The 54661-nt window shown below is 47.4% G+C and carries 52 protein-coding genes and 1 pseudogene; 28 read left to right on the forward strand and 25 right to left on the reverse strand.

Annotated elements, in window-relative coordinates; all coding sequences use genetic code 11:
* Positions 1 to 198 precede the first annotated feature (198 nt).
* From LPW36_RS10605 to LPW36_RS10615, 3 genes are all read right to left on the reverse strand, one after another.
* On the reverse strand, positions 199 to 1170 hold the full coding sequence (locus LPW36_RS10605; protein ID WP_230609630.1) for a hypothetical protein: 972 nt from the start codon (positions 1168 to 1170) through the stop codon (positions 199 to 201).
* A gap of 119 nt (positions 1171 to 1289) precedes the next feature.
* The gene (locus tag LPW36_RS10610) at positions 1290 to 7469 is read right to left on the reverse strand and encodes a DUF637 domain-containing protein (protein WP_338085981.1); all 6180 of its coding nucleotides are present in this window, start codon (positions 7467 to 7469) and stop codon (positions 1290 to 1292) included.
* Positions 7459 to 7974: a filamentous hemagglutinin N-terminal domain-containing protein gene (locus LPW36_RS10615; protein WP_230609632.1), complete on the reverse strand. Its 516-nt coding sequence runs from the start codon at positions 7972 to 7974 to the stop codon at positions 7459 to 7461. The genes LPW36_RS10610 and LPW36_RS10615 overlap by 11 nt, the downstream gene beginning before the upstream one ends.
* A 609-nt stretch (positions 7975 to 8583) precedes the next feature.
* On the opposite strand from LPW36_RS10615, the gene ubiJ reads away from it, so the two are divergent.
* The 7 genes from ubiJ to hemB all read left to right on the forward strand — a co-directional run bounded on the left by ubiJ (position 8584) and on the right by hemB (position 14738).
* Positions 8584 to 9192 carry a ubiquinone biosynthesis protein UbiJ gene (gene ubiJ / locus LPW36_RS10620; RefSeq protein WP_230609633.1) on the forward strand — a complete coding sequence of 203 codons (609 nt, stop codon included), beginning with the start codon at positions 8584 to 8586 and terminating at the stop codon, positions 9190 to 9192.
* Positions 9189 to 10820, forward strand: coding sequence for a ubiquinone biosynthesis regulatory protein kinase UbiB (gene ubiB / locus LPW36_RS10625; protein ID WP_230609634.1), 1632 nt, complete (start codon positions 9189 to 9191; stop codon positions 10818 to 10820). The genes ubiJ and ubiB overlap by 4 nt, the downstream gene beginning before the upstream one ends.
* 97 nt (positions 10821 to 10917) lie before the next feature.
* Positions 10918 to 11199 carry a twin-arginine translocase TatA/TatE family subunit gene (tatA, locus tag LPW36_RS10630; RefSeq protein WP_230609635.1) on the forward strand — a complete coding sequence of 94 codons (282 nt, stop codon included), beginning with the start codon at positions 10918 to 10920 and terminating at the stop codon, positions 11197 to 11199.
* 3 nt (positions 11200 to 11202) lie between these two features.
* Complete coding sequence (tatB, locus tag LPW36_RS10635) at positions 11203 to 11730, forward strand: Sec-independent protein translocase protein TatB (RefSeq protein WP_230609636.1); 528 nt, start codon at positions 11203 to 11205, stop codon at positions 11728 to 11730.
* Positions 11731 to 11733: 3 nt separating this feature from the next.
* The gene (gene tatC / locus LPW36_RS10640) at positions 11734 to 12531 is read left to right on the forward strand and encodes a Sec-independent protein translocase subunit TatC (RefSeq protein WP_230609637.1); all 798 of its coding nucleotides are present in this window, start codon (positions 11734 to 11736) and stop codon (positions 12529 to 12531) included.
* A 315-nt stretch (positions 12532 to 12846) separates the two neighbouring features.
* Positions 12847 to 13629 (forward strand): 3'-5' ssDNA/RNA exonuclease TatD, encoded by a 783-nt coding sequence (tatD, locus tag LPW36_RS10645; RefSeq protein ID WP_230609638.1) that lies wholly within the window; start codon positions 12847 to 12849, stop codon positions 13627 to 13629.
* An 86-nt stretch (positions 13630 to 13715) separates the two neighbouring features.
* On the forward strand, positions 13716 to 14738 hold the full coding sequence (hemB, locus tag LPW36_RS10650) for a porphobilinogen synthase (protein WP_230609639.1): 1023 nt from the start codon (positions 13716 to 13718) through the stop codon (positions 14736 to 14738).
* 148 nt (positions 14739 to 14886) lie between these two features.
* Here hemB and rfaH read toward each other — a convergent pair whose 3' ends face one another.
* The gene (gene rfaH, locus LPW36_RS10655) at positions 14887 to 15378 is read right to left on the reverse strand and encodes a transcription/translation regulatory transformer protein RfaH (protein WP_230609640.1); all 492 of its coding nucleotides are present in this window, start codon (positions 15376 to 15378) and stop codon (positions 14887 to 14889) included.
* A gap of 215 nt (positions 15379 to 15593) precedes the next feature.
* Between rfaH and pepE the strand changes: the two genes are divergently transcribed.
* The 4 genes from pepE to LPW36_RS10675 all read left to right on the forward strand — a co-directional run bounded on the left by pepE (position 15594) and on the right by LPW36_RS10675 (position 19580).
* Complete coding sequence (pepE, locus tag LPW36_RS10660) at positions 15594 to 16319, forward strand: dipeptidase PepE (protein WP_230609641.1); 726 nt, start codon at positions 15594 to 15596, stop codon at positions 16317 to 16319.
* Positions 16320 to 16399: 80 nt separating this feature from the next.
* Positions 16400 to 17887, forward strand: coding sequence for a 4-hydroxy-3-polyprenylbenzoate decarboxylase (ubiD, locus tag LPW36_RS10665; protein ID WP_230609642.1), 1488 nt, complete (start codon positions 16400 to 16402; stop codon positions 17885 to 17887).
* A 53-nt stretch (positions 17888 to 17940) separates the two neighbouring features.
* A complete protein-coding gene (gene fre, locus LPW36_RS10670; RefSeq protein ID WP_230609643.1) occupies positions 17941 to 18642 on the forward strand; it encodes an NAD(P)H-flavin reductase in 702 nt (233 codons plus the stop codon).
* Positions 18643 to 18791: 149 nt separating this feature from the next.
* A complete protein-coding gene (locus LPW36_RS10675; RefSeq protein WP_230609644.1) occupies positions 18792 to 19580 on the forward strand; it encodes a tyrosine-protein phosphatase in 789 nt (262 codons plus the stop codon).
* 172 nt (positions 19581 to 19752) lie between these two features.
* Here LPW36_RS10675 and LPW36_RS10680 read toward each other — a convergent pair whose 3' ends face one another.
* From LPW36_RS10680 to cmtB, 6 genes are read right to left on the reverse strand one after another with little or no spacing between them, the layout of a single operon-like run.
* Positions 19753 to 20463: a nucleoside/nucleotide kinase family protein gene (locus tag LPW36_RS10680; protein WP_230609645.1), complete on the reverse strand. Its 711-nt coding sequence runs from the start codon at positions 20461 to 20463 to the stop codon at positions 19753 to 19755.
* On the reverse strand, positions 20460 to 20969 hold the full coding sequence (locus tag LPW36_RS10685; RefSeq protein ID WP_230609646.1) for an MltR family transcriptional regulator: 510 nt from the start codon (positions 20967 to 20969) through the stop codon (positions 20460 to 20462). Before LPW36_RS10685 ends, LPW36_RS10680 begins: the two co-directional genes overlap by 4 nt.
* A gap of 18 nt (positions 20970 to 20987) precedes the next feature.
* Positions 20988 to 21956, reverse strand: coding sequence for a class II fructose-bisphosphatase (gene glpX / locus LPW36_RS10690; protein WP_230609647.1), 969 nt, complete (start codon positions 21954 to 21956; stop codon positions 20988 to 20990).
* On the reverse strand, positions 21953 to 23230 hold the full coding sequence (locus LPW36_RS10695; protein WP_230609648.1) for a zinc-binding dehydrogenase: 1278 nt from the start codon (positions 23228 to 23230) through the stop codon (positions 21953 to 21955). The genes glpX and LPW36_RS10695 overlap by 4 nt, the downstream gene beginning before the upstream one ends.
* Before the next feature lie 12 nt (positions 23231 to 23242).
* A complete protein-coding gene (locus LPW36_RS10700) occupies positions 23243 to 24631 on the reverse strand; it encodes a PTS mannitol transporter subunit IIBC (RefSeq protein WP_230609649.1) in 1389 nt (462 codons plus the stop codon).
* Positions 24632 to 24657: 26 nt separating this feature from the next.
* Complete coding sequence (gene cmtB / locus LPW36_RS10705) at positions 24658 to 25101, reverse strand: PTS mannitol transporter subunit IIA (protein ID WP_230609650.1); 444 nt, start codon at positions 25099 to 25101, stop codon at positions 24658 to 24660.
* A gap of 407 nt (positions 25102 to 25508) precedes the next feature.
* Between cmtB and LPW36_RS10710 the strand changes: the two genes are divergently transcribed.
* A complete protein-coding gene (locus tag LPW36_RS10710) occupies positions 25509 to 25679 on the forward strand; it encodes a hypothetical protein (protein WP_230609651.1) in 171 nt (56 codons plus the stop codon).
* A gap of 9 nt (positions 25680 to 25688) precedes the next feature.
* Here the strand turns inward: LPW36_RS10710 and asd are convergent, their stop codons facing one another.
* The 3 genes from asd to LPW36_RS10725 form a co-directional block, all read right to left on the reverse strand.
* On the reverse strand, positions 25689 to 26801 hold the full coding sequence (asd, locus tag LPW36_RS10715; protein ID WP_230609652.1) for an aspartate-semialdehyde dehydrogenase: 1113 nt from the start codon (positions 26799 to 26801) through the stop codon (positions 25689 to 25691).
* A 189-nt stretch (positions 26802 to 26990) separates the two neighbouring features.
* Positions 26991 to 27617, reverse strand: coding sequence for a homoserine/homoserine lactone efflux protein (gene rhtB, locus LPW36_RS10720; protein ID WP_230609653.1), 627 nt, complete (start codon positions 27615 to 27617; stop codon positions 26991 to 26993).
* 198 nt (positions 27618 to 27815) lie between these two features.
* Entirely contained in the window at positions 27816 to 28613 is a 798-nt protein-coding gene (locus LPW36_RS10725) for a HEAT repeat domain-containing protein (RefSeq protein WP_230609654.1), read from the reverse strand.
* 147 nt (positions 28614 to 28760) lie between these two features.
* Here LPW36_RS10725 and pldB point away from each other — a divergent pair, with 147 nt between their 5' ends.
* The gene (gene pldB / locus LPW36_RS10730) at positions 28761 to 29762 is read left to right on the forward strand and encodes a lysophospholipase L2 (protein WP_230609655.1); all 1002 of its coding nucleotides are present in this window, start codon (positions 28761 to 28763) and stop codon (positions 29760 to 29762) included.
* A gap of 48 nt (positions 29763 to 29810) precedes the next feature.
* Positions 29811 to 30620, forward strand: a complete 810-nt coding sequence (gene yigL, locus LPW36_RS10735) for a sugar/pyridoxal phosphate phosphatase YigL (RefSeq protein ID WP_230609656.1) — start codon at positions 29811 to 29813, stop codon at positions 30618 to 30620.
* A gap of 104 nt (positions 30621 to 30724) precedes the next feature.
* Here yigL and glpQ read toward each other — a convergent pair whose 3' ends face one another.
* Positions 30725 to 31816: a glycerophosphodiester phosphodiesterase gene (gene glpQ / locus LPW36_RS10740; protein ID WP_230609657.1), complete on the reverse strand. Its 1092-nt coding sequence runs from the start codon at positions 31814 to 31816 to the stop codon at positions 30725 to 30727.
* 232 nt (positions 31817 to 32048) lie between these two features.
* Positions 32049 to 33407 carry a glycerol-3-phosphate transporter gene (gene glpT / locus LPW36_RS10745; protein ID WP_230609658.1) on the reverse strand — a complete coding sequence of 453 codons (1359 nt, stop codon included), beginning with the start codon at positions 33405 to 33407 and terminating at the stop codon, positions 32049 to 32051.
* A gap of 376 nt (positions 33408 to 33783) precedes the next feature.
* Between glpT and glpA the strand changes: the two genes are divergently transcribed.
* From glpA to glpC, 3 genes are read left to right on the forward strand one after another with little or no spacing between them, the layout of a single operon-like run.
* Complete coding sequence (gene glpA / locus LPW36_RS10750) at positions 33784 to 35427, forward strand: anaerobic glycerol-3-phosphate dehydrogenase subunit A (protein WP_420844768.1); 1644 nt, start codon at positions 33784 to 33786, stop codon at positions 35425 to 35427.
* Entirely contained in the window at positions 35417 to 36679 is a 1263-nt protein-coding gene (gene glpB, locus LPW36_RS10755; RefSeq protein ID WP_230609679.1) for a glycerol-3-phosphate dehydrogenase subunit GlpB, read from the forward strand. The genes glpA and glpB overlap by 11 nt, the downstream gene beginning before the upstream one ends.
* On the forward strand, positions 36676 to 37878 hold the full coding sequence (glpC, locus tag LPW36_RS10760; RefSeq protein ID WP_230609659.1) for an anaerobic glycerol-3-phosphate dehydrogenase subunit GlpC: 1203 nt from the start codon (positions 36676 to 36678) through the stop codon (positions 37876 to 37878). Before glpB ends, glpC begins: the two co-directional genes overlap by 4 nt.
* Positions 37879 to 38103: 225 nt before the next feature.
* On the opposite strand, the gene LPW36_RS10765 is transcribed toward glpC, so the two are convergent.
* A complete protein-coding gene (locus tag LPW36_RS10765) occupies positions 38104 to 38661 on the reverse strand; it encodes a DcrB-related protein (protein WP_230609660.1) in 558 nt (185 codons plus the stop codon).
* A 101-nt stretch (positions 38662 to 38762) separates the two neighbouring features.
* Entirely contained in the window at positions 38763 to 39428 is a 666-nt protein-coding gene (locus tag LPW36_RS10770) for a 7-cyano-7-deazaguanine/7-aminomethyl-7-deazaguanine transporter (RefSeq protein WP_230609661.1), read from the reverse strand.
* A 378-nt stretch (positions 39429 to 39806) separates the two neighbouring features.
* On the opposite strand from LPW36_RS10770, the gene tusA reads away from it, so the two are divergent.
* Complete coding sequence (gene tusA / locus LPW36_RS10775) at positions 39807 to 40055, forward strand: sulfurtransferase TusA (protein ID WP_230609662.1); 249 nt, start codon at positions 39807 to 39809, stop codon at positions 40053 to 40055.
* Positions 40056 to 40085: 30 nt separating this feature from the next.
* Here tusA and LPW36_RS10780 read toward each other — a convergent pair whose 3' ends face one another.
* Entirely contained in the window at positions 40086 to 40712 is a 627-nt protein-coding gene (locus LPW36_RS10780; protein WP_230609663.1) for a lysoplasmalogenase, read from the reverse strand.
* 189 nt (positions 40713 to 40901) lie between these two features.
* Between LPW36_RS10780 and LPW36_RS10785 the strand changes: the two genes are divergently transcribed.
* Complete coding sequence (locus LPW36_RS10785) at positions 40902 to 41225, forward strand: DUF1820 family protein (protein ID WP_230609664.1); 324 nt, start codon at positions 40902 to 40904, stop codon at positions 41223 to 41225.
* Positions 41226 to 41247: 22 nt separating this feature from the next.
* Here LPW36_RS10785 and LPW36_RS10790 read toward each other — a convergent pair whose 3' ends face one another.
* The 3 genes from LPW36_RS10790 to ydeE all read right to left on the reverse strand — a co-directional run bounded on the left by LPW36_RS10790 (position 41248) and on the right by ydeE (position 43452).
* Positions 41248 to 41526 (reverse strand): DUF1145 family protein, encoded by a 279-nt coding sequence (locus tag LPW36_RS10790; protein WP_230609665.1) that lies wholly within the window; start codon positions 41524 to 41526, stop codon positions 41248 to 41250.
* Positions 41523 to 42134, reverse strand: a complete 612-nt coding sequence (gene rsmD / locus LPW36_RS10795) for a 16S rRNA (guanine(966)-N(2))-methyltransferase (protein ID WP_230609666.1) — start codon at positions 42132 to 42134, stop codon at positions 41523 to 41525. The genes LPW36_RS10790 and rsmD overlap by 4 nt, the downstream gene beginning before the upstream one ends.
* A gap of 124 nt (positions 42135 to 42258) precedes the next feature.
* Positions 42259 to 43452, reverse strand: coding sequence for an efflux MFS transporter YdeE (gene ydeE, locus LPW36_RS10800; RefSeq protein WP_230609667.1), 1194 nt, complete (start codon positions 43450 to 43452; stop codon positions 42259 to 42261).
* A gap of 180 nt (positions 43453 to 43632) precedes the next feature.
* Between ydeE and eamA the strand changes: the two genes are divergently transcribed.
* The 8 genes from eamA to LPW36_RS10840 all read left to right on the forward strand — a co-directional run bounded on the left by eamA (position 43633) and on the right by LPW36_RS10840 (position 51378).
* Positions 43633 to 44532 (forward strand): O-acetylserine/cysteine exporter, encoded by a 900-nt coding sequence (eamA, locus tag LPW36_RS10805; protein WP_230609668.1) that lies wholly within the window; start codon positions 43633 to 43635, stop codon positions 44530 to 44532.
* A 177-nt stretch (positions 44533 to 44709) separates the two neighbouring features.
* Positions 44710 to 46194, forward strand: coding sequence for a signal recognition particle-docking protein FtsY (gene ftsY / locus LPW36_RS10810; protein ID WP_230609669.1), 1485 nt, complete (start codon positions 44710 to 44712; stop codon positions 46192 to 46194).
* A gap of 4 nt (positions 46195 to 46198) precedes the next feature.
* Positions 46199 to 46873 (forward strand): cell division ATP-binding protein FtsE, encoded by a 675-nt coding sequence (ftsE, locus tag LPW36_RS10815; RefSeq protein WP_230609670.1) that lies wholly within the window; start codon positions 46199 to 46201, stop codon positions 46871 to 46873.
* Complete coding sequence (gene ftsX, locus LPW36_RS10820) at positions 46860 to 47837, forward strand: permease-like cell division protein FtsX (protein WP_230609671.1); 978 nt, start codon at positions 46860 to 46862, stop codon at positions 47835 to 47837. Before ftsE ends, ftsX begins: the two co-directional genes overlap by 14 nt.
* A gap of 242 nt (positions 47838 to 48079) precedes the next feature.
* On the forward strand, positions 48080 to 48937 hold the full coding sequence (rpoH, locus tag LPW36_RS10825; RefSeq protein ID WP_230609672.1) for an RNA polymerase sigma factor RpoH: 858 nt from the start codon (positions 48080 to 48082) through the stop codon (positions 48935 to 48937).
* 198 nt (positions 48938 to 49135) lie between these two features.
* Positions 49136 to 49459, forward strand: a complete 324-nt coding sequence (gene glpE / locus LPW36_RS10830; protein ID WP_230609673.1) for a thiosulfate sulfurtransferase GlpE — start codon at positions 49136 to 49138, stop codon at positions 49457 to 49459.
* A gap of 268 nt (positions 49460 to 49727) precedes the next feature.
* The gene (gene glpG / locus LPW36_RS10835; protein WP_230609674.1) at positions 49728 to 50570 is read left to right on the forward strand and encodes a rhomboid family intramembrane serine protease GlpG; all 843 of its coding nucleotides are present in this window, start codon (positions 49728 to 49730) and stop codon (positions 50568 to 50570) included.
* 46 nt (positions 50571 to 50616) lie between these two features.
* Complete coding sequence (locus tag LPW36_RS10840) at positions 50617 to 51378, forward strand: DeoR/GlpR family transcriptional regulator (protein WP_130593208.1); 762 nt, start codon at positions 50617 to 50619, stop codon at positions 51376 to 51378.
* 57 nt (positions 51379 to 51435) lie between these two features.
* Here the strand turns inward: LPW36_RS10840 and LPW36_RS10845 are convergent, their stop codons facing one another.
* Positions 51436 to 51993 (reverse strand): glycine zipper 2TM domain-containing protein, encoded by a 558-nt coding sequence (locus LPW36_RS10845; protein WP_230609675.1) that lies wholly within the window; start codon positions 51991 to 51993, stop codon positions 51436 to 51438.
* Positions 51994 to 52235: 242 nt separating this feature from the next.
* Between LPW36_RS10845 and glpD the strand changes: the two genes are divergently transcribed.
* Positions 52236 to 53741 (forward strand): glycerol-3-phosphate dehydrogenase, encoded by a 1506-nt coding sequence (gene glpD, locus LPW36_RS10850; protein WP_230609676.1) that lies wholly within the window; start codon positions 52236 to 52238, stop codon positions 53739 to 53741.
* Between the two features lie 55 nt (positions 53742 to 53796).
* On the opposite strand, the gene nfuA is transcribed toward glpD, so the two are convergent.
* From nfuA to LPW36_RS10865, 3 genes and pseudogenes are all read right to left on the reverse strand, one after another.
* A complete protein-coding gene (nfuA, locus tag LPW36_RS10855; protein WP_230609677.1) occupies positions 53797 to 54375 on the reverse strand; it encodes a Fe-S biogenesis protein NfuA in 579 nt (192 codons plus the stop codon).
* A gap of 42 nt (positions 54376 to 54417) precedes the next feature.
* Positions 54418 to 54534: pseudogene (locus LPW36_RS10860) on the reverse strand (hypothetical protein); the annotation flags it as partial.
* A 16-nt stretch (positions 54535 to 54550) separates the two neighbouring features.
* Positions 54551 to 54661: IS1 family transposase (locus LPW36_RS10865; RefSeq protein ID WP_230607651.1), on the reverse strand; the 111-nt coding region annotated here is incomplete at its 5' end.

The following is a 54661-nucleotide window of genomic DNA, read 5'->3' on the forward strand; positions in this document are numbered from 1 at the left end:
TTAAGGACGGCGATTATCTGGTGCTCTGTGAATCGGATTTTACGCATGGTGATCTCCTCAGGGGACATAATCAGTATGTCAGAAGATCTCTAAAAGTGAATGGGTCGTTTTGATGGGATACTTACAAGACCAACGCCACCCCTGAACAGATAATTCTTGTGCCTTATCCAAATTGATAGGCACAGATGTCGAATCCCCTCAAATTATCAGTCGTCGTCCACCGGTTGTAAACATGGCAAATTCATCACCTGTTGCAGCCGATAGGGCTGCTAGATCTTGGTTACCAAATGCTTTAGATGTGACTGTTTGGGAACCATATTTATTAAGTTGTTCTAACACTATAGATTGGCGTGTATTGAGAGAACCGAATCCTCTGGCAATAGCCGCAGGATTGCCAGTTGCTGGATTGGCTGAGATGGTTAGTTCTGCTACTGTTCCATTGGTTGCGCTTTCCCCGATTCCAGTTATACGGCTACTTGATAACCGGTCATCAAACAACCCACTTGCCGTTCGACTCGCCCTCGCAGCTCCACCCAACTGCACCATCCCATACACCAACTCCGAATACTCCTTTGGTACCCCAAAGCTTTCCAGCAATCGCGCTCCAGCAGTATGAGTACTCAGACTTCCTGTGATTATCGCGTTACTACCCGTATAGGCGGTATCCAACCCTGATGCGGTTAGCCCTACACCATATAAACACCCAACACCAGTAGTACAAAGCCCCGTTCCGGCAATAGCCTGAACTTCACCGCCAACGGTCATCACTAAACCGGTGGCCCGGTTAGTCACGGCATAGGTATTGTCCAGCCGTAATGTCAGGTCACTCACATAATCGCGAGAGGAATAGTCAAATAATGGCAACTCGGCCTGCTGGTTCATCCCTCCGGCATACACTGAGACATAAGCGGTTTGCATGGTAAGTAATGCACGTTCAGCAGCAAACTCATCGCTGGCACCCAGAGTTTCAAAGGCCAGCATATCGTTGTAAGTTTCGCTTCCCGGCACCAACTCTGCCGAGCACTTCATTAACGCACAGGCGGCGGCGAACAGGCGATCTTTCTTCTCTTTATCTCCACCTGCCAGTTCATCAATCCGCTCCAGTTGCGACTTGTGAAGCTGACGGTTATTTTGGTCAATAATATTCGCAACGTTTGCACCGGTATTCACCCCCTCAGCGCTGTTGGTAATGATTGCCCCAACGCTACCACCAATAATCCTCGCCAGCCCGTTGTCATCGATATAGAACAGCTTCTCGCCGTTTTGTACCTGACGCTTTTCTTCCGGTGTTAGCGCAAAATTACCAATAACCCCGAGGCCAGCTCAGTGGCAAAACCCGCCCCTGCACCGGCGGCAAAATCACCGCCGGTCAGCTCGGCAATCAGTCCGCCGTTCAGACCGTGGATCACCGATTTACCAAAGGAGCCATCACCACCAAACAGCGCTGCGTTTTCTCCGATATACCACGACGAGGCGCGCCCCAGCTCGTTACCGGCGTTAAACATCAGACTGGTACCGAACGATTCAAGGAAGTTACTGCCGTTAATGGCGCTGTCTACCCCGGCGGAAATACCCGAGTGCATAACGGTGCGCTGGGCGATATCCCAACTGCTTAACTGACTGTTGCCCGTCCACCAGGTATCAAAACCGGACTGACTGACAGGGGTAACGGTAGCGATTTGTTCTGCGGTACTACCGGGAGTATAGGAGGCTGAAGCCGCCTCTCCGCCTTGTGACCAGCCCATTTGGGTATCAACTCCGGCAATCACACCGGCAGCAACCACTGAGGCCGCCAGACTCTTCACATTATCTTTAGAGCCCAAGTCCTTCAGGACTTTCCCCACATCGCCCTGATTATTAATCAGAGAGATACTGGCCTGTACCGCTAATGTTTGTACCGCAGCAGCGGTTGCTGCACTGACGGCGGATGCAGTCGCTGTACCGGCGGCCGCTCCCGCCCCGGCGGTAACCACCGTCACTACAATCGCAATGACGGCCGCCGCTGCCGGGCTCAGGCTCTTACTGTCATACTCCCATTTATCATAGGCATCCTGAACCGCACGCCACTCAACGTCATTACGTACTGCCAGCTCTGCGACCCAGGCCGTTTCCGGCGTGCTTTCCATTTGCTCCAGCGCCGTAGTTAAGCTCTGGGCTGAGGATTGACGGATATCTGCACGGATGCCTTTCTCCGCCTGAATGGTTAACTCTCCGCCCTGAGTAATTTCACTAAATTGCTGTGTGGTATTGTTATGACCATGACCGGCAACCCGTGTGATAACGCTGCTGGATTTTGAATCTACCTTCAGAAAATCGGTGTTTTCTACCGCGCTAAACTGAATTTGCCCGCCGGTGCTGGTCAGCGCGATATCGTTTCCGGCATTCAGTCTGGTGGCCTGATACAGGCTGTCGCCGCCGCTGGTGATGGCAATATTGTTGCCTGCGTTCAGTTCGCTGATTTTATGGGTAGTGCGATAACTTTCTTCCTCATAGGACTGACTACTTAAGAAGCCGCCGGTTTTGGTTTTTTCATAGTAATAGTCTGATTCCTCAGCCGTCAGCAGCCGTAAGTCCCCCTCGGCCTGAAGACGAATATCACCACCGGCGTTGATCTGTGTGGCTTGTAGCGTGGCATCGTTTCCGGCACCGATCAGAACGTTATTACCCGCATTAATTTCAGTGGATTGCTGAGTGATGGTTTGCTCAATTTTATAACCGTCCTTGATATTGGTTCGGTCATAACTGGATTCAGCATCTGACAGCAACGTCAGGTCGTTACCGGCTACCAGTAGCGCATTATCTTTGGCATTCAGCGTGCTCGCTTGCATAACAATATCGTTGCCAGCATTGATAATCAGATTATGTCCCGACTGAATGTCGCTACTTTGCACATCGGTGGTAGCGTGTTGTAACTTGCCGTCTATGGTTCGGGAAGTTTGATCCCGGGCGGAGAGGATAGCGATATCCTCTTTAGCCTGTAACGTTATGTTATCGTTAGCGTTGATATTACTGGCGATAACGTTGATGCTGTCTCCCGCCGTCAGCGTTACGGCTCCGTCGGCCGCATTGATATGGCTCTTTTGTTGATGAACATCCAGCAGATGATCGCCCTGGGTAGTCGTGAAGCCAGTGCGTAAGTTCAGCGTTTCATTGGCGGTGATATCTATGTTTTCACCGGCATTGAGGGTGATATTTTGTCCGGCGCTCAGTTCTGCTCCGGTGATTTGAATATCTTTTCCTGCGGCGATCCCCAGATTTTCTTTTGCATGAATACCGGCAGTTATGCCGGTAACGCCAAAGGCAAGGGCAGTGTTGGCGTTCTGGTCACTTTCGCTACCATCGGCATTGATATAGGTTTGCTGATGTAATGTCTGATTAACCACATTGCCATCAACGCTTTGTAGCGTAACGTTACGCCCTTCAATAGTTCCACTCAGGTTTTGGATATCATTTTTCGCGATAATAGTCAGATTATCCCCGGCCTGAATTATCCCTTCCCGGTTAACAAGGGCATCATGACTGACCAGATGCAACATGCCATCAGCCTTAATGGTGCCGCCATCATTGTTAATATCCCCGGCAGTGATTGCCACATGTTGAGCGCTGATAACGCTGCCGCTGACATTGGATTTATCCGCCGCCACCAGATAGAGCTTTGGTGCCAGTACGCTCTGGCCGTTAATAGTTACCGGCTCCCACCAGACGATACTGTGACTTAACTGAGCGATCTGTTTTTCGCTCAGGCTGACACCAAATGCCAGTCCGAGACTGCTGGAGGCTTGAGCGGCATTATCAATCAGCCAGCGCATTTGGTTTAGGTCGCTGCCAACGCCGCCGATATAGCGCTGCCCGGTTTGCCGTAAAATGGCATCGGTAATGTAGCGCGTGTCATACCGGGCATCTCCCAGAAACCGATAGCGCGATTCTGGCTGCAAACCCAGTTGGTTAAGGAAGTAGGCGGAGCCGAGGTATTGATTAATGTCGGTCCACTGAGTGCCGGTTTCATGTGGAGGACCAAAGCCTGGTTGACGGCCCATCAGGCGGTCCAGCACGCTAAAGCCAGCAATCTGGCTGGCTCGCCCGCCCTGAGACAGATAACCTAACTCACCTAATGCCGGATTAGCGGTGATCAGATAGGGGCTGTCCGGATCCAAATTCCAGACAAACAGGCCGTTATTGCCGGCAGGTAACGGGAATCCGTTAACCGTAGGGATTGCGTCAGGGATGGTATTTTCAATGCCTGAACGCGGATCCAGATTATCCAGACCTGCCGGTGCGCTAAGGGTTGGCGCAATCTGCATGGAATAGGACTTGATGCTTTCATTTCTGACTTCATTCTGAACGTTGAGATTAACAATACGACCCGCTTCAACGGTGGCAAAATATTCTTCACCTTCGCTGGAGACCACATTATTAGCGCTTCTGGCGTATTTCAGGCTTCCACCGTCTTTGTAGAACTCTGATGCCGGTATGTAATCTGCGTATTTGGGTTCAACAAACTGATAAACATAATACTCTTCGGTAACGCCTTGTTTAGTCGAGATATTATTTAGTGTGTTAGCAGTAATATTGACATCATTAGCGGCAAGTAATCTGCTGAGGTTATTGTCAATAACACCCGCATCAATATTGAGGTTTCGTCCTGCTACAATTTTAGCTGCATTGACAAGCGCCGGAAGGTTAACCGTTGTACGGGAAATTAGCCCGGTCAGGGTATAGTCTTTATCATACTTAGGAAAGAGGGCACACCTGCCAGCGGCACTTCCTCCGCCTGTACCGCCGTTATTAAAGCAGTCCACTTTCGTTAGCGGCGTATTCGGTTGATCTTTGTGTAGCTCTATAACGACTGCACCATTACCCGGTATAGAAAAATTCTCTTTGTTCTGCTGCGCAGAACCGCCGTCGCTTTCATTACGAATATGGTCAGCCTTTAGCGTAATATCACCGGTTTGGGTCTCTATTACCCCGGAACGGTTAACAATTTCTGCGCTTTTATTGCCCTGATAATCTTTCTGAATGGTCAGGTGACGCCCCGCCAGAATATTACTCAGTAAGTTGCTGACCTGATTAGCACACAGGTACATGTCGCGGCCCGAATACAGGAAGGCATCATTAGTATTGCTGAGGCCGCTGTCTGCTTTTAAAAACAGATCGTTAAGTGAACCAATAAAGCCAGTATTATCAATCTGGCTACGGCTGGTGAGGTCAATGCTACCGCCGGATTGAATTTTTCCCTGCTGAGTAATGGATTGAGCGCTGCCGGTTATCAAATTACTGGCGGTAATCGTGGCATTATTCTGATTGCTCAATACGCCGCCGGTGGTCAGACTGATAACATCACCGGAGATTTTTCCCTGATTGGTTAGTGCATCGGGTGTCTCAAGATCCAGCAAGTGACCATACAACACGCCCTGATTATTGATAGCGCCATGAGTTTTCAGCCACAACAAACTTTCACGACTGGCGATGGTACCCTGTTGATCAAAGGGCCCTGTGCCGGAGAGGGCTAAAGTGATATCACCATCCGCTAAAATATTTCCCTGCTGAAGTAGTGCATTTGCGGTGAGATCGAGTAATCCTCCGCTGTAAAGTCCGGCTTCCTGACTATTTATTATCTGGCCGTTCTGTGCGTTTAGCCGTAATTCACTGGCACCAAACAGGATGCCATGGTTTTCAAATACTCCCTGACTTTGCAGGGTAACAACCTCCCCGGCAATTTCCCCACTGTTCAGGTTTGAACCTGCTGAGTTCAGAAAGATATCCAGATAACGGCGACCGGTAATTTTTCCACCGTTGTTCAGCGTTGCTGTACTCAGGAATAAATCACTGGCGTAGATCTCCGCATTGGCCTGATTAGTTAACTGATTTAATGTCAGTACCGTTTCGCCAGTGCTTTGAAGGCTTCCCTGATTATTAAGTTGGGAAGCAATGAGCGTGAATGAGCCTGCATTAAGCTGTGCTGCGAAACCATTGGTTAACTGGTCGAGGGTTAGCCAACTATCACTGGTGCTTTGAATTAATCCCTGATTGTTCAACATCAAGGCGTCAATGGTCAGTTCGTTGGCGTACAACTGAGCGCCAGTATCGTTTGTGAATTGGTTAAGAGTAAATTGACCGGCACCGGTAGTTTGAATGAGCCCCATGTTATAGAGTTCCGGAGAATAGACGACCAATTCCCCGCTATATAACTGCGCCCCTGCGTTATTAACCAGTTGGTTAACGGTAAACAGACTACTTCCCGAACTCTGGATTAAATCTGAATTGCTCAGATTGAGGGCATTAACATTTAATGTGTTGAAACTGGCCTGACCCAGCCAGTCGATATTATCGGTCAGATTCCAACGGGAATCCTGAGCCGACATTTTGGCATTGCTACCCGCGGTTAATTTATCGCCCTGAAGCTTGAGGCTGCCGTTACTTAAGCTTTTACCATGAAGCTCAAGATGGGATGCGTTTAGCGTCAGATTGTTCTGTGCATTGAATACTGATTTCTCATCCTGAAACAGGTTTTTCCCGGTCAGGTTGATTTGTCCGGCACTAAGATGAGTATTGTTTAGCCGGGTATCTGCCGCCTGAATATTCAGGATCCCACCGTTTTGCAGCTCTCCTGTGGCTGAAACGCCGGTAGCGGTAAGTCCGTTAAGGCTGTTCCACTGTGGTGTGGTCAGATTGAGAAGGTCTCCTGCCAACAGCGAACCTTGCTGATTCAGCGCCAGGCTGGTATTGAGGGTTAATGTCTGCTTACCCCAGAGAACGCCCTGAGGTGCCAGATTTAAGGTTTGCCCCTGAAAATAGGCCTCATCAGCCATTAATGCGCCAGACCAGTTATTTTCATCGGCATTGATAGTACTGGTTTTAGCATTAATAGCGGCATTAGTGCTGGTGGTCAGTTTGCGGGCATTGATTTGCAAATTTTGCTCGCTAACCAGCTCGCCATTTAAGTTGATGTTGTCAGCCTGATAACTGGCGTTGCTTTTTGCCAGTGAGCGGCTTCCTGCATCCTGAGTAATATTTTTTGCTTTCAGATTAAGGTTATTGCCGCTGAGGGTGGCAGAATGAATAACCTGAATTTCATTGGCCTGAGCATTCAGGCTATTGGTGGCGCTGGAACCACCATGAATAGTGACCTTCCCCTCGGCGGAAATTTGGATGTCGCCACTTCTGGCAATAAGATTTCCGGTATTAACGCCAACGCCTTGCTCTGTGGATACCAGTCGTATTCGGTTGGCATACATACCGCCCAGCGCTTTGGTATCAATAGCGACCTGAGGGGTGTTTCCATTTCCTGCCTGTGGGGTAATTTCACCGGTTTGGGTATTTACCCGGTTAGCGCCAGCGATAACATCAATCTGTTTACCATGAATATCTGCATTAATTTCGGCGGCGCGCGCGACAATGGCAAAATACTCCGTCTCTTTAGCATCGATACCTTTACCATCGATAGTGATGCTACCTTGTTTAACATCCAGCTCTTTTAACCGTACCGGTACTTAACGTAGCCTGCGGGGTATTGATAAAGCCACAGCCATCACAGGTGATGCCATAAGGGTTAGTCACAATTACATTGGCGGGTTTTCCCCCGACTTCTATATAGCCTTTTAGCTCAGAACGGTTAGGAGAAGTGACTTCGTTAATGATCGCGTTGGCTGCACCATTGCGCAGATTCGGATTATTTTGAATAATTCCGGCCTGTTGGGTCTGCAACAGGCGTTCAGTGTTGTTATTTAATACTGCGCCATCAGGGCCAACATTAAATTGTTGATAGGTATTGTGTGATACGCCTGACTGATTGGGGGTGGCAATATTAACAACAGGTACACCGTTGCCGGCGGTCGTGACCTGACCATTATTCGGTTGACCATCCATTTCAATTGCAGCGGCGAATGCAGGCCATACCGGTTGCCATACCAACATAGTGGAAAGCAGGTAAGTTAAAACACGTTGATAAGGCTTAATGATTTTAGTGGTGTTCATTCCTGATTCCTTGAATATATTCTTTTTAGAATGAATGGGTTAAGTGTTTATGTGTCATAACATCATTGGGATTTAGTCAGCCGGGAACAGACATAGCGGAAGCATTGAGGCGTAATACATTGTTGACTGCTATCCATAGCAGAAGTCAGTGATACTTTATGAAGCTAACGTCCCTGTCAGTTATTCAAGTATGATTTCATGGTGTTGGTTAACCATGAGATAGTTCTAATTGTATATTATTAGGGTTAAAAGATAGGTAGTAATAATCAATTGATAGGGAGATTGTGCAAAATTATCCAGTTAATATAGTGAAATATGAATAACTATTCGCTTCTGATCTTTTGGTCATTTTTTGAGCTGTAACAAGAGTGTTTTTTATTGTTTCTAATGCGTTAAACGCGTTATGGAGAAATAAAGAACGACCGCTATTAGCGGGCAGATTTTTGAGATTGGGCGATAGCAATCAGAGATTAGCAGCAATAAGGTCATCATCTCAAAACAGAGATTTTATTCTGCCATTTTGGTTTATCTCCTCATTCAGTCGTTGCCTTCACGGTTGAATATCATCAATATACTCGTGTTGTATTTCAGTTCTTACAAAGGATCGCTATGTTGTTTGTTCCCTTGATTGCCGGCATTATTGAAACCTCTCTGAACAGTTTGCTTTTTCGCGATCGCAGTATGCAGTCGATGAGCCATCGTCTGGCTGGTAAAACGCTAAAGTTGAGTCTGCAAGAGCTGTCTACTTCTCTGACGTTAGTATTTAGCGTTAATCACATTGATGTGGTGAGCCAGTGGGAGCAGCCGGCAAACTGCACGCTGATAACCAAACTGCCAACCCTGTTTTCTCTGCGCGATCGTCAGCGTTTGTCTACTCTGATGCGCGATGGCGATGTGGTGGTTGAAGGGGATATGCAGGTGATACAGCAATTTGTCACCTTAATCGACCTGGCAGAGTGGGACCCCGCCGAATGGCTCTCTCCCTATATTGGTGATGTCGCCGCAGAAACCCTGAGTCAGGGAGTGCAAGGTGGGGCAAAAAAGGTAAAGCAATGGGTGGAACATCAGCAAAACTATCTGGCACAAGCAGTAACCGAGGAGTGGCGTCTGGCTCCCGGGCGGCTGGAAGTGCTGCACTTTGGTGATGAAACTGAAATTTTAAGTCAGCAGGTTGATTCTCTGGTGAAAAGAATAGAGAAGCTGGAGAATACCCGATGACCCCATCTGAGTTTTTGCGTTTATATGTGATCGTTCGCGTTTTTTTGACCCACGGGTTAGACGAGCTGATCCCCAAAATGCGCCTTACCTGGCCACTGAGAATGTGGTGCCGTTCGCTGTTCTGGATGAGAAATAAACATCCGGATAAGCCGTTAGGAGAGCGATTACGTCTGGCGTTGCAAACCTTAGGGCCTGTGTGGATTAAGTTTGGGCAGATGATGTCAACCCGTCGGGATTTATTCCCCCCGGTTATCGCTGATCAACTGGCATTATTGCAGGATCAGGTTGAACCTTTTGACGGTGAGTTAGCCCGTCAGCATATTGAAACTTCGATGGGCGGTAAGCTGGAGCAGTGGTTTGATGACTTTGATCCTCAGGCGCTGGCATCAGCTTCTATTGCTCAGGTTCATACTGCGGTGCTGAAAAGCAACGGTCAGGAAGTTGTGCTTAAAGTTATTCGTCCGGATATTAAACCGATTATTGAAGCGGATATCCGCCTGATGTACCGCATTGCCGGTTGGGTACCAAAACTACTGCCGGATGGCCGCCGCCTGCGGCCGCGCGAAGTAGTGCGTGAATATGAAAAAACGCTGTTGGATGAACTAAACCTGCTGCGTGAGGCGGCGAATACCATTCAACTGCGTCGCAATTTTGATAACAGCCCGATGATGTATGTGCCAGAGGTCTTCAGCGATTACTGTCACGAAAATGTGCTGGTCATGGAGCGTATCTACGGTATTTCAATTGCCGATATTGATGCGCTGGAAGCCAATGGCACCAATATGAAAGTGCTGGCGGAGCGTGGCGTTCAGATCTTCTTTACTCAGGTGTTTCGCGACAGTTTTTTCCACGCGGATATGCATCCGGGAAATATCTTTGTCAGCTATGCTACACCAGAGAATCCACAATATATCGGCATTGACTGCGGCATTGTTGGTTCACTGAGCAAAGGGGATAAGCGCTATCTGGCGGAAAACTTTATCGCCTTTTTTAACCGCGATTACCGCAAAGTTGCTGAACTGCATGTGGACTCTGGTTGGGTGCCGTCTGATACCAATGTGGAAGAGTTCGAGTTCGCCATTCGTACCGTTTGTGAGCCTATTTTTGAGAAGCCGTTGTCGGAGATCTCATTTGGTCACGTACTGATGAACCTGTTTAATACGGCGCGCCGCTTCAATATGGAGGTGCAGCCTCAGTTGGTTCTGTTACAAAAAACCTTGCTGTATATCGAAGGATTGGGCCGCCAACTCTATCCTCAGTTGGATTTATGGACTACCGCTAAACCTTTCCTGGAAACCTGGATGCGCGATCAGGTGGGGATCCCTGCACTGGTTCGCACCCTGAAGGAAAAAGCGCCATACTGGATAGAGAAATTACCTGAATTACCGGAATTGTTTTACGACAGTTTGCGGCAGCACAAAGAATTACAAAATAGTATTGATAAACTCAACGCTCAAATTGGTCATCGTCAGGAGAAACAGAGCCAGTCTCGCTACCTCTTTGGGGTAGGTGCTACTTTGTTGATTGGTGCTACAATCCTGTTTGCAAATCATATTCCCGTCTGGCCAGTCTGTCTGGCGGGTGCCGGAGCGGTTGTCTGGCTGGTTGGATGGCGAAAGGCAGCTTAACTATTTATTACCAGATTTTATTACTACAGCTTGCTGAAACTACCGTATACTGGTCAGCAATCTCAAAATCAACCCCCGATTAATAGAGGCATATAACATGGGTGGAATTAGCGTTTGGCAACTACTGATAATCGTTGCGATTGTCGTACTGTTGTTCGGAACAAAGAAACTGCGTACTTTAGGCTCTGACCTTGGTGCATCAGTAAAAGGTTTTAAAAAAGCCATGAGTGATGAAGAGACGACTTCTAATCAGGCAACCACTGCCAATAAAGAAGCAGCCCAGAACGATGCTGATTTTGATGTGAAATCTATTCAAGAACAGCAGCAACCTTCGGTTAAAACTGAAGAGCAAAAGAGCCAGAATAAAGAGCAGGTATAATCCGTGTTCGATATAGGATTTGGTGAAATTGTACTGGTACTGATCATTGGCCTGATTGTGCTTGGCCCTGAGCGGTTACCGGTTGCAGTAAAAACGGTTACGGGTTGGATCAGAGCGATGCGTTCTCTGGCTTCTTCCGTGCAAAATGAGCTGACTCAGGAACTGAAGCTGCAAGAGCTGAAAGAGAGCCTGAAGAAAGCGGAACAGGCAGGCCTGCAGAATTTATCTCCGGAGCTGAAATCTTCTATGGATGAATTAAAAGAGATGGCAACCGGTATGAAACGTACCATTCAGAGCGATCTCAATAATGCGGCCGAGTCTTTTAATACTTCACCAACTTCTGCTGCTGATGCCGAAAAATCTTCGGTATCAGCCACTGAATCTGCTGCAAAAGCAGCAGAGGAAGCAGCAGCGAACAAGAGTAAAGTACCTTCCGTCGAGTCTGTTGCAGAGCCGGTCATTGCTGAAACGGCAACAGAGGCTGTTCAGCCAGAGCCGGTATCCATCAATAAACCTGATAGCGAAAAATAATCCATGTCCGTAGAAGATACCCAACCGCTTATCAGCCATTTGATTGAATTACGCACTCGCCTGTTACGGTCGATGGTCTGTATTCTTTTGATATTTCTGGCGTTAGTCTATTTTTCAAACAATATTTATCATATGGTGTCCGCACCATTGATGACACAACTGCCCCATGGCGCCAGTATGATTGCGACGGACGTGGCTTCGCCATTCCTGACGCCAATTAAGTTGACGCTTATTGTTTCGGTGTTTATTTCGGCACCTTATATTCTGTATCAGGTGTGGTCATTTATTGCACCGGCGCTGTATAAGCATGAACGCCGTTTAATGATGCCGCTGCTGTTTTCCAGCACCGCGTTGTTTTATCTGGGGATGGCGTTTGCCTACTTTGTGGTGTTCCCGCTGGCGTTTGGCTTCTTTGTTAAAACTGCACCAGAAGGCATATTGATATCCACGGATATTAATAACTACCTGAACTTCGTTATGGCGCTGTTTTTTGCCTTCGGCGTGTCGTTTGAAGTTCCGGTTGCGATTATTTTGCTGTGCTGGAGCGGTGTAACCACGCCGGAAGATCTGAAAAAGAAACGTCCTTACATCGTTGTGGGTGCGTTTGTGGTGGGCATGTTAATGACGCCCCCCGACGTGTTTTCGCAAACGCTGTTGGCCATACCTATGTGTATCCTGTTTGAAATCGGCATTTTCTGCGCCCGTTTCTACGTAGGAAAAGGCCGTAAAAAAGCAGATGAACAGGACGAAGAGGATTGCGAAGGCGAGCAGTCTGACGATAGCGAAAAACCATCGGCGTAGTTGCTGGATTAATTGATTTAAGTGAAGCCGCCTTCGGGCGGCTTTGGTTTATTGATGAATTTAATAAATTAACTTCAGTGCATATTTCGACCGTAAAAAGATGGTGCTTTTGTTGGTATCGAGTGCGGTCGATGAAAACTACCTTACTTAGCTGCTGGGCGCGTTGGGCCTGGCTGGGCTAGGGGCACTTCGTTGGCTTACGCCAAGTCGACCCCAACGCCCATCCCTCCCAACGATTGGCTGTTTTGAATGCCCTCCTGTTATGCCTGGTCGCTTTTAGGCAACTTATGTTGTGTTCCATCAGGAGAAAAATCAATGTTCGATATCGGTGTCAACCTGACCAACCGCCAGTTTGCTCAGGATCGGCATGAAGTAGTGGAGAGAGCTAAGCAGGCCGGTGTTAACGGTATGCTGGTTACCGGTACTTCGTTGAAAGAGAGCATTGCTGCCCATCAGCTATCCAACCACTATCCGGATTATTGCTGGAGTACCGCAGGGGTTCACCCTCACGATGCTTCTGGTTGGTCAGCGTCCTGTGAGCAGCAAATATATCAACTGGCGGCAGAATCAAACGTAGTGGCTATCGGCGAATGCGGACTGGATTTTAACCGTAACTTCTCTACGCCGCAGGAACAAGAACATGCCTTCAGTGCACAACTGGCGATAGCGGCAGAGCTTGAAATGCCGCTGTTTTTACACTGTCGTGATGCCCATCACCGATTTATTGAATTGTTGAAACCCTGGCTGAGTAAGGTTCCTGCGGCGGTAGTGCACTGCTTTACCGGCAACCGTCAGGAACTGGAAGAATATCTGTCACTGGGGCTTTATGTTGGCATTACCGGTTGGATATGTGATGAACGCAGAGGGCAGGAGTTGCGTGAGCTGGTGCCGTTGATACCTGTCGATAAGCTACTGCTGGAGACGGATGCCCCCTATTTGTTACCGCGGGATCTCACGCCCAAACCCACTTCACGACGCAATGAACCCGCATTTTTAGCCCATATACTGCAACAAGTTGCCATATTACGCGGTGAGGATGCCGTCCGGTTGGGAGAAGTCACTCAACAGAATGCGAATCGTTTATTGAGATTGGGTTGAGTCACCGCGCGAGCAGCGTATGATGAATAACGAAAAAGCTGTTGGGCGCTGATTCCCCACAGCGTTGAGAATTGAGGAGAACTTTTGTGAGCTATATTATTCCGAGTGCTTTCCCTGAACGTCGACTGCGCCGTGTACGCAGCCATGATTTTAGCCGCCGTCTGGTTTCTGAAAATCAGTTAACGGTTAATGATTTGATCTATCCGGTGTTTATCATGGAAGGGGAGAATCAGCGTCAGGAAGTTCCTTCCATGCCGGGCGTTAGCCGCATGACCGTCGATTTGTTGGTGAAGGAAGCTGAAGAGCTGGCGAAACTGGGTGTTCCGGTGCTTTCACTTTTTCCGGTGATTGAACCCAATTTAAAAAGTCTGTTTGCAGAAGAGGCCTACAACTCGCAGGGTCTGGTTCCTCGCGCGATACGTGCGTTAAAGCAGGCAGTACCGGAGCTGGGTATTCTGACGGATGTCGCCCTTGACCCTTATACGGTACATGGTCAGGATGGCATCATTGATGATAATGGCTATGTGATTAATGACATTACTAAAGAGATCCTGATCCGTCAGGCAATGTGCCATGCTGAAGCCGGTGCTGATATTGTGGCTCCAAGCGATATGATGGATGGTCGTATTGGGGCCATACGCCATCAACTGGAGGTTCAGAGCTTTGTAAATACTCAGATCATGGCCTATTCCGCCAAGTATGCTTCATGCTATTACGGACCCTTTCGTGATGCAGTAGGCTCCAGCGGTAATCTGAAAGGGGGAGATAAGAAGACCTATCAGATGGACCCGGCCAACAGTAACGAGGCTTTACAAGAGGTGGCTCAGGATCTACAAGAAGGTGCTGATATGGTGATGGTAAAACCGGGTATGCCATATCTGGACGTAGTTCGTCGGGTTAAAGATACCTTTGGTGTGCCGACGTTTGCTTATCAGGTGTCCGGAGAATATGCCATGCATATGGCGGCATTCCAGAATGGCTGGTTGCAGGAAAAACCGGCGGTGATGGAGTCATTATTGTGCTTTAAACGCGCGGGTGCGGATGGTGTTTTAACCTACTTCGCGAAACGCGTAGCTCAATGGCTACACGAAGACGCCATGCAACGCTAAGATAATTGGTGAATTGTCGGGCCATTGGCCCGACGTTCTCCGGTATCAGATACAAGCCATTAGTCCGGCCGGGCACAAAAGTAATATGGGCAAATGGTTTTTACGGCCGGAATGTTCACCGTCGCTGATTAAAATGAAAAAATAAAAATCAATCCCGCTTCTCGAATTGAGAATTACTAATCCTGTGCTCAACCTTTTGGTTAATAAGATTTAACAGCAGTATCGAACGGGCTTCGCCGTCTGGCTCGGCATAGATAGCTTCCAACCCTTCAAATATACCTTCAGTAATAAAGACTTTATCACCACTTTTAGGCTGTGCCGGGTCACTTAACTGTGGTTTAGGCTGCATCATCAGATTTTTTATCAGACTAAAGGGTACCGTTACCGGAAACTTACCAAAACGAATAAAGTGACTAACGCCTCGGGTTGCGCTGATAGTGGTAGTGTGAATTCTTTCCGGATCCAGCTCAATAAACAGATAGTTGGGAAACAGCGGCTCGTCGACCAGTGTCTTTTTGCCTCGAACGATTTTTTCTATCTGATACATAGGGCTGAAGCTGGGCACCTGCTGCCTTTCGAGATGCTCTTGCGCGCGCGCTAATTGACCACGCTTACAGTAAAGTAAATACCACGATTCCATGAACTAATTCACCAAAGAAAAACACAGTTTAAGCATAGCAAAATAGTAAAATAATAGACATAAGGTTCAGTGTGATGGTCGATTAATCCAACAATAAATACTATGCTGGGCTAATACATTGAGACAGTTTCGAACTAAATGGAAAGCGATCACAGTAAAGGCGTGTGTTTTCCTGTATAAATAAAGAGTTAATAACTAAACAGAGGTATTTTTGTATGGAACTGATATTGTTAAGTAATGGTAAGACATCCGGTGATGAAGAGTTACTGGGTTATGCTAAAAAGCAGATTTTAGCGGTGTTGGAACGCCGGAAGGTTGCCAAAGCAATATTGATTCCTTATGCCCTGATTCGTAGTGATTATGATGCACGCGCGCGTGACCTGGAAAGTAGCTTAGGTATTTCCGTCACCAGCATTCACCACTTTGATAAACCCGCAGAAGCCATTGCTCAGGCAGAATGCATTATCGTTAGCGGTGGTAACACATGGATGTTGAATCAGATGTTGCATGAGAAAGATTTAATTGTGCCAATTCAACGTGCAGTTCGTGAACGTGAAGTTCCTTATATCGGTTGGAGCGCGGGCTGTAACGTAGCTTGCCCGTCCATCAGAACGACTAACGATATGCCAGTACGCAGCAGCGTAGTGCTACCATCATTAGGTCTGTTCCCGGTACAAATTAACCCGCACTATATTGATGCTCATCTGAGTGGGCATATGGGTGAAACCCGTGATGAGCGCATTGCAGAGTTTTGTGCGGTAAACCAAACGGAGTCCGTGGTGGCATTACGTGAAGGTAGCCTGCTGCAAATCTCCGGCACTAAACTTCGTTATTACAGCGCTAAAGATCAGGGTTTCAAAATCTTCCGTCACGGTCAGGAAACCACGGAACATGTTGATACCGCTGCACTTAGCGAACTGGTTCCGTTTACCTGCTGTTAATGGCTAAAAGTAAGTATAATGGCGGCGAAGTGAGGGAAACCTTTCTATAATGACATCTTAACTGGCCTGTATATAAAACTATGAAATACCGAGATCTGCGCGAGTTCCTCGATTTGCTGGAGAAGCAAGGGGAATTAAAACGTATTACACAACCGATTGATCCCTATCTTGAGATGACAGAGATTGCCGATCGCACCCTGCGTGCCGGTGGTCCTGCGCTGCTGTTTGAAAATCCCAAGGGATATCAGACCCCCGTGCTGTGTAACCTGTTTGGTACCCCCAGGCGGGTGGCGATGGGAATGGGGCGGGAGGATGTGAGTGCGCTGCGTGAGGTCGGTAAACTGTTGGCCTTCCTGAAAGAACCTGAGCCACCAAAAGGGTTCCGCGATCTGATGGATAAACTGCCGCAGTTTAAACAGGTTTTAAATATGCCGACTAAACGGCTGGCTTCAGCGCCCTGTCAGGAACAAATCTGGCAGGGTGATGATGTTGACCTGAGCAAGCTACCAATTATGCATTGCTGGCCGGAAGATGCCGCACCGCTTATTACCTGGGGGCTGACGGTCACCCGCGGTCCTTATAAAGAGCGGCAGAACCTGGGCATTTATCGCCAGCAGGTTCTGGGCAAAAATAAAGTAATTATGCGTTGGCTTTCCCATCGGGGCGGCGCTTTAGATTATCAGGAGTGGTGCCAGCAGCATCCCGGTGAACGCTTCCCGGTTTCTGTTGCGTTAGGTGCCGATCCTGCCACTATTCTGGCGGCGGTAACGCCGGTGCCGGATACGCTTTCTGAATACGCATTTGCAGGATTATTGCGCGGTTATAAAACCGATGTGGTGAAGTGCGTATCCAATGACTTAGAAGTACCAGCCAGCGCTGAAATTGTGCTGGAGGGTTATATCGAACCGGGTGAAATGGCCCCGGAAGGGCCCTATGGCGACCATACCGGTTACTACAATGAAGTGGATAGCTTCCCGGTGTTTACCGTAACCCATATTACTCGTCGGGCCGATGCCATCTATCACTCCACTTATACCGGTCGTCCACCAGATGAACCCGCGGTGATGGGGCTGGCGTTAAACGAAGTTTTTGTACCGATTCTGCAAAAACAGTTCCCGGAAATTGTGGATTTCTATCTGCCGCCGGAAGGCTGCTCCTATCGAATGGCCGTGGTTACCATGAAGAAGCAGTACGCCGGTCATGCCAAGCGCGTGATGATGGGCGTCTGGTCCTTCCTGCGGCAGTTTATGTATACCAAGTTTGTTATTGTCTGTGACGATGATATTAATGCCAGAGACTGGAATGATGTGATCTGGGCAATTACGACCAGAATGGATCCGGCGCGCGATACCGTATTAATGGAAAACACGCCAATCGACTATCTGGATTTTGCCTCACCGGTTTCAGGGTTAGGCTCTAAGATGGGTATGGATGCCACCAATAAGTGGCCAGGTGAGACACAGCGTGAATGGGGAAGACCAATCACTATGGACCCTGCTGTACGCTCGCGCATTGATGCCATCTGGGATGAACTGGCAATATTTGAAGACGGCAAAACGCCTCGTTAACTATCGCATGATGTAGCGATAGCTGGAATTTAATGACTCTGTAGAGGGAGTACATGGCTATATTGAATTGTAAGGTTGCCTCAGTGGAGTCCATCACTGATACGGTATTTCGCGTGCTTTTGGTTCCCGATTTACCGGTTTCATTTCAGGCTGGTCAGTATTTAATGGTAGTGATGGATGAGCGCGATAAGCGCCCGTTCTTTATGGCGTCGACCCCCATGGAGAGTGAATCTATTGAGTTGCATATCGGCGCTTCTGAGCTCAATCTGTATGCTATGGCTGTAATGGACCGTTTGCTGAAAGAAGAGACCATTTCAGTGGATATTCCTCACGGTGAAGCCTGGCTGCGCACAGACTCTCAGCGCCCAATTCTGCTGATTGCCGGCGGTACCGGATTCTCTTATGTGAACTCTATTTTAATGACCGTACTGGCTCAACAACCGGAGCGTCAGATCTCTCTGTACTGGGGCGGGCGTGAAGAGGCGCATTTATACGATCTTGGTCGCCTTGAGGCGCTGACGGTTCAGCATCCGAATCTGAATGTGATTTCGGTAGTGGAACAGCCAGAACCCGAATGGCGAGGACGTAGCGGAACCGTACTCACTGCCGTACTGGCCGATTTCGGTTCATTAGCTGAACATGATATTTATATCGCCGGGCGTTTTGAGATGGTCAAAATTGCCAGAGAACGATTCTGCAATGAGCGCGGTGCGGATGAAACGCGCATGTTTGGTGATGCTTTCTCGTTCATCTGAGAATCGGTCAACTTATCAGGCTATGGCGTATCAGATAAATTGAGCGATTCGCCATCATCACCAGACTCACTCCTCAACTGTTTATCCGGTGTTTATCTGAACGTCGGTACCATAATTAATACTTCTGATAGTCGAATGAAGAGGGACCTATGACTACTATCAATATGTTGCATTCATCGCTGCTGCCGCTACAGGGCGGCATTAACTTTCGCGATCAGGGTGGAAACCGGGCCAAAGACGGGCGTAAGGTGAAATCGGGTTTGTTATTACGGGCAGGTTCTCTGGATCGGCTAACCGTAGACGATTGCCACTACCTTAGCCAAATGCCGTTGACTCAGATTATTGACTATCGCGATGCGGATGAAGTGCAGACCAGTCCTGATGTATTGTGGCAGGGAGTTGATTATGAAAATATTCCGGCGAACCCATTATCAGACGATGTAAATGCTAACTTTGGTAAACTGACGGATGAGTCACTGGCATCGTTTAATGCGGTTGATTTTATGTCCCGGTTGTATAACCAACTGCCGTTTAATAACCGGGCTTATCGCTATCTGACTCAGGTGATGCAACTGCCGGGTTCCGGGGCTCTGGTACAGCATTGTGCGGTGGGTAAAGACCGTACCGGTATTGGCTCTGCTATTGTGTTGCTGGCGCTGGGGGCGGATCGTAATACGGTTATTGAAGACTATATGCTGACAGAAACCACACTGGCACCGTATCGTAGAGAGATCTTAAGCCATATGACGGAACATCTGAATGAACAGCATGGCATTGATAGCCTGAGCTATGTGATGTCCGCCAAAGAGAGCTTCATTGGTACAGCGTTGCAGGCTATCGACCGGCGTTATGGCAATACGGATAACTGGCTGGAACAGGAGTTTGGCTTAACGCCAGAGGTTCGGGTAAAGATTCAGGATAAGTATTTAGAAAGATAACCGGTCTGAATGTCTGAATTGTCTGTGTTGACAATTTCAGGTTCATGGCAGGTTTTGAATTTGCTGCCGTCAGGAAGGAAACTGACCCCTGATACTGACGATGGGGTCAGTTCAACATAATGATCGCTTTTGGTGCACTGAATAGGCCGAGAGCCGTTGTTCGAGATATGTTTCAAACGAGGTGGTATTCGCCATCAGCATTCATTGAAAGCGTAATATAGGCAGGCCTGCTCTCTTTTAATACTCTTAAAACGTTAGGGCCATCAGTCCGCAGATAGAATGCATTAGCTTCATCAATGCTTAATCCCCCTGCACATTTTCTTGCAATTAACCGTTCGCGTAGCGTTTCTGCCGGTGCCTGAATAAATATCGATATGTCGCAATAGGGTTGCAGGGTCCGCCAGTTGGCATCATTCAATAGCAACCAGTTACCCTCAACAATCACAACCGGTGCAGTAACCTCAATGGCATTTTCAACGGGGTTATGAAGCTTTCTGTCATATTGAGGCCAGGTACCGTTTTGGCCTGTAATCAGCTCAAGGTTTTTGGCTAATTTTGGGACATTAAATGTTTCAGGACTGCCTTTGAAGGGACGCAGGCCATGCTCATCAAGCCAATGGTTATAATGATGAAAACCATCCATTGGCAGGGTCTGAATCTCGGGTAAATAAGGATTTTGGCGGGATAAATACTCCCAAAAGGCCGTGAGCGTGGATTTTCCGGTGCCCGGAGGGGCACTGAGAAAAATGATTTTTCTCTTTCCCGATGGAGTATTTTTTAAGTCAGTAAGGCGTTGCAGCAGGGGAAGGTGGACATCGATAATTTCTTGTTCGTTATATTGCGCTTCAACCATCAATCCATTGATTGGCAACTTAATCTTCATGGTGTCAGTTCCTTTAAAATTCCCGTTACTGCCAGTATGAGTGCTGTTTTAATCATGCCTTTAAAGCGAACTTCTGACCAGACAGAAAAATCAGCAAATTTCATCGATTTTAGTGCACTAAACATAGTGGCATTGTCGGTGATGATATTGGTGTTGCTGATAAAGTCCCAGCATATATCATCGGTAAAATCAGGCGAACGCTCCTGCTCCCGTAAATAGTGGCCGAACTGAGAAAAATGAGTGATATCGGAATATAACCATTTATCCATTTTTCCCAGGGCATAAATCAGTCGGAGCGCTACATCAATATCATCCAGTGGGCCACTGCGGGCAAGTAACGGTTTTACTGCATATTCCATAATTTCTTGATCGTTGTTAACGAATAACGAAGGTAAAAATTGTTTTACGCCAACCAGCAATAATTCATTTGCTGTTGTTATAAACGAGCACAGATCTGCTTGCGCATCGAGTTGCTCCAACACATCATCTTCAGTTAACACCGTCATTCGTCTCTCAATAAATCATCAGGAATGCACAGAGTTTACCATATTACACGTTCGGTCCGCGCCACAGATGAGTAGCGTTTGAGTGCGCAGCCCGTATGCTTGCTGCTGTATCCCACTAAGGAGGTCTCCCCCCGTAACACCCGTGGCACAGAACAGAATATCGTCACTGGTAACCAGTTCGGTAAGTGCATAAACCCGGTTAACATCGACGCCCATTTCTGCACATCGGCTTCGTTCGCTATCTGCGATGCGCCTGTTTTCAGTCGACTCACCTTTAGCCTGACAAAAATCGATGAGCTCTGCCTGCATGTCACCGTTAAATGCTCTAACGGCACAGGCTGATATCACGCCTTCCGGTGCGCCACCAATGGTATACATCACATCAAACTGATTATCGTGCTGGCAGGTCAATACGCTGGCAGCAACGTCCCCATCCGGAAGGGCATAGACTTTAACCCCTAAACGGGAGGCTTCTTCTATTGCGGGTTGTAAGCGCGGCTTATCCAGTGTCACCATTCGTAGCGTATCAAGGGGTTTATTAAGTGCTCGGGCAACATGACGTAAGTTATCTTCCAGCGATAGCGAAAGATTAATTGCTCCGGCAGCCTTCTGATTAACCACCAGTTTTCTCATATACATATCAGGCGCATGAAACATACTGCCGCGGGGAGAAAATGCCATGACGGCCAGAGCGTTATTCTGGCCCATCGCTACCATTCGCGTTCCTTCAATGGGATCAACCGCAATATCCACCTCTGGTCCTGTGCCGTTACCCACTTCCTCACCAATCCACAGCATAGGGGCTTTATCTATCTCTCCTTCACCAATGACGATACGCCCCCGCATTGGAATGCTATTGAGGGCTTGCCGCATTGCGGTTACCGCAAGCCCGTCGATTATGTTTTTGTCGCCACATCCGACCTTCGGCCAGGCGGCAAGTGCCGCCTGCTCCGTTGTGCGTACCAGCGACCAGACGAGTGGCATCATTCAACACCTCCACCGGTATCAATGTTGAACTGTGTCAGCAGATATTGTTCGGCTCTTTCGTTCCAGATACCCTGAGTCTCATCCACCAGTCGTGCCAGCTCTTTGAACAGTGGGTCGGTTTTTCCTTTTTCAGCGAAATCAGCGATTGCAGTCAGCGGCATCGTTACACCGTTATAGATAAGTTTTTTACCGCCAGGAATGTTTGGCAGATTGAGCACTGTGTCAGGTACGGCATCGAGGCCACCAATATGGGTCACCATAAATGATGGCTGCAACTGACCGGTGGCACTGAGTGCAATGGCTTCTTTCATATCATCGGTGGAACCACCGGAAGTGCCAACAACGTGAGTGCTGTTGTAGTGCACATTGTAGAAGTTAAACGGAACCTTAAAGTTCTTATCTGTTGGACCAGCAAAGAAATTCAGACAACCATCTTCTGCCAGTAATTCATCAGCCATTTCTACTATGGAAGGTACGGCGGCATAAACAAACACATCGTCAAACCCCTCTCCATTGGTCAGCACCCGCAGGAATTCTACTGGGTTGGTTATACCGGTGGTATTTACATAAATTAGCTCAATGCCCTTTTCAGCGGCGAGTTCAACCGGAAGAAGCTTTTTAGCCTGAGCCAGGCGTGTTTCGTCAATATCGACCACGACTATGCGCGCAGGCTGAATGTTCCCATTAATGGCGTAATCAATAGCACCAATCCCCATCGGGCCAGCGCAGGCAAGTAGCGCCAGATTACCACCGGGTTTGATCCCCATCCGATGTTCGTATACATACTGGGTCGTGTGGTAATTGGCATTATACGCGCCAATAATGCAGCACATTGGCTCGGCCAGTGAAGCGGCAGCAAAATATGAACCCTGATAGGGTAAAACACATCCCAGATTGATGGCTACTTCCGGAATAATCATATATGTCGCATTGCCACCGAAATATTCATAGCTATACCCGGCAGAGTAACCAGAAGGTAAACCCATCGCAGGTTGCAACACAAAACGCTGGCCTTTCTTATACTTATCCTGAAGATTTTTTCCCACCTCCACAATGACACCGGCGCATTCATGGCCAGTAATTGCCGGGTGATTTTCTAAATCGTCCGGAACACGTTTATGTTCACTACCGAGTGAGGCGGCTTTCCATGTCGATAAGCAAACGCTATCAGATATCACGCTTACTAATAGCTCATTGTCTGTAATTTCCGGTAATTCGAACTCACGTAAACGAACATCCTGTTTGCCATAGATAGCAGCGACTTTAGTTTTCATAATGGCCTCATATTAACTTTTAGTGTCTGTGATAAGTTTTTCATACAGGTTGTCTAACTTAGGATCGCCAATATAGTTTTTGATTAAAATTAATGGCTTATCACTGACCAGTTTTACCCGCCCTTCGAGATTTGCATGAGTCACTATGATGTCTATATCGGTAGGGACATTTTCAATCGCGTAGTGTTTAACATTGATATCAAGGCCCGCTTTTCCTAATCGTTTACGGAAGGTGGTCGCTCCCATTGCGCTGGAGCCCATACCGGCATCACATACGAAAGCAATACTTTGGATCTGAGGGATGGACAGAGCCCCCTCTTGCTTCATCGCTTTGACCGCGTCGGCTGATTTTTCGAAATCATCTTCGTTTTCAACGGCAACATTCTTTTCCATTTTCAGAATCAGCGATGTGATCACAAAGGAAACCATTGCCCCAACGGTTACACCGGCAATAGTGGCAAAAAACGACCCTTTAGGGGTTAGTGCCAGATAGGCGAAGATGGAGCCAGGGCTCGGGCCTGCAACAAGACCGCCGCCGAGTAAATTAAAGGTGTAGATGCCAGACATGCCACCGGCAATCATGGCTATCAGGGTGAGTGGTTTCATCAGCACATACGGAAAGTACAGTTCGTGAATACCACCAAGGAAATGGATGATCATGGCGCCCGGAGCAGATTTCTTGCTCATACCTTTACCAAAGACAGCAAATCCGAGTAGTAGCCCCAGGCCCGGACCGGGGTTTGATGCAACCATAAAGAAGATAGATTTTCCGGCTTCAGAAGCCTGTTGCATCCCAAGTGGATAATAAACCCCCTGATCGATGGCATTGTTAAGGAAAAGGATTTTGGCAGGCTCATTAATCAATGAGAGCAAAGGTAAATACCCGGTTTGTACCAGCGCTTCGATACCCTGTTTTACGAAGTTGTTAGCGACAAGAACCGCCGGGCCAATGACTTCATACCCCAAAAGGCAGAGCAACATACCCGCAATACCAAGAGAGAAGTTATTGATAACCATCTCAAAACCGGCGGGGATGCGCTTCTCCAGAAGACGGTCTATATGTTTTATGACCCATCCGCCTAAAGGACCAATGATCATTGCACCGATAAACATAGGGATATTTGCACCAACGATGACGCCCATGGTACCAATCCCTCCCATAACGGCTCCTCGTTTGCCGCTGACCAGAAGACCACCCGTTGTACCAATCATTATCGGGAGCAAATAGGTCACCATCGGACCAACGATTTCGGCAAATTGTTCGTTAGGCATCCAGCCAGTCGGTATAAATAATGCAGTAATGAAACCCCAGGCAATGAATGCACCAATATTAGGGATGACCATGGCAGTCAAAAATCCCCCAAAAGCCTGGACTTTTGCGCGAGCAGACTTATTTTCCATATTATTTTCCTATAGGGAGGTTGATGCTAGACGCGAGATAAGATTTCTGTGAGTTGCTGTTCTGTGTTGGCTTCCAGAAGCGCACTTAAATGCTCATCTTCACACAGCAATTCACTGAGTGACTGAATGGCACCGATATGAGCGTTCGAATCTGAAGCGGCCAGACCAATCAGCAAACGTACAGGTTCATTATTCTCACCAAAATGAACTTCATTTTTTAATAGTGTTAATGACAGTCCCGTTTTTAAGGCTCCACATTCTGGTCTTGCGTGGGGAAGCGCCACTCCGGGGATAAGAATATAATATGGACCGTTATTTTCTGTGGATTCTTTGATTGCCTTAATGTAATCCTCATTGACAATCCCGTGTCTTAATAGCGGAGCCATACAAAAATCAATGGCCTCTTGCCATGAGGTTGCTGCGTTTTTAACTGAAATCGATGCTTCCGGGAAAAAGTCGATTAATCGCATAGGAATCTCTCATTTTATTTTTTTAGGTTATGTGACGCTTCTGAAAGGAAAATACGCGACCGTTTTAGCGAATGCAATGCAGGGGGAATTCGTTGTTTTTGAATTTGAGCTTATTTTTTAATTGTTTAAAATCAAATTATTGAGATTTTTTCGAATGCAATATGGCCAGTTATTTGTGATTTCTATCACAAATAACTGTTTGAGTAATATTTTGTTATTTGTGATAAAAATCACATTATGGCTATTGCATTGATTAAATTTTGTGATCGTTGATATATGTTGACGTATAACTATATGGTTCTTATCGATAAATAATAACTATGGTAGCCAAATGCGTTTATGCAGAATGGTGATTATGGTGACTAATAATTATAAAACAATAAGTTAATTATGTTATCTGTCTGGTCATGGCATTCGGCCCGGATCAAAAGACATCTTACATGGTGACGGATGGTCAGGAATGGGATGTGAATAGCCGATATGAAAAACTGCCATTGATGTCAGTACGTTGGCGGGATAATGATGTAATGACGAGTATTGAGCTGAAACCCCTTTCCGACCAGCGCCGGAAAGGGTAAACATTAGCATCAAGCCTGTTGCAGTAAAATACGCAACATACGGCGCAGCGGTTCGGCAGCACCCCACAACAGCTGGTCACCCACGGTGAAGGCTGACAGGTATTCTGGTCCCATATTCAGCTTACGCAGACGACCTACCGGAGTAGAAAGTGTGCCGGTAACCGCCGCCGGAGTCAGCTCACGCATAGAGAGCTCCCGATCATTTGGTACCACTTTCACCCATTGGTTATGCTCTGCCAGCATGCTTTCAATATCTGCCAGAGGAACATCTTTTTTCATCTTCAGGGTAAATGCCTGACTGTGACAGCGCAGAGCGCCAATACGAACGCACAGGCCATCGACCGGAATGATGGAACTGGTGTTCAGAATCTTGTTGGTTTCCGCCTGACCTTTCCACTCTTCACGGCTCTGGCCGTTTTCTAACTGCTTATCAATCCATGGGATTAAGCTACCGGCCAGCGGTACGCCGAAGTTATCGACAGGTAATACGCCGCTGCGCATTTCCGCGGTCACTTTACGTTCGATATCCAGAATGGCAGATGCCGGATCCTGTAGCTCTTTAGCAACGGTAGCGTGCAGCATGCCCATTTGGGTTAACAGTTCACGCATATGGCGAGCGCCACCGCCGGAAGCGGCCTGATAGGTGGCAACGGAAGCCCACTCCACCAGATTATTAGCAAACAGACCACCCAGCGCCATCAGCATCAGGCTAACGGTGCAGTTACCGCCAACAAAAGTTTTGATGCCCTGATTCAAACCCTGATGGATCACCTGATGGTTCACCGGATCGAGAATAATAATAGCGTCATCTTTCATGCGCAGCGTTGAAGCTGCATCAATCCAGTAGCCGTTCCAGCCGGTAGCTCGCAGCTTAGGGTAGATGTCACTGGTATAGTCACCGCCCTGACAGGTGATAATAATATCCAGTGCGCGTAACGCGTCGATATCATTGGCATCCTGCAGCGTACCGCTTTGACCGGTGAAGGTGGGTGCTGCCTGACCCGTTTGTGAAGTAGAGAAAAATACCGGGCGGATGGCATCAAAATCACGTTCTTCTATCATGCGTTGCATCAGAACGGAACCGACCATGCCGCGCCAGCCAACAAAACCGACGTTTTTCATATTAGCAATCCTAACTTTGCAGTAATCAATGTGAGTGTGTCTTTGCCGCGTTACTTTGTACTGAATTATCCTGAGCAGACCCCTTCAACCTTACAAAATGTATCGAAGCGCGCAAGTAAAATAATTCGATATAGAAAAATTATTCAGCAGTAAAACTTATAATCCAATAATCATCGCACCAGTTGCCCTTTAGCTGTTACTTCGACGGGCAAACAGTAACAGAGTGCCAACCATCATAAACAGTGTACCAAACAGGCGATTCAGCAGCTTCATCTGATGAGGCTGACGTAACCACCTGGCAACATGAGTCGCCAGCGTGGCGTAGCCTGCCATCACCACGACATCTACGGCAATACTGGTGACGCCTAAAATCAGGTACTGTATGCCCTGCGGCTGGTGCGGAATAATAAATTGTGGGAACAGGGCGGCTAAAAACACAATGCTCTTAGGGTTGGTTAAATTGACCAACACGGCGCGTTTAAATAGCCCACTGCTCGGTAATGCTTTAGACACCGCATTTAAATCGATGGCTCCGGCGGTGCGCCACTGCTGAATTCCTAACCAGATCAGATAACCGGCCCCCAGCCACTTCAACATTTCGAAGGCCACTGCGGATTGAGAAAGCAGGGTTCCCAGACCGATACCGACCAGCACAATATGTATCGCTAATCCAACCTGTAAACCGGCAATGGCGGGAATCGTGCCGCGAAACCCATAGGTGGTTCCGGTGCTCATGGTATTAATCGCCCCCGGGCCAGGGGAAAGGCTAAGGATAATGGTTGTTATCAGGTAGGTTAGCCACCATTCGAAAGTCACAATAGATCACCATCAGTGTGCTGCCGCACAAGAAAAATACAGGGATCAAATAGTTTTATCTGATGTTTTGACATAAGTCACTAGGGGAGTGGAATTTTATCGCTATCTCTGAAGGGCTGGCCGTCATTTTTTATGAGTATCAGGCGAGGGCCGAACATCAGTCTGGAAGGAGCCAGATAAATAAAAATTACGGGTCAGTTACTGTTTGCTTAAAAAGCGAATGGCGGAGACTTTTGCTTTAAGTATTTTCTGTTCATCGCCTTTCTCAACGCTGGAAGCGCTTACCCACTTTTTATTCCACAGTATCTGGGCTGATTCAATCATACAGCCGAGGGTAAACAGCGCTGTTTCTGCTTCGATAGCGGCAATAAAATCCTCTCGTGACCGACGGGTAATACTCTTTACCGTAACGCCATGAAATGACATTTGCATTAACGATGATGCAGACCATGCCCGACAAAGGCTATCCTCATCATTTCTCATATGCTGGCAAAGTAACTGAATATCAGAAGTGGAGCCAATCCATCCCAACACAATAATGATATTTCGCCTCTGCTCATTATCTTGGGTATTAGTAAATTGTATTAAGTAAGGGATGAGCTTTTTGCGGCGATCGCAATAGAAATCTCTGTGGGTATATTTAGTCAGGCAAGAGGCTATCAGATGGGCTATTCGGCAGTGATATTTTTCCTGTGTATTCGTTAGTTTTTCAAATAGAAAGTCAATTCCATCAATATCATGCCGATAAAACGAATGGGATAACTCTGTGTGTCTTATTGGTGAACTATCCCATTGTTGGCAGATAAGCGAGAAATGGTAATCCAATAGGTTACTTCTACCAAGATCGGTAGCATAGTTGAGCATATCTATTTTGGTGCTGTCGCCAGCCAGCAACTCGCGGTAGCGCATGGCCATTTGATCTTCAGTAAGGGCCTCTTTCTCCAGCTTCTCTTTTTCTAACTTAGCTAAAATGTCATCAGTTGTTTGAGAGCTCATACATGTTCCTTGTTAATCAAAGCGATATGGCTTATTTATCTTTGGACCACTCACCTTTTCCATATCGTGCTCTATTTTATAATATTCTATTGATAATTTCTGCCGCATGGGTGATAACCAGATATCAACACAGGACATGTGAAACCAATGACAGTCGATTTTTCATCCTTCAAAAATGAGTGGCTAAACCGTGAAAAGTGTTTTTCTTCGTTTGTCGCCGGGCCGTTATTGAGTTTTTGGCAACAGCGGGAAGAGAGTAGCTTTAATGGTGCCGATGGTGTGCCAATTAAATACGTGAAATTCACCGCAGAAGAGAATCAGCGCGCGATTGTGGTGGTGACGGGCCGTACTGAAGGGTACATTAAGTATCAGGAACTGGCCTATGACCTGTTCCGCTGCGGTTATGACGTCTGGATTCTGGATCATCGCGGTCAGGGTTTTTCCGGGCGCCTGCTGGATGATGGGCAGCGTGGTCACGTTGAGAAGTTTGATGACTATGTGGATGACTTTGAATTCTTTTGGCGCACGATTTTTGAAGTCGAAAATCATAAACCGACATTTCTGCTGGCGCACTCTATGGGCGGCGCGATTGCCGCGCTTTTTTTAGCCCGGCATCCGGACTCTGTTAACGCTGCGGCGCTCTGTTCGCCAATGCTGGGGATTGCTCTGCCAATGCCGTCCTGGCTGGCGAAAAAGATTACTGACCTGACGGAACGCTGGCAGGGGGCCAGAGAGTATTATGCTATGGGTACCGGGCGCTGGTTGCCTATGCCCTATGCGGTGAATTTATTAACCCACAGTAAAGATCGCTACCGCCTGTTTTCCCGCCACTATGCCGATCGTCCGGAACTGCGGATTGGTGGCCCAACCTATCGCTGGGTACGTGAGTCAATGATGGCCGGTGAGCGTGCCATTGAGCTGGCACCGGAAATTACTACGCCGCTGATTATTTTGCAGGCAAGTCAGGAGCGTTTAGTGGATAATGATGCCCATGTTGCCTTTTGTCAGGCTTTGGCTGACGCAGGTCACCCTTGTGAAGGTGGTTCGCCCAGGGTGATTGAGGGAGCTCGCCATGAAATTCTGTTTGAACATGACGAACTGCGCACTGAGGCATTGATGGACATATTAGGTTTTTTTGATCGCTATTGATCTTCAAACCAGTCAATATAATTTTTCGTCAGAGGCTAGTTATTCTATATGTATCAAATTGTTGCATCGGATCTGGATGGTACTTTATTGCAGGCAGATCACAAATTATCTCCCTTTGCTAAAGAGACGCTGAAGTTAATTTCTCAACATGGTGTGAATTTTATTTTTGCTACCGGCCGTCACCATGTGGACGTCGGGCAAATTCGGGATGGATTAGGAATTGACGCCTATATGATCACCTCTAACGGTGCCCGGGTACACAATAGTCAGGGAGAGTTGATTTTTAGCCATAATCTGGATGAAGAGATTGCCTATGAGCTTTTCCGTATTGTGAATGATGGTCTGGATATTGAAACTCACGTTTACCGTAACGATGATTGGCTGACCAATCGCGAAAGTGGTGAAGAGCTAAAAAAATATCATAAAGAGTCGGATTTTAGTTATAAGCTGTTTGAGCCAGATACTCTGGAAACCGACGGTATATGCAAAGTGTTTTATACCTGTAATGACCACGAGAGACTATTGCGCCTGGAAGAGAAGATTAACAGTCGCTGGCTCGGTCAGGTTAATGTCAGTTTCTCTCTGGATAGCTGTCTGGAAGTCATGGGGGCTGGCGTATCTAAAGGCCATGCGCTACAGGATGTTTCCGGTATTCTTGGCTATGAACTGAAAAACTGTATCACCTTTGGTGATGGCATGAATGATAAAGAGATGCTGTCGATGGCGGGTAAAGGCTGCATTATGAAAAATGCCTCTTCGCGCTTAAAACAGACATTACCTCAGTTAGAAGTGATTGGTAGTAACGCGGATGATGCGGTAATTCATTATTTGCGTAAGTTGTATTTACCATCACTTTAAAACATGACGTATTCAATTGCGACCAGCACAAGTGCTGGTCGGGTTGTTTTATGGCTAAAGCCATAAAACAGGGCATGGTTCAAAGGAACGATGCCCCACGGTAATTACTTATGCAGCCCCTCTTTTTGCAGGAACTGTACCGCCATATCAGGGAAGTCGGTGAATAAGCCTTCTACTTTTGCCTGGTTGTACATCACATCCAGCAACTGATTCATGTTGGTGGCATATTTCGGTAAGGCATCGGTACGCAGGGTGTAAGGGTGAATCACCATACCGCTGTCATGGGCCTCTTTTGCCATGGTAGATAGCTTCACATGTTCAGGTTTGGAGGCTTCTACATCCAGCAGCATCGGATACTGTGGACCAATACCATCGGCATATTTAGCAATTTCTTGCATGCCGCCAGGTTTGAACATCCAGTCATAGCTGTAATTAACCAGTTTACCTTCGGCATTCGGTTCAAAGGTCTCTTCCCAGTCGGTGAAAGCGATAAGCTGAACCAGTTTCAGGTCAAGGCCAGCTTTTGGCATTAATTCGGTCTTAATGCGCTTAAGTTCGTTGAAGTCAAAACATTGCAGATAAACATTGTCACTCTTTTGGCTGTAACCGTACTTTTTCAGCACTTCCAGGGTTTTCACCGAGATATCTTTACCTTCGCTGCGGTGGAACCATGGCGCTTTAATTTCCGGATAGATACCAATATTTTTGCCGGTTGAGTGATTCAGACCCTGAATAAACTCAATTTCTTCTTCAAAGGTATGAATACGAAAGTCTGATTTGCCCATCGGGAAGCGGCCCGGATAAGACTGCACTTTTTTGCCGTCTTTAATGTCAAACCCTTCGGTGAATTTTAATGATTTGATTTCGTCCAGAGTAAAGTCAATGGCGTAATAGCGGCCATCTTTACGTGCCCGGTCAGGGAAGCGTTCGGCGACATCGGTTACCCGGTCCAGATAGTGATCGTGCAGCACCACCAGACGGTCATCTTTGGTCATCACCAGATCTTGTTCAAGAAAGTCAGCCCCTTGCTGATAGGCCATGGCTTTGGAAGGGAGGGTATGTTCCGGCAGATAACCGCTGGCTCCGCGGTGAGCAATCACAATTTTGTCATTTTTGGTAGTGGCAGCATCAGCGACAGAAGCCATAGACATGCTGAGTACTATACCCGTGAGTAACGTTTTAAAACCTATATTCATAAGTTTCCTTCTCCATATTTTAGTGTAGGTAATAACGTTCGCAGAGGGGAAACGGTCTGGAAACCTCACTGCGGGCGCGGTGCGTTTTTCAGAGTGTGTCTTATCTTTCTTATTGTGTATCAGTTGAATAACTGAGGCGATGATACCCGCGGTACGTGACATTCCTGTGACTACCGCGGGTACTATTTTGAATTGTCGACGATTAGCCTCGTCGACATGGTTTAACTAATGATTACTCTGCTGCTTGTTTAGCCTGCATTTCAGCTTTATGTTTGTTTTCGCTGATCATGGTTAATATCAGCAGCACAACAGCCAGGCAGCTACCGCCGATCATCACCATAAAGCCACCGTCCCAACCAAAGAAGTCAACGGTATAGCCAACAATGGCGCTGGCGGCAACTGAACCACCCAGATAACCAAACAGACCGGTAAAGCCCGCAGCGGTACCTGCGGCTTTCTTTGGTGCTAATTCCAGAGCATGCAGGCCGATTAACATTACCGGACCATAAATCAGGAAGCCGATAACCGTCATACAAGCCATATCGATGCCTGGGTTGCCCGGAGGATTCATCCAGTAAACCACGGTGGCGATAGTCACCAGAACCATGAAGAATACGCCGGTAGCGCCACGGTTGCCTTTGAATACCTTATCTGACATCCAGCCGCACAGTAAGGTGCCCGGAATACCCGCATACTCATAGAAGAAGTAAGCCCAGGATGATTTATCCAGCGCAAAGTGTTTCACTTCTTTCAGGTAAGTTGGTGACCAGTCCAGAATGCCGTAACGCAGTAAATAAACGAAAACGTTAGCAATGGCGATATACCACAGCAGCTTGTTAGGGAACACATACTGCATGAAAATCTCTTTGGCAGTCAGTTCTTCTTCTGCTTCGTGAGAATAGTCAGGTGGGTAGTCATTTTTGTACTCTTCGATCGGTGGTAAACCACAGGATTGAGGGGTATCACGCATCAGGGCAAAAGCAATAATCGCAATCACAATTGCTGCCATGGCTGGCATATAGAATGCGGCTTTCCAGTCGTTAAACCATGCCATACCTAACAGGAATAACAGCGGAGGAATACCACCACCAACGTTATGTGCACAGTTCCAGATTGAAACGATACCGCCACGCTCTTTTTGTGACCACCAGTGAACCATGGTACGACCACATGGAGGCCAACCCATACCCTGGAACCAACCACAGATAAACAGTAAAACGAACATGATCATGATGCTGGAGGTTGCCCATGGCACAAAGCCCATGAGCAACATTACCAGCGAAGCCAGTATTAAACCGGCGGGTAAGAATATGCGTGGGTTTGAACGGTCAGAAACGGAACCCATGATAAATTTGGAGAATCCGTAAGCAATAGAAATACCGGAAAGCGCGAAGCCCAGATCTCCACGACTAAAGCCTTGCTCAACTAAATAGGGCATAGCCAGAGCAAAGTTTTTACGTACTAAATAGTAGGCCGCATAGCCAAAGAAAATTCCCATAAAGATCTGCCACCGCAATTTGCGGTAGGTCGGATCTATCTGATCCTTTGGTAAGCGCGCAGTATGTTGCGCGGGTTTAAACATACTTAACATAGTGCCTCCACTGGCGATGATTCATCTCTGTAATGGTCGTATGAGTATTGTTATTAAGGTGAGTCATGGTTTATATGCTCGCATCATTTTCTTTATCGCTCACTATATTATTCATTTATTATCAAATAGTATGTGACACAACGCGAATTATATGACTGTTGTATTATTCGGCGTGGAATGTATCATTTTTTTAACACAACTTGTGTTTATTTTATGGGTTTGTTGTGATTGCTATCACATAAATGTTCTTTTGTGAGCGTTTTTGTTTTTATTTATGTTCGAATTTGCTCCTTATCAAACAATTCTGCTTAAGAATATGCGTAAATAGCAGTATGAGAATTTCTTTATATAAGCAATACAGGACCGGGAGTAATTAATGATGAGCGGTTTTTCCCCAGCAGAGATGGATGTCATCATTATTGGTGGTGGCGCAACGGGAGCGGGTATTGCTCGCGACTGCGCTCGTCGTGGATTGCGCACCATTTTGCTGGAGCGTCATGATATTGCCACCGGTGCAACAGGGCGTAATCATGGCTTATTGCATAGCGGAGCCCGATATGCGGTAACGGATGCCGAATCGGCCCGCGAATGTATTGAAGAGAACATGATCTTAAAGCGCATTGCCCGCCACTGCGTAGAACCAACGGATGGTCTGTTTTTAACCCTGCCGGAAGACGATATCGCGTTTCAGTCTACCTTTATTGGAGCCTGCCAACGGGCAGGAATTGACGCTCAGGCGCTGGACCCAAAGGAAGCGCTGAGGCTGGAGCCTTCCGCTAACCCAACTATGTTGGGCGCGGTACGGGTACCGGATGGTACTGTTGATCCTTTTCGCTTAACCGCCGCTAATATGCTGGATGCGCGGGAGCACGGCGCACAGGTTTTGACTTACCATGAAGTGATTGGCCTGATTCGCCATAACGATCGGGTAACCGGCGTGAAAGTATTTGATCACTACCAAAAAGAGACCAAAGATATTTATGCGTCAATTGTGGTGAATGCCGGTGGTATCTGGGGGCAACATATTGCGGAATATGCCGATCTACGCGTGCGTATGCTTCCGGCGAAAGGCGCGCTGTTAATTATGGGGCACCGTATTAATAATATGGTGATCAATCGCTGCCGTAAGCCTGCCGATGCCGATATTCTGGTGCCGGGAGATACCATCTCGTTAATTGGTACCACTTCAACCCGTATTCCTTACGACCAGATAGATAACATGATTGTCACGCCTGAAGAGGTGGACGTTCTGATTCGTGAAGGAACCAAACTCTCCCCCAGAATGGCACAAACGCGCATTTTACGCGCGTATGCTGGTGTTCGCCCGCTGGTTGCCAGTGATGATGACCCTTCAGGCCGTAATGTAAGCCGCGGTATTGTTCTGCTGGATCACGCGGTGCGCGACGGTCTGGAAGGTTTTATTACCATTACCGGCGGTAAGCTGATGACCTATCGTCTGATGGCAGAATGGGCAACGGATAAGGTCTGTGAAAAGCTGGGCCATAGCGCCAAATGTACCACTGCTGAAGAGGCGCTGCCGGGTTCACGTAATTCGGCTGAAGAGACGTTGCGCAAAGTTATCTCTCTGCCTTCAACCATTCGGGGTTCTGCGGTTTATCGCCACGGGGACAGGGCCACTCAGCTCATCACCAATGGTCGTCTGGATAATAGTCTGGTGTGTGAATGTGAAGCGGTGACGGCGGGAGAGGTGCGTTATGCTGTTGATTCCCTCACGGTAAACAATCTGATTGACCTGCGTCGCCGTACTCGAGTGGGAATGGGTACCTGCCAGGGAGAGCTGTGCGCCTGCCGGGCTGCTGGTTTGTTGAACCGGTTTAAAGTCTCTTCTCCACAACAGTCGTTGACGCAATTATCGACTTTCCTGAATGAACGGTGGAAAGGCGTCAGACCTATTGCATGGGGAGATGCGCTGCGGGAAAGCGAATTTACCAACTGGGTTTATATGGGGCTGTGTGGTTTAGATGCTCCGTCCGGGGTGGAGAAAAATGATGAAATTTGATGTGGCAATTATTGGTGGCGGTCTGGCCGGATTAACTTGTGGTATCCGGCTGGCGGAACAGGGCAAACGCTGTGCGATTATCAGTGCCGGGCAGAGTGCGCTGCATTTCTCCTCGGGCTCTCTGGATTTTCTTAGCTATCGGGAAGATGGTTCGCCAATAAACCATCCGTTGGCCGAACTGGCCGCGTTATCACCGGAGCACCCTTATTCTCTGCTGGGAACAGAATGTGTCAGCCGAATGGCAGCAGAAGCCCGACGTTTGCTGACAGATTGTGGTTTACAGTTTTATGGCGATATCGAACAAAATCACCAGCGCATTACGCCATTAGGCACGTTACGGGCGACCTGGTTAAGCCCAACAGAAGTACCGGTTGCTGAACTGGAACAGCCTTTGCCGTGGAAGAAGATTGCCATAGTGGGTATTGAAGGCTTTCTGGATTTTCAACCTCAGCTGGCGGCAGGCTCTCTGAGCGCTAAAGGCATTGAGGTTATTACTGATTATCTGCACGTTCCGGCACTGGATCGTTTACGTAACAACCCCAGTGAGTTCCGGGCGATTAATATTGCCAGAGTGCTGGATTTGCCGGAAAACACTGAGTTACTGGCAGATGAGTTGATTCGTTTATCAAGTGATGTGGAAGCATTTATCCTGCCAGCCTGTATTGGCCTGGAAAATCCGGATGCGGTATCTCTGTTGCGCCAGAGAGTTGGCAAACCGGTGATGCTGGTACCAACACTGCCGCCTTCGCTATTAGGCATGCGTATGCATATGGCATTACGCCGCCGTTTCCAGCAACTGGGCGGTCAGTTTATGCCGGGCGATGCGGTGTTACGTGCCGAAACTGAAGGACAAAGCGTGACGCGTATTTATACCCGTAACCATACGGATATTCCGGTGGTTGCCCGACAGGTGGTATTAGCCAGCGGTAGTTTCTTTAGCAATGGCTTAATTGCTGAGTTTGATCGTATTTATGAACCGGTATTTGGTCTGGATGTTCATGATGCAGCCCGACGAGCTGACTGGACGCAGGAAAGCATGTTTTCTGCTCAACCCTATTTACGTTTTGGGGTTAAAACCGATAGCCAACTGCGCGGCACGGTGGCGGGACAGCCATTAAATAATCTCTATATTATCGGTGCGGTATTGGGGGGCTATGACCCAATATCACAAGGCTGTGGCGCAGGCGTTTCGCTGGTGACGGCACAATATGCCGCAGAACAGATCCTTGCCCTGTCGGAGGTGGCAGCATGAGCCTGACAACAGATAACAGTTTTGAAAACTGTATTAAATGTACCGCCTGTACTACTTATTGTCCGGTAGCAAAAGTTAACCCTAACTATCCTGGCCCAAAACAGGCCGGGCCGGACGGTGAGCGTTTACGCTTAAAAGATCCCTCACTGTTTGATGAAGCTTTGAAATACTGTACTAACTGTAAACGCTGCGAAGTTGCCTGTCCGTCAGATGTGAAGATTGGCGATATTATCCAGCGTGCGCGGATTAACTACAGTAAACCTAAGTTCAAGCTGCGTGATGCTATCCTCAGCAATACGGATTTAATGGGAACCCTTTCCACCCCGTTTGCACCCATTGTCAATGCGACTGTGGGTTTGAAACCGGTTAAGCAACTGTTGGATAGCGCACTTAAAATTGACCACCGCCGTCAGTTACCGAAGTACTCTTTTGGTACTTTCCGTCACTGGTATCGTAAGCAGGCGGCAGAACAGCAGAAGTTTGCTGAACAGATTGCATTTTTCCACGGCTGTTTCGTTAATTACAACCATCCGCAACTGGGGAAAGATCTGGTGCGGGTGTTTAATGCCATGGGCATTGGTGTGCAGTTGCTGAAAAGAGAGAAATGCTGTGGCGTTCCGCTGATTGCCAATGGATTTATCGATCAGGCTAAAAAGCAGGCTAAGGTGAATGCCGAGTCGTTAGTTGATGCGGTGATCGGTAAAGGTATTCCTGTGGTAGCCACCTCGTCCACCTGTGCGTTTACCCTGCGGGATGAGTATCCGCATTTGCTGGGAGTTGATACTTCACCGGTGCGTGAACAGGTTGAACTGGCGACGCGTTATCTCTATCGTCTGTTGTCTGAAGGGCGGGAGCTTAAGCTGAAGCATACTCCGATACGTATTGCTTACCATACACCATGCCATATGGAGAAAATGGGATGGACGGCATACACCCTGGCGCTGTTGGAGCGTATTCCAGGCGTTGAGTTAATCGTGTTGGAATCTCAGTGTTGCGGAATTGCCGGGACTTATGGCTTCAAAAAAGAGAACTATGAGACATCGCAAGGGATCGGTGCATCACTATTCCGTCAGATTGAGGAGAGCGGCGTTGATTTTGTGGTGTCAGATTGTGAAACCTGTAAATGGCAAATTGAAATGTCCACCAGTAAGAAGTGTGAACACCCGATAACTCTGTTGGCTCAGGCATTAGCTGAATAAACGATGAATATAATCTGATTGAGTGCAGAGGGTCTACCGACCGTTATCGGTACCGATATAAGCACAGTGTTTTTACGGTTGGAATATTCGCAGGCGCTGATTTATTAGGTTTGTCGCAGTCATAACATTATAGTGATATTAGATAACGGGACATTGTAGGGATGGCGTTGTTATCAGGGGCAGCCGATGGGTTGCCCCTTTTTTATTGTGCTGAAACGGCAATAATTATGGTTTGATTTTCAGTGAGCTGATGAACTGATTAATCGCTTTCTCAGCATCTTCCTGCTGTTCAATTGGATAGGTCAACTGCATGGTCAGCAGTTGCTTATCGACCTGGCCCAGCAGTGTGGAGGAGTAGTTTTTCTTACCATCAATGCGAATCGCGGTATCAAGACGCTGAAGCTTTTGGCCATCGGCGGTGACTTCTTCTTTTTTAACCACAACCAGCTCGGCATCACGCATTTTTTGCTGTGCTTCCATGCGGGTAACCAGATTTTCCAGCGTGTCGTCCGGCATTGAACTGCTGATAACAATCAGCATTTTTTGCGCTGCATTATCGGCATACACTGCCATATTGGTCGCCTGAGAACCGCTCTTACCGCTCTGATCCTGTAGGCCATCCGGAACGGTGAAATTGACCTTTCCACCTAATACGCTGGTTTCACCGGATTGCTCTGCTGAAGTACCACTTCCGGTTGCTGCCGGTTGGTCTTTACTGCCGTCACAAGCCATGAGGCTGGCGGCAAACAAACAGACTCCTACAATTTTGACTAACTTTTGCATGGTACTTCCTTAACATTGATAAGCAAATGCTTTCGCGGATTCAGTTTACAGGACATAAAAATATCATTTCTGCCGCTTTTCTGCCAAATTTTATCCCGCACTTAACCGTGCTGAAGCCGTTGTGGGGAATTTATCTGAACCAGTCGTTTCAGTAGCACATTTAATAAAATGCCATACATAGGCAGGAAGAACAGGGCACAGATAATCAGCTTAAAGGCGTAATCCACCAGCGCAATTTCCACCCAGTTTTCGGCCATAAACGCGTTACTGCTTTTATAAAACGCAATTGAGAAAAAGGCGATGGTATCACTCAGGTTACCGAAAACCGCAGAGACGCTGGGCGCGACCCACCAGGTTTTTAACTGACGCAGGCGATTAAATACGTAGATATCCAGAATTTGTCCTAGCACGTAAGCCATAAAGCTGGCGATGGCTATTCTGGCAACTACCATATTAAAGTTGTAAATCGCTTGATAGCCTTGCCATGTACCGTCATAAAACAGGGTCGATAGCAGATAGGAGATGGCCAGCGCCGGTATCATGACCACCAGGATTATTTTGCGTGCTAATGGCGCGCCAAACACCCGAACGGTGAGGTCGGTGGTCAGAAAGATAAATGGAAAGGTAAATGCGCCCCAGGTGGTATGAAAACCGAAAATATTGATCGGTAACTGAACCAGATAATTGCTGGAGGCAATAATCAGAATATGGAAGAACGATAGCCAGAACAGCGCTTTTAGCCGCTGCTGCGGAGAAAAATCAAACATGATATTAGCCTTTTTAAATGAGTATCAACACTCTGTTGGGGTGAGGGAACCCAACCTATGCATTAAATGAAATCGTGAATAAATTATACGCGGTTTATTGCGAGGTGGAGATGATACTCAGTTGAAGAGGGAATGCAATGGTTGTTTTAGGGGTAAGGATAGTGATGAACCGGCGGTCGTGGGTATTTCGGCTGTAAAATCACTATTGAACGGGCAGGTTGTCGCTGCTGCCCGTCTTGCCAAAATTTTAAGGTGCCATAACCCATAAGATTTATCTCCCTACGTAATAGATTTTTACTCAGTGGATTTGCACTGGCAGCTTATCGTATTAAACTAGCCGGGTTATTGGATGTATTGATAAAGTGACTTGAGAACTTAATGACTGATTTATTTGCCAATCCGGATAAAACCCTTGATGCGTTAGGGCTGCGTTGTCCTGAACCTGTGATGATGGTGCGTAAAGCCGTTCGTCATATGGATGCCGGTCAAACGCTGTTGATCGTTGCTGACGATCCGGCGACTACTCGCGATATTCCCGGTTTTTGTCGATTTATGGATCATGAACTGTTGGAATCTTCTACTGATGGACTGCCGTACCGTTATCTGATTCGTAAAGGTAACGAGTAGCTTTTCTGCCACTTTGCTCGCCAGGGGTAATCAAATATGCAGGGCGCGTACCACCATAAAATGTCCCAGAAAATAGCCAACGGCAATAACGGCATTAGCCGCCTGAAAAGGTGTGCGATAGCGGTTGATTAGCCAAATAGTCGTGGCTATCAGCAGTAACAGGCTGCCGATAAGCTGACTAAAACTCATATCATTAGTTTGGGTGAGGTAGCCTTCGATCGATGTCCAAACCATCAGCAGGGTGATAAACAGATAGGTCACCGCTGGCCAGCGCATATCCTCCAGCCTATTCCAGAGTAATAAACCCATTGCCATTCCAACCACCAGTAACATGACGATCGGCGGCCAGTAAAAGCTGGGGGTCAATGGGTTAATAAAATAGAGGGTATACAGCAGGCGGGAGATAAACAGTGCTCCTATGGCGTAGAGCATTTTATCTTTTTGAATCATTTGAAGAATATCAGAGAGCAGGCTGGCCAGTAGGCCAAACAGAATCAGATAGCTGAGCGTGGTTATTTCTGGCGCCTGCCATGCCCAGAGTAGCATCAACAACATAGTGACGGGTTTGAACACCCAACGTTGCCATACGGGACCACGGTAAGCGGCGTCAATATAGATCCAGCCGGAGAAGATCACTGCTAAAAATGGCCAACTCATCGCTTATCCTTCGATTATTTTTTGCCAGAATGCATTGGTCGCATTCTTTATGAGGTTATGTTAGCGTTCTGATTCGAACGTGATTGAAAAGAAAATAGCCATTTTTTATTGTAGTCGATAAACGTTACCTCACGATCGTTAAGGCACCTTTTAGCGCGCACAGTGATTGTCCGGGAGATAAATGAGTCTATGAATAACCATGAGCAGCCGTTGTATCGGATCCAGTTTATGAATAACGGTAAAAATTATCAGATTTATGTTCGTGAACTAAATCAAAGTGTGATTTTTGGGTTTATTGAGGTTGGTGATTTTGTTTTTGACAGCCAGAGTTCGCTGTTGGTTGACCCTAGCGAAGAGAAGTTAAAAACTGAATTCAGCGGTGTGGCCCGTAGCTATATTCCAATGCACGCGGTGATCCGCATCGACTCGGTACTCACTCAGGGAAGTGCGCGCATTTCTGAGTTGGGTAATAACGTAATGACTTTTCCCTACTTCCCTGACCGAAAAAGCTGAGGGTGATGTATGGCAGTAGAAACTATTTCTTGCTGTTCTTCTGTTGCCAGGCCAGCAATTCAAATACGCCAAAGACGAAAATAGTGAACTCCTGCCAGCCCTTGAGTTTTGGACCATCTTTAGGCAGCGTAGATTTTAACATTATCAGCTGTAACCCATGCATAAAGAACATAAATACCATAGCCACATGCATAAAGTATTTTAGCGGGCTGGGGAAAGGCTGAAACAGGTTTAACAGTAAGATCCCCCATACCCCCAGCATAAGCAGGCGGCCCAGATGGATAAAGAGTTGTTTAATCATTCTTCATTTCCTGCGGTTTCATTGAAGGATGGAGAGCGACGAATATATAGCCGATAGGCCACCTGTCCGGCGGTTTTTTCACGATGCAAATGCCAGTTAGTTGGGGTATCGCTCACCGCGTGCTCAGTTTCAGCCTCTACATAAATCCAGGCTTCGTCCGCCAGCCAGCCCTGCTGCTCCAGTAACATAAAGGTTTCAGCCAGTAAATTCTGGCGAAAGGGCGGATCGAGAAATACCACATCAAAGGGTGTACCCGCCTGAGCCAGCCACTGAAGGGCATTGGTGTGGATCACCTGACCTTTATCGGAACTTAGCCGTTGCAGGTTTTGCTGTAACTGTTGGGCAATCGATTTTTCTGACTCCAGCAGTACCGTTTTTCCTGCATAGCGAGAGAGCGCCTCAAACCCTAATGCGCCGCTGCCGGCAAAACAGTCGAGGCACCGTGCTTCATTCAGTACCGGAGCCAGCCAGTTAAACAGCGTTTCCCGAACCCGATCGGTAGTGGGGCGTAACCCAGGGCTATCAGGCACAGGCAGTTTTCTACCTCGCCATTGGCCTCCGATGATTCGTATCTGTCCAGTTTTTTGCGGCTGTGGTTTCTTACTCATACGCTCTGCTATTGGCTGACGGTGACGGATTATTCTGCGGCCATTATAGCGATAGCCTGTGATATTTAGAAATGCACATTATTTTCGCCCGTTCTACGCAGGTTGATGGATATCCGAGAGTTTGTTATGCACGACTCCCCGGTTTAACCTGCATTCCACGCAGCATAGCCAACCAGGCCAGTACGATTCCTGCAATCAGAATAATAAACAGTGACCAGTGTGCCAGAGTGGTGAGAATGACGCCGGTTGCCAGTGGATTGGCAGCCGCCCCCAGCCAGGCCAGTGATTGGGCAGAAAAATAGCTGGCTTTCATACCCGGTGGGGCGATGTTGTCGACTAACATATATTCGCCGGGGGCATAAATAAGTTCCCCAAAGGTAAAAATCGCTGCCGCAAGCCCCCAGAAGAACAGATTGTTACCCGCATACATAAAGCCCAACAGGCCAAGAACAAAGCAGAGAGTTCCTATGGTCATTAAAGGGCGAATGTTAGATTCGGATAGTCGGCGGCCAATGATATATTGCAGGGTGACCACGACGATGGCATTTACCGGCAAAACAACGGCCACCACTTTTTCGGCAAAATCACCGTCGGCGACCACCAGAACATATTGAGAAATGCAGGCGGCGAAGGAGCGGCTGACAAATGCTGCCAGTATGCCGGAAAGAGTAAACCAGAGTAGCGCTCTGTCGCGTAATAATACGGAAGGAGACCAGGCAATGCTGCTCTCTGAGCTTATATCAATACGAACTCGTTCAACATAGCGTTGGATAAAGACCAGTGGAAACGCTGCACAACAAGCCGCCAGCCAGAATGGCATATTGATGCTGTACATCACTAACAGCGTGCCTAATGGCGGGCCAACGGCCCAGCCGATATTCAGAAAGGTATAGTTGAGTGAAAAGATTTTGGCTTTTTCACCGGGGCCAAGCACATCGGCAAAATAAGCTTTCAGGACGGTAGAAAAAACCGAGTAGGCACAGTTAATAAGCGCAAAGTAAAAGACCACCAGTTCGACTTTATCCACCAGCGGAATGGCAATAAAGCTACCGATAAATGCCAGAATAGACCACAGCATGTAGTTCTTTTTATCGAACTTATCGGCCAGAATGCCAAAGCCAAGGCTGAATACTACGCCAACAGATAGCGCAATGGTCATTGCCAGACCGATTTCATCAACCGGCATGGCGAAACGCCGTGTCAGATAGATGGTCATAAAGGGTAACGTAGCGCCACGACCAATGGTTAGCAGCAGTGATGATGCCAGTAAGGCAATGGTCGATCGCGTAGTGGTTGAGAATAATTTTCTGCCGGGCATATCGCTAATTATCTGTTTTATTAGTGAGTCAGAGATATCACGCTGTGACAAAGTTGTATAGCAGGTTACATATCATACTGTGCTTTTTACTTCCCACATTGATGAATGACCTTTCCCACCAGTGACTTTTTGGTTAACGTGGTTTCTTTTATCTAAATAGAATAGTGCATGGGGAAGGGTATGACACGCAAAGATGGACTGCTGGCGCTGTTGGTTGTGGTGGTGTGGGGGTTTAACTTTGTGGTGATTAAAATGGGTCTCCACAATATGCCCCCGCTCTTGCTGGCAGGGTTACGTTTTATGCTGGTGGCCTTTCCTGCGCTGCTATTTGTTGCGCGTCCAAAGATACCGTTTCGGTTGCTGCTGGGCTATGGGCTGGCTATCAGCTTTGGCCAGTTTGCCTTTCTGTTTAGCGCCATCAAGTTTGGTATGCCTGCCGGTCTGGCATCACTGGTGCTGCAATCCCAGGCATTTTTTACCATTATCATTGCCGCTTCCGTATTTAATGAACGTTTACAGGCTAAACAGTTTGCCGGCATTGCCTTAGCAATCGTGGGTGTGCTGGTATTGGTGGAAGCAAGCCTCAATGGTCAGGATGTGACTATGTTAGGTTTTATGTTAACGCTGGCTGCTGCTTTCTGCTGGGCCAGCGGCAATATTTTTAATAAATTGATTATGCAACATGAAGCACGACCGGCAGTGATGTCGCTGGTAGTGTGGAGTGCACTGATCCCGATTATTCCTTTCTTGCTGGCATCGGCTTTGTTTGAAGGTTCGCAGTTGATGCTACAGAGCCTGATTGAGATTGATACCATCACCATTTTATCGCTGGTTTATCTGGCATTTGTGGCGACCATTATTGGTTATGGTATTTGGGGGGCTTTGCTTGGGCGTTACGAAACCTGGCGAATTGCTCCACTCTCCCTTTTGGTGCCGGTGGTAGGCATGGCAAGTTCCACATTGCTGCTGGGGGAAACGCTAACGCTATTACAACTTCTGGGCGCATTGTTAATTATGGCGGGGCTGTATATTAATGTTTTTGGGTTGCGCGTTTGGCGAAGAAAATTGATTAAAGGATAAAATTGAGCCATTACCGGGTAGCCCGGCGTGATTTTGTCTGATGGAATGTTAAAATGCACCGCTATTGCAACAGCGGGTAAATCGGATAGTGAATTGATATCTATCGTTACCTGATGAGTGTTAAACTTAATTGAATTGTAGCGTGCGTGATACTAGGGTGGAGGTTGTTTTTACAACATGGCAAAAGATAAAAAGCGCGGTTTATTTTCCTGGTTAGGCTTTAATCGTCAGGACGAAGAGTCTAAGCAAGATGATGAATTACAACAAGATACAGAACAGCGCGGTCCGCAAGAACCGGATGCCGCTAGCCCGTCTGATGATTCATTCACCACCATTGATAAAATCGATGAACTGAAACAGGCGCCACCTTCAGAGGTGACGCCGGATCTGAATCTGTCGCAAACCGCAGAATCTGATGCAACACCACCGGTTTATGATAGTGCGCTGACTCCGCTTGTGGAGCCGCAGGAAGAGGAATTTCAGATCGCCGGTGAGTCTGCCAGTGAAGAACCATTCACCGCAACGGATGATGAAGTAGAGCAAGCGCTGACTGCAAATGCCGTCGAAGCGTTTGAAGATACCGACGTTGTCGATGAACCTGAACTTTCCCATGCTGAACTGGATGAGGAAATTGAACGGGCGTTACTGGCTGAATCCGATCGAATCGATGCTGAAGATCCGGAACAAATTCTGGAACAGTTAGAAGAAGAACAGCTTCAACAAGAGCAGGAAAGGCCAACCAAAGAGGGCTTTTTCGCCCGTCTGAAACGCAGTTTGTTAAAAACCAAACAAAATCTGGGTTCCGGCTTTATCAGCCTGTTCCGCGGTAAGCGTATTGATGATGAGCTGTTTGAAGAGTTGGAGGAACAGCTGCTGATTGCCGATGTGGGTGTTACCACCACCAGTAAAATTATTCAGTCTCTCACTGAACACGCCAGCCGTCGCGATCTGAAAGATGCCGAAGCGTTGTACGGTAAGCTGAAAGAAGAAATGGCCGATATTCTGAAAAACGTTGAGCAGCCGCTGGACGTTACGGCCCATAAACCATTTGTGATTTTGATGGTGGGCGTGAATGGCGTCGGAAAAACCACCACCATTGGTAAACTGGCTCGTCAGTTCCAGGATCAGGGTAAATCCGTGATGTTGGCCGCCGGTGATACTTTCCGTGCTGCCGCCGTTGAGCAATTGCAGGTATGGGGTACTCGCAATAAGATCCCGGTAGTGGCACAGCATACCGGAGCAGATTCCGCATCGGTGATTTTTGACGCCATTCAGGCGGCACAATCCCGGGGTATTGATGTGTTGATCGCCGATACCGCAGGTCGTTTGCAAAATAAATCTCACCTGATGGAAGAGTTGAAAAAAATTGTGCGGGTGATGAAAAAACTGGATGAAAATGCCCCTCACGAAATTATGCTGACCATTGATGCCAGTACCGGTCAGAATGCCATCAGCCAGACAAAAATGTTTGATGAAGCCATTGGTCTAACCGGTATCACTCTGACCAAGCTGGATGGAACGGCGAAAGGTGGGGTGATTTTCTCTGTGGCTGACCAGTTTGGAATTCCTATTCGCTATATCGGCGTAGGGGAAGGTATTGAAGATTTACGGCCTTTCCAGGCCAACGATTTTATAGAGGCGCTTTTCGCCCGAGAGGACTGAAACGATGATTCGTTTTGAGCAAGTCAGTAAAGCCTATTTAGGCGGACAACAGGCGTTACAGGGAGTGAACTTCCATCTGCAGCAGGCTGAAATGGCTTTTTTAACCGGTCATTCCGGCGCAGGAAAGAGTACGCTACTCAAACTGATTTGTGGTATTGAACGCCCAAGCGCAGGGAACATCTGGTTTTCGGGTCATGACGTCAGTCGATTAAAATCCTCGGAAGTACCCTTCTTACGGCGCCAGATTGGTATGATCTTTCAGGATCATAACTTGCTGGCGGATCGCACGGTGTACGATAACGTTGCGCTTCCGTTGATTATCAGTGGCAGCAGCCCGGAAGAGATCCGCCGTCGTGCTTCTGCTGCGCTGGATAAAGTCGGTTTGTTAGATAAGGCTAAGTGTTTCCCGATACAACTTTCCGGCGGTGAACAGCAGCGCGTTGGTATTGCTCGTGCGGTGGTGAATAAACCTGCCGTACTGTTGGCCGATGAACCAACGGGAAATCTGGACGATGAATTATCGGCGGGTATCCTGCGCCTGTTTGAAGAATTTAATCGTGCAGGTGTGACAGTCTTGATGGCAACTCACGATACCGGACTGATTTCCAGCCGCTCCTATCGGATATTAACGCTGAGTCATGGGCGTCTGAGTGGAGGAGATAGCTATGCGGGGGAGTAAAACATCGGTTAAAAAAGCTAAACCAGCGGCTAAGGCCCCAACTCGCAGTACCGGAGGATGGCGTGAACAGAGGCGTTATGCCTGGACTAATACCCTGGTTGATATGCTGCGCCAGCCGTTAGCGACTTTTATGACGGTGATGGTGATTGCCATTTCACTTACGTTACCGAGCCTGTGCTATCTGGTGTGGAAGAACGTAAATTACGCGGCATCACAATGGTATCCAACACCGCAAATTACAGTGTATCTGGATAAAAAACTGAATGATAAAGCCGCCGATGAGGTTAGTACCCAAATTAAGGGGCTGGATGGCGTTGAAAGCATTAACTATGTGTCGCGGGACAATGCTCTGAGTGAATTCCGTGAGTGGTCCGGATTTGGTTCGGCGCTGGATATGCTGAGTGATAATCCGTTACCGGCACTGGTTATCGTCTCTCCAAAAGCGGATTTTCTTGGCTCTGAAGCATTAGTTAAGCTGCGGGACAACATCGGCCAGATTCAGGGTGTTTCCGAGGTGAAAACGGACGATAGCTGGTTCTCTCGCTTATCTGCTCTGACGCATTTGGTGGGAAATATATCCGGAACCATTGCCATATTGATGATCGTAGCGGTGTTTCTGGTGATTGGTAATAGCGTGCGACTCAATATTTTCAGCCGACGGGATACCATCAGCATCATGAAATTGATTGGCGCCACCGACGGATTTATTCTGCGGCCCTTTTTGAATGGTGGAATGCTACTGGGATTATTTGGCGCGGTGCTTTCGCTGATTATGTCGCAGGCACTGGTTTGGTCGTTGGATGCTTCAGTGGCAGAAACGGCAAAAGTTTTTGGAACACTCTTCTCAATCAATGGATTAAGTTGGGATGAAAGCCTGTTATTACTGGTGATCGCCGCCATGATTGGTTGGATTGCCGCCTGGTTGGCAACGGTAAGACATTTACGCCAATTTACACCAAGGTAGTGAATTTTTGGTATACTAAGGGACGTTTGGTTCATTAATTGAACACCTTGAAGGCACTGCATTTGGTTTTGTGTTATCAACCATAGCGTCAAAGATTTATCCTTTGGTGGTGAACTTATGACTGAGATATTAGTCTAATTACCGGTTAAGCAATTGGTTGACCTTTATGCATCGATTGGATAGATCGTTAACGGTGCAGTTCAAAAGTACCAATATATTAGTTTCTCTATGAGAGGGTTTGAATGACTAAAGAAATGCAAACTTTGGCCCTGGTTCCCCAAGGTAGTCTGGAGGCCTATATCAGGGCTGCCAATACCTATCCGATGTTAACAGCGGATGAAGAGCGTGAACTGGCTGAACGGCTGCATTACGACGGCGATCTGGCAGCTGCTAAAAAGCTGATTCTGTCCCATTTACGTTTCGTTGTTCACGTCGCTCGTAACTATTCAGGCTATGGCTTACCTCAGGCTGATTTAATTCAGGAAGGGAACATTGGTCTGATGAAAGCGGTTCGCCGTTTTAATCCGGAAGTGGGTGTCCGTCTGGTTTCTTTTGCGGTCCACTGGATTAAGGCTGAAATTCACGAATACGTTCTGCGTAACTGGCGTATTGTGAAGGTCGCAACCACTAAAGCGCAGCGTAAGCTGTTCTTTAACCTGCGTAAGTCTAAACAGCGCTTAGGCTGGTTTAATCAGGATGAAGTAGAACTGGTTGCCCGTGAGTTAGGGGTTTCAAGTAAAGATGTGCTTGAAATGGAATCCCGCATGGCGGCTCAGGATATGGCTTTTGATATCTCTCCTGATGATGAAAATGAAAACAGCGTAGTTGCACCGGCCATGTTCCTGGAAGATAAAACGTCAGATTTTGCTGAAAGCATTGAAGACGAAAACTGGGATAATGACGCCGCAGATAAACTGACTATGGCTCTGGACGGTTTAGATGAGCGCAGCCAGCATATTATCCGCGCCCGTTGGCTCAACAATGATGAGACCAAGGCAACCTTGCAGGAACTGGCGGATCGTTATGGTGTTTCTGCCGAGCGTGTGCGTCAGCTTGAAAAGAACGCGATGAAAAAGCTTCGTGTGGCAATTGAGGCCTGATTAGGGCGATAGCAAATTGAAAAAGGTGGCTAAATGAAGCCACCTTTTTTATTGGTATCGTTCTCTGCTTACGTTTAATTGGCATTATTGAGCTGAATCCGGGAGAGAAAAATTATAAATTTTTGTCAGGGAAAGAGTAACGATAATCAAAAAAACTCGTTATAATAGTTGAGTGTTTTACTATGGTATGGCGAGATTATGGAACAGTTCAGTATTATCAGTGTAAGTGATGCCTTTTTACGCTTACAGCAGGGTGAAGCGGCGCTGGTCGATATTCGTGATGCGCAAAGTTTTCACTCAGGCCATGCTCCGGAAGCTATTCATCTGACGGATGCCAGCCTGAATCGCTTTATGCAGGAAACTGAATTTAGCCATCCGATTTTTGTTATGTGCTATCACGGCATTAGCAGCCGTGGTGCGGCACAGTATCTGGTTCATCAGGGCTTTGAACAGGTTTACAGTATTGAAGGTGGTTTTGAGTCCTGGGCTCGTCACTATCCACAACAGGTAGTCGCTTCCTGATTTTGCAGACAGGCTACAATCCCGGTAGCCTGTTGCCAGACTCCTTTTCGTTCCTGCGTTATACTCTCTTCTTCTGTCGGTGAAATTCCCGGCGTTATTATTGGTCAAAGCGCCAGCCTGTTAATATATCCCCTGATGATGTAGGGAATCTTGTGGTAAATTATGCATACACAAGCGTTAACCTATCGCCTCTGGCTCTGTTTATTATGGCAATGGATATTGATACGCTAAATTTTATCTAATCTGGTTAATGATAGAGTGAGTCTGGATGGTTCGACTAATAGTTCTTTCTAATCTCCGTATGGCGCAGGCTTTTGTTGATTATATGGCTACGCTAAATGTGACTATCGAGATTCACTATCAACAGCAGCAAATAGAGCTATGGCTGGCTGATGAGTCATCAGAGCAAGTGGCCCGTCAGGAGCTGGAAAAATTTATTCATAATCCAAACGATCCGCGCTATCTGGCGGCCAGCTGGCAATCAGGGCGATCTGATGCCAATATTACTTATCGCCGCACGGATACGCTGGCAACCTTGCGAAATCAGGCGGGGCCATTAACCCTTTCCGTTATTGCCGTTTGCGTTATTGTTTATATATTGATGCAACTGTTTGGCGACAACGCATTAATGGAGATACTTGCCTATCCGGCTGACAGCAGCCAATATATTCAGATATGGCGCTGGGTAACCCATGCGTTTCTGCACTTTTCTCTGACGCATATTCTATTCAATCTGGTGTGGTGGTGGTATCTGGGTGGTCCACTGGAAAAGCGGCTGGGAACCGGAAAACTGTTAGAAATTACGCTGTTGTCCGCTATCCTTTCTGGCTACGGACAGGCAGTATTCAGCGGTCATCTGTTTGGTGGTTTATCCGGTGTGGTTTATGCCCTGATGGGATACTGCTGGCTGTCAGGTGAGCGGGCACCGGAAAGGGGTATTTTTTTACAGCGTTCGCTGATGATATTTGCTGTTGTGTGGTTAGTTGCAGGCTATTTTGATGCGTTTAGCATGGTGGGTATATCAGTGGCCAATGCGGCTCATTTGGGTGGGTTAGTCGTTGGTCTGGCTTTAGCATGGTGGGATACCCGATCTTCTAAAAGATCTAAATAAACAATAACAAAGGGCGCGAAGGATATACCGCGTATAGGGTCTAGAAGTGAAACAAACTCAACGACATGAGTCTATTATCGATTTAGTGCGCAAGCATGGTTATGTCAGTACTGAAGAGCTGGTAGAACATTTTGGTGTAAGCCCGCAGACCATTCGTCGCGATCTGAACGAGCTGGCGGATCAAAATAAAATCCAGCGTCATCATGGCGGTGCTGCACTGCCTTCAAGTTCGGCAGTCAATGCCGCTTATCACGATCGTAAAGTGATGTGGCTGGAAGAGAAGGCCCGTATCGCTGAACGCGTTGCCAGCCATATTCCCGATGGCGCTACACTGTTTATTGATATTGGCACCACGCCGGAAGCCGTAGCGCACGCTTTACTAAACCATAAGAACTTACGGGTAGTCACCAATAACCTGAACGTGGCGACTCTGTTAACCAGTAAGCCTGATTTTCGATTGATTCTGGCTGGAGGTGAAGTTCGTTCTCGTGATGGCGGAATTATTGGTGAAGCCACGTTAGATTTTATCTCTCAGTTCCGTCTGGATTATGGCATTTTAGGTATCAGCGGTATTGATATGGACGGCAGCCTGCTGGAGTTTGACTATCATGAAGTCCGCACCAAACGGGCGATTATTGAAAATTCCCGCAGCGTGATGCTGGTAACCGATCACTCCAAATTTGGCCGTAATGCGATGGTTAACCTGGGTAATATGGGGCTGATTGATTATCTGTTTACCGATGAAGAGCCGCCTGCCAGCGTCATGAACATTATTAAACAGTATGATGTAAAGCTGGAACTGTGCTGAGTAAACATTGATAACTCAACAGGCCGTTGTATTATGCGGCCTGTTGAAGTTATAGCCTTACTTAGGTTGAGTGGTTGGTGCAGCAACTATGAGTTGGCCTTTATCATCTAAAGGGATTTGCTTTTCCGGTTGGTGGTCCATACGAATATTCCCTGTTTTATCGCCTATTTTGTAAGCAACGTCGTAGCCAAGAATCTCCTCTGAACTGTCCTGTACCGTCTTACAGCGCTTTTCTGTAGTGGTATAGGTATCACTATTTTGTAAATGCCCCTGAACTTCATGACCGGTATAGCCACCGGCAGCTGCACCGGCAATGGTAGCCAGCTGTTTACCGTGGCCTCCACCAAACTGATGGCCAAGCACCCCTCCGGCAACTGCCCCTAAAATTGAACCGGCAATCTGATGCTGATCTTTGACCGGTTCTTTATGGATTACGGCGACGTCCTGGCACTCTTTACGGGGTGTTTTAATGGTTTCTTTAACCGGGGTGACGGAAACGACCTCAGCATATTTTGGCTGAGTAGAAAACAGACTGATACCATCGGAAGCAATGGCAGTAATACCCAGTGCGATCGTGATACCAAAGCCAATACCGATCAACATAGATTTGTTCATAGTTCCTCCTGAAACGATGCATATCGTTATTGCGGATATTGTTAATTATATCGTAGTTAATCATGTCGCAGTTAATCATATCAGTTCGAATTAACCTTTATATTATTGTGGAGACAATGTTACTAAGATCATGTGTTAATGTTTTTATTTGGTTAATCACTAGCTAGTTTGTTTGTTTTCATCTACAATAATGCTCGAATTCGAACATAAAAAGCTCTTTCGAGCATGCTGAGGTAGATAAAATGGAAACCAAAGATTTAATTGTTATCGGTGGAGGGATCAATGGTGCTGGTATTGCTGCGGATGCTGCCGGACGTGGGCTTTCTGTTTTACTACTGGAAGCTAAAGATCTTGCCTGTGCCACATCGTCCGCCAGTTCCAAACTGATCCATGGTGGATTGCGCTATCTGGAACACTATGAATTTCGTCTGGTCAGTGAAGCGCTGGCTGAACGAGAAGTATTGTTACGTCTGGCACCACACATTGCTTTTCCTCTGCGTTTCCGTTTGCCACATCAGCCACATTTGCGTCCGGCATGGATGATTCGCGCAGGGCTGTTTCTTTACGATCATTTAGGCAAGCGCACCAGTTTACCCGCCAGTAATGGCCTGAAATTTGGTCCTGATTCGGTATTAAAATCCGATTTGACCCGTGGTTTTGAATATTCGGATTGCTGGGTGGACGATGCGCGTTTAGTGGTATCAAACGCTCTGGAAGTTGTTGAACGCGGTGGCGATGTTCGCACCCAAACCAAAGTGACTCGTGCGTGGCGTGAAGAGGGAATCTGGGTGGTTGAAGCCCGGGACGAGATCAGCGGCGAAGTGCTGACCTGGCGTGCAAAAGGTTTGGTTAATGCAACCGGCCCGTGGGTCAAACAATTCTATGATGATGGTCTGCAACTTAAGTCTCCACGAGGTATCCGCCTGATTAAGGGTAGTCATATTGTGGTACCGAAGGTTCACTCTGAACCACAGGCCTATATTCTGCAAAATGAAGATAACCGTATTGTGTTTGTTATCCCATGGCTGGGTGAGTTCTCGATTATTGGCACTACCGATGTGGAGTATCATGGCGATCCTTTGGATGTAAAAATTGATGATCATGAAGTGAATTACCTGCTTAAGGTATACAACGATCACTTTAAAAAGCCGTTAGCGAAAGATGACATTGTCTGGACCTATTCGGGAGTACGTCCACTGTGCGACGACGAGTCTGACTCTCCACAGGCAGTAACCCGTGACTATACGCTGGAAGTAGCAGATGATGCGGGTAAAGCACCATTACTGTCGGTTTTTGGCGGTAAGTTAACCACCTACCGTAAGCTGGCTGAACACGCGATGGAAAAACTGGTTAACTACTATCCTGGTATTGGTCCGGCCTGGACCAAAAACAGCGTATTGCCTGGTGGCGGTATGGGAACCGATCGTAATCGTTATGCCGAAGCATTACGCCGTAAATATAACTGGTTACCGGATAGTTTAGCCATTCGCTATGCCCAGACTTATGGTTCGCGCAGCGAGCTGATTCTGGAAAATAAAGCCAGCCTGACGGATTTAGGTGAAGACTTTGGTCATGGCCTGTATGAAGCGGAACTGGAGTATCTGGTTGCTAAAGAATGGGTACATAATCTGGATGATGCCATCTGGCGCCGTACCAAAATGGGGATGTGGCTGGATGAAAGCCAAAAGCAACGGGTCGCCGCATGGTTGGTGGATGTTGCAGGCAGAAAGCAGCAGTACGCGGAATAGTTCTATTTTCTGCATGAATCAAAAAGGGGCCATCGGCCCCTTTAATTCTTAACGATTATTTATAATAAGAATGCTCGCCACTCTCATGCTCGGTCTGGTCTTTCACCCCTTTCAATTCAGGGAAGCGCTGAAGCAATTCTTTTTCAATCCCTTCTTTCAGCGTGTAATCCACCATTGAGCAGCCGTTACAGCCGCCGCCGAATTGCAGAATCGCATAGCCTTCATCGGTAATTTCCATCAGGGAAACGCGTCCGCCGTGGCCTGCTAACTGAGGGTTGATTTGTGATTGCAGCATATATTCAACGCGTTCAATCAACGGCGCATCGTCATCAACTTTACGCATTTTAGCGTTTGGCGCTTTCAACGTAAGTTGTGCACCCAGTTGGTCAGTAACAAAATCAATCACTGCATCTTCCAGGAAGGGCGCGCTAATTTCATCAATATAGGCAGAGAACTCGTTAAATTTAAGCTCAGTGTCATTCGCTTCTACCGCGTCCGGCGGACAATAAGATACGCCACACTCAGCGGTAGGAGTACCAGGGTTAATCACGAAAACACGGATCTGCGTGCCTTCTTCCTGATTAGCCAGTAATTTTTTAAAGTGGGATTGTGCCGAATCAGTAATTGTAATCATGACATACTCAGTAGTTGACCTTTCTTGTCGGATATAATACGCCTATTTACCCTCACTCTTCAAGGTTCGACATAAACACCAAATCTGCACTGAAGCGGCACCATGATGTAATAACAAATGGGTGATTTCTGCCACCGTATTGCCGGTGGTAACAATGTCGGGTCGTGACGCAGATTTAGTGGTAATGATTGATCGTCAGATACCATCCGATGATCTTATCGTGCATTTCTTCTGACTTTGAGAAGCAGATAGTCTTGCGGGTCAACCGTTTAAGATGGGTTCGCAA

This window comes from Limnobaculum eriocheiris (assembly GCF_021010575.1).
Classification (GTDB): Bacteria; Pseudomonadota; Gammaproteobacteria; order Enterobacterales; family Enterobacteriaceae; genus Limnobaculum; species Limnobaculum eriocheiris.

What these genes read in the sequence shown, in the direction of transcription:
- ubiD (WP_230609642.1), top strand. Translation starts at nt 16,400, where the DNA reads ATGAAATACCGAGATCTGCGCGAGTTCCTCGATTTGCTGGAGAAGCAA.
- LPW36_RS10845 (WP_230609675.1), bottom strand. Translation starts at nt 51,993, where the DNA reads ATGAACAAATCTATGTTGATCGGTATTGGCTTTGGTATCACGATCGCA.
- asd (WP_230609652.1), bottom strand. Translation starts at nt 26,801, where the DNA reads ATGAAAAACGTCGGTTTTGTTGGCTGGCGCGGCATGGTCGGTTCCGTT.
- pepE (WP_230609641.1), top strand. Translation starts at nt 15,594, where the DNA reads ATGGAACTGATATTGTTAAGTAATGGTAAGACATCCGGTGATGAAGAG.
- LPW36_RS10615 (WP_230609632.1), bottom strand. Translation starts at nt 7,974, where the DNA reads ATGAACACCACTAAAATCATTAAGCCTTATCAACGTGTTTTAACTTAC.
- tatC (WP_230609637.1), top strand. Translation starts at nt 11,734, where the DNA reads ATGTCCGTAGAAGATACCCAACCGCTTATCAGCCATTTGATTGAATTA.
- ftsX (WP_230609671.1), top strand. Translation starts at nt 46,860, where the DNA reads ATGCGGGGGAGTAAAACATCGGTTAAAAAAGCTAAACCAGCGGCTAAG.
- LPW36_RS10700 (WP_230609649.1), bottom strand. Translation starts at nt 24,631, where the DNA reads ATGGAAAATAAGTCTGCTCGCGCAAAAGTCCAGGCTTTTGGGGGATTT.
- yigL (WP_230609656.1), top strand. Translation starts at nt 29,811, where the DNA reads ATGTATCAAATTGTTGCATCGGATCTGGATGGTACTTTATTGCAGGCA.
- tatA (WP_230609635.1), top strand. Translation starts at nt 10,918, where the DNA reads ATGGGTGGAATTAGCGTTTGGCAACTACTGATAATCGTTGCGATTGTC.
- LPW36_RS10680 (WP_230609645.1), bottom strand. Translation starts at nt 20,463, where the DNA reads ATGAAGATTAAGTTGCCAATCAATGGATTGATGGTTGAAGCGCAATAT.
- rfaH (WP_230609640.1), bottom strand. Translation starts at nt 15,378, where the DNA reads ATGGAATCGTGGTATTTACTTTACTGTAAGCGTGGTCAATTAGCGCGC.
- fre (WP_230609643.1), top strand. Translation starts at nt 17,941, where the DNA reads ATGGCTATATTGAATTGTAAGGTTGCCTCAGTGGAGTCCATCACTGAT.
- eamA (WP_230609668.1), top strand. Translation starts at nt 43,633, where the DNA reads ATGACACGCAAAGATGGACTGCTGGCGCTGTTGGTTGTGGTGGTGTGG.
- ftsE (WP_230609670.1), top strand. Translation starts at nt 46,199, where the DNA reads ATGATTCGTTTTGAGCAAGTCAGTAAAGCCTATTTAGGCGGACAACAG.
- LPW36_RS10695 (WP_230609648.1), bottom strand. Translation starts at nt 23,230, where the DNA reads ATGAAAACTAAAGTCGCTGCTATCTATGGCAAACAGGATGTTCGTTTA.
- glpE (WP_230609673.1), top strand. Translation starts at nt 49,136, where the DNA reads ATGGAACAGTTCAGTATTATCAGTGTAAGTGATGCCTTTTTACGCTTA.
- LPW36_RS10685 (WP_230609646.1), bottom strand. Translation starts at nt 20,969, where the DNA reads ATGACGGTGTTAACTGAAGATGATGTGTTGGAGCAACTCGATGCGCAA.
- glpQ (WP_230609657.1), bottom strand. Translation starts at nt 31,816, where the DNA reads ATGAATATAGGTTTTAAAACGTTACTCACGGGTATAGTACTCAGCATG.
- ydeE (WP_230609667.1), bottom strand. Translation starts at nt 43,452, where the DNA reads ATGCCCGGCAGAAAATTATTCTCAACCACTACGCGATCGACCATTGCC.
- tatD (WP_230609638.1), top strand. Translation starts at nt 12,847, where the DNA reads ATGTTCGATATCGGTGTCAACCTGACCAACCGCCAGTTTGCTCAGGAT.
- rsmD (WP_230609666.1), bottom strand. Translation starts at nt 42,134, where the DNA reads ATGAGTAAGAAACCACAGCCGCAAAAAACTGGACAGATACGAATCATC.
- LPW36_RS10675 (WP_230609644.1), top strand. Translation starts at nt 18,792, where the DNA reads ATGACTACTATCAATATGTTGCATTCATCGCTGCTGCCGCTACAGGGC.
- glpX (WP_230609647.1), bottom strand. Translation starts at nt 21,956, where the DNA reads ATGATGCCACTCGTCTGGTCGCTGGTACGCACAACGGAGCAGGCGGCA.
- rpoH (WP_230609672.1), top strand. Translation starts at nt 48,080, where the DNA reads ATGACTAAAGAAATGCAAACTTTGGCCCTGGTTCCCCAAGGTAGTCTG.
- LPW36_RS10765 (WP_230609660.1), bottom strand. Translation starts at nt 38,661, where the DNA reads ATGCAAAAGTTAGTCAAAATTGTAGGAGTCTGTTTGTTTGCCGCCAGC.
- cmtB (WP_230609650.1), bottom strand. Translation starts at nt 25,101, where the DNA reads ATGCGATTAATCGACTTTTTCCCGGAAGCATCGATTTCAGTTAAAAAC.
- pldB (WP_230609655.1), top strand. Translation starts at nt 28,761, where the DNA reads ATGACAGTCGATTTTTCATCCTTCAAAAATGAGTGGCTAAACCGTGAA.
- LPW36_RS10780 (WP_230609663.1), bottom strand. Translation starts at nt 40,712, where the DNA reads ATGAGTTGGCCATTTTTAGCAGTGATCTTCTCCGGCTGGATCTATATT.
- glpC (WP_230609659.1), top strand. Translation starts at nt 36,676, where the DNA reads ATGAGCCTGACAACAGATAACAGTTTTGAAAACTGTATTAAATGTACC.
- tusA (WP_230609662.1), top strand. Translation starts at nt 39,807, where the DNA reads ATGACTGATTTATTTGCCAATCCGGATAAAACCCTTGATGCGTTAGGG.
- LPW36_RS10710 (WP_230609651.1), top strand. Translation starts at nt 25,509, where the DNA reads ATGGCATTCGGCCCGGATCAAAAGACATCTTACATGGTGACGGATGGT.
- glpT (WP_230609658.1), bottom strand. Translation starts at nt 33,407, where the DNA reads ATGTTAAGTATGTTTAAACCCGCGCAACATACTGCGCGCTTACCAAAG.
- LPW36_RS10770 (WP_230609661.1), bottom strand. Translation starts at nt 39,428, where the DNA reads ATGTTTGATTTTTCTCCGCAGCAGCGGCTAAAAGCGCTGTTCTGGCTA.
- glpB (WP_230609679.1), top strand. Translation starts at nt 35,417, where the DNA reads ATGAAATTTGATGTGGCAATTATTGGTGGCGGTCTGGCCGGATTAACT.
- LPW36_RS10790 (WP_230609665.1), bottom strand. Translation starts at nt 41,526, where the DNA reads ATGATTAAACAACTCTTTATCCATCTGGGCCGCCTGCTTATGCTGGGG.
- LPW36_RS10785 (WP_230609664.1), top strand. Translation starts at nt 40,902, where the DNA reads ATGAATAACCATGAGCAGCCGTTGTATCGGATCCAGTTTATGAATAAC.
- ubiB (WP_230609634.1), top strand. Translation starts at nt 9,189, where the DNA reads ATGACCCCATCTGAGTTTTTGCGTTTATATGTGATCGTTCGCGTTTTT.
- glpA (WP_420844768.1), top strand. Translation starts at nt 33,784, where the DNA reads ATGATGAGCGGTTTTTCCCCAGCAGAGATGGATGTCATCATTATTGGT.
- nfuA (WP_230609677.1), bottom strand. Translation starts at nt 54,375, where the DNA reads ATGATTACAATTACTGATTCGGCACAATCCCACTTTAAAAAATTACTG.
- glpD (WP_230609676.1), top strand. Translation starts at nt 52,236, where the DNA reads ATGGAAACCAAAGATTTAATTGTTATCGGTGGAGGGATCAATGGTGCT.
- ubiJ (WP_230609633.1), top strand. Translation starts at nt 8,584, where the DNA reads ATGTTGTTTGTTCCCTTGATTGCCGGCATTATTGAAACCTCTCTGAAC.
- LPW36_RS10725 (WP_230609654.1), bottom strand. Translation starts at nt 28,613, where the DNA reads ATGAGCTCTCAAACAACTGATGACATTTTAGCTAAGTTAGAAAAAGAG.
- ftsY (WP_230609669.1), top strand. Translation starts at nt 44,710, where the DNA reads ATGGCAAAAGATAAAAAGCGCGGTTTATTTTCCTGGTTAGGCTTTAAT.
- glpG (WP_230609674.1), top strand. Translation starts at nt 49,728, where the DNA reads ATGGTTCGACTAATAGTTCTTTCTAATCTCCGTATGGCGCAGGCTTTT.